Origin of the sequence: Vreelandella glaciei (assembly GCF_013415125.1) — a bacterium.
GTDB classification, from domain to species: domain Bacteria; phylum Pseudomonadota; class Gammaproteobacteria; order Pseudomonadales; family Halomonadaceae; genus Vreelandella; species Vreelandella glaciei.
On the sequence record NZ_JACCDE010000018.1, the window covers coordinates 57,384 to 106,758 of the forward strand.

At 55.8% G+C, this 49,375-nt stretch carries 47 protein-coding genes, 1 pseudogene and 1 riboswitch (1 of these 49 running past the window's edge); of the genes and pseudogenes, 23 read left to right on the forward strand and 25 right to left on the reverse strand.

The genetic code is table 11. The features are described from left to right. Both HZS80_RS13135 and HZS80_RS13140 read right to left on the reverse strand, forming a co-directional pair. Positions 1 to 2,560, reverse strand: the 5' portion of a protein-coding gene (locus HZS80_RS13135; RefSeq protein ID WP_179916326.1) for an efflux RND transporter permease subunit. The gene continues 485 nt to the left of window position 1, outside the view; 2,560 of the gene's 3,045 nt are visible here — the first part of the coding sequence; its start codon is at positions 2,558 to 2,560; the stop codon falls past the left edge of the window. Position 2,561: 1 nt separating this feature from the next. Then, a complete protein-coding gene (locus HZS80_RS13140) occupies positions 2,562 to 3,656 on the reverse strand; it encodes an efflux RND transporter periplasmic adaptor subunit (protein WP_179916327.1) in 1,095 nt (364 codons plus the stop codon). A 180-nt stretch (positions 3,657 to 3,836) separates the two neighbouring features. Here HZS80_RS13140 and HZS80_RS13145 point away from each other — a divergent pair, with 180 nt between their 5' ends. From HZS80_RS13145 to HZS80_RS13160, 4 genes are all read left to right on the forward strand, one after another. Further along, on the forward strand, positions 3,837 to 4,460 hold the full coding sequence (locus tag HZS80_RS13145) for a TetR family transcriptional regulator (RefSeq protein WP_179916328.1): 624 nt from the start codon (positions 3,837 to 3,839) through the stop codon (positions 4,458 to 4,460). 70 nt (positions 4,461 to 4,530) lie between these two features. Continuing rightward, the gene (codB, locus tag HZS80_RS13150; RefSeq protein WP_179916329.1) at positions 4,531 to 5,796 is read left to right on the forward strand and encodes a cytosine permease; all 1,266 of its coding nucleotides are present in this window, start codon (positions 4,531 to 4,533) and stop codon (positions 5,794 to 5,796) included. Between the two features lie 16 nt (positions 5,797 to 5,812). Beyond that, positions 5,813 to 7,069 carry a cytosine deaminase gene (gene codA / locus HZS80_RS13155; RefSeq protein ID WP_179916330.1) on the forward strand — a complete coding sequence of 419 codons (1,257 nt, stop codon included), beginning with the start codon at positions 5,813 to 5,815 and terminating at the stop codon, positions 7,067 to 7,069. 32 nt (positions 7,070 to 7,101) lie between these two features. Next, positions 7,102 to 7,261, forward strand: a riboswitch (FMN riboswitch). A gap of 104 nt (positions 7,262 to 7,365) precedes the next feature. After that, positions 7,366 to 7,863, forward strand: a complete 498-nt coding sequence (locus HZS80_RS13160) for a 6,7-dimethyl-8-ribityllumazine synthase (protein WP_179916331.1) — start codon at positions 7,366 to 7,368, stop codon at positions 7,861 to 7,863. A 48-nt stretch (positions 7,864 to 7,911) separates the two neighbouring features. Here the strand turns inward: HZS80_RS13160 and HZS80_RS13165 are convergent, their stop codons facing one another. Continuing rightward, positions 7,912 to 8,361, reverse strand: coding sequence for a GNAT family N-acetyltransferase (locus HZS80_RS13165; protein ID WP_035561082.1), 450 nt, complete (start codon positions 8,359 to 8,361; stop codon positions 7,912 to 7,914). 104 nt (positions 8,362 to 8,465) lie between these two features. On the opposite strand from HZS80_RS13165, the gene HZS80_RS13170 reads away from it, so the two are divergent. From HZS80_RS13170 to HZS80_RS13180, 3 genes are all read left to right on the forward strand, one after another. Further along, positions 8,466 to 9,071, forward strand: coding sequence for a DNA-3-methyladenine glycosylase I (locus HZS80_RS13170; protein WP_179916332.1), 606 nt, complete (start codon positions 8,466 to 8,468; stop codon positions 9,069 to 9,071). An 84-nt stretch (positions 9,072 to 9,155) separates the two neighbouring features. Then, positions 9,156 to 9,881, forward strand: a complete 726-nt coding sequence (gene pcsA, locus HZS80_RS13175; protein WP_348646965.1) for a phosphatidylcholine synthase — start codon at positions 9,156 to 9,158, stop codon at positions 9,879 to 9,881. 34 nt (positions 9,882 to 9,915) lie between these two features. Then, a complete protein-coding gene (locus tag HZS80_RS13180; protein WP_035561073.1) occupies positions 9,916 to 10,608 on the forward strand; it encodes a uracil-DNA glycosylase family protein in 693 nt (230 codons plus the stop codon). Between the two features lie 16 nt (positions 10,609 to 10,624). On the opposite strand, the gene HZS80_RS13185 is transcribed toward HZS80_RS13180, so the two are convergent. Beyond that, on the reverse strand, positions 10,625 to 12,067 hold the full coding sequence (locus HZS80_RS13185; RefSeq protein ID WP_179916333.1) for an aminotransferase-like domain-containing protein: 1,443 nt from the start codon (positions 12,065 to 12,067) through the stop codon (positions 10,625 to 10,627). Between the two features lie 164 nt (positions 12,068 to 12,231). Here HZS80_RS13185 and HZS80_RS13190 point away from each other — a divergent pair, with 164 nt between their 5' ends. Together HZS80_RS13190 and HZS80_RS13195 are read left to right on the forward strand one after the other, a co-directional pair. Next, positions 12,232 to 12,444: a YjiS-like domain-containing protein gene (locus tag HZS80_RS13190; protein WP_035561067.1), complete on the forward strand. Its 213-nt coding sequence runs from the start codon at positions 12,232 to 12,234 to the stop codon at positions 12,442 to 12,444. Further along, positions 12,431 to 13,303: a PhzF family phenazine biosynthesis protein gene (locus tag HZS80_RS13195; RefSeq protein ID WP_179916334.1), complete on the forward strand. Its 873-nt coding sequence runs from the start codon at positions 12,431 to 12,433 to the stop codon at positions 13,301 to 13,303. The genes HZS80_RS13190 and HZS80_RS13195 overlap by 14 nt, the downstream gene beginning before the upstream one ends. A gap of 71 nt (positions 13,304 to 13,374) precedes the next feature. On the opposite strand, the gene HZS80_RS13200 is transcribed toward HZS80_RS13195, so the two are convergent. The 3 genes from HZS80_RS13200 to HZS80_RS13210 form a co-directional block, all read right to left on the reverse strand. Further along, on the reverse strand, positions 13,375 to 13,773 hold the full coding sequence (locus HZS80_RS13200) for an Hsp20/alpha crystallin family protein (protein WP_035561059.1): 399 nt from the start codon (positions 13,771 to 13,773) through the stop codon (positions 13,375 to 13,377). Between the two features lie 37 nt (positions 13,774 to 13,810). Beyond that, the gene (locus HZS80_RS13205; protein ID WP_035561055.1) at positions 13,811 to 14,272 is read right to left on the reverse strand and encodes an Hsp20/alpha crystallin family protein; all 462 of its coding nucleotides are present in this window, start codon (positions 14,270 to 14,272) and stop codon (positions 13,811 to 13,813) included. A gap of 208 nt (positions 14,273 to 14,480) precedes the next feature. After that, complete coding sequence (locus HZS80_RS13210) at positions 14,481 to 15,533, reverse strand: class I fructose-bisphosphate aldolase (RefSeq protein WP_179916335.1); 1,053 nt, start codon at positions 15,531 to 15,533, stop codon at positions 14,481 to 14,483. Between the two features lie 255 nt (positions 15,534 to 15,788). On the opposite strand from HZS80_RS13210, the gene HZS80_RS13215 reads away from it, so the two are divergent. Genes HZS80_RS13215 through HZS80_RS13230 form a run of 4 tightly spaced genes read left to right on the forward strand, consistent with a single transcriptional unit; the run spans position 15,789 to position 20,962 of the window. Then, positions 15,789 to 16,847: a FecCD family ABC transporter permease gene (locus HZS80_RS13215; protein ID WP_179916336.1), complete on the forward strand. Its 1,059-nt coding sequence runs from the start codon at positions 15,789 to 15,791 to the stop codon at positions 16,845 to 16,847. Further along, the gene (locus HZS80_RS13220; RefSeq protein ID WP_179916337.1) at positions 16,844 to 17,641 is read left to right on the forward strand and encodes an ABC transporter ATP-binding protein; all 798 of its coding nucleotides are present in this window, start codon (positions 16,844 to 16,846) and stop codon (positions 17,639 to 17,641) included. The genes HZS80_RS13215 and HZS80_RS13220 overlap by 4 nt, the downstream gene beginning before the upstream one ends. Before the next feature lie 9 nt (positions 17,642 to 17,650). Further along, entirely contained in the window at positions 17,651 to 18,796 is a 1,146-nt protein-coding gene (locus HZS80_RS13225; RefSeq protein WP_179916338.1) for an ABC transporter substrate-binding protein, read from the forward strand. A 45-nt stretch (positions 18,797 to 18,841) separates the two neighbouring features. Beyond that, positions 18,842 to 20,962, forward strand: a complete 2,121-nt coding sequence (locus HZS80_RS13230) for a TonB-dependent siderophore receptor (protein ID WP_179916339.1) — start codon at positions 18,842 to 18,844, stop codon at positions 20,960 to 20,962. Here the strand turns inward: HZS80_RS13230 and HZS80_RS13235 are convergent. Beyond that, on the reverse strand, positions 20,934 to 21,896 hold the full coding sequence (locus tag HZS80_RS13235) for a LysR family transcriptional regulator (protein WP_179916340.1): 963 nt from the start codon (positions 21,894 to 21,896) through the stop codon (positions 20,934 to 20,936). The genes HZS80_RS13230 and HZS80_RS13235 overlap by 29 nt on opposite strands. A gap of 159 nt (positions 21,897 to 22,055) precedes the next feature. On the opposite strand from HZS80_RS13235, the gene HZS80_RS13240 reads away from it, so the two are divergent. From HZS80_RS13240 to speB, 7 genes are read left to right on the forward strand one after another with little or no spacing between them, the layout of a single operon-like run. After that, positions 22,056 to 22,883 carry a transporter substrate-binding domain-containing protein gene (locus HZS80_RS13240; RefSeq protein ID WP_179916341.1) on the forward strand — a complete coding sequence of 276 codons (828 nt, stop codon included), beginning with the start codon at positions 22,056 to 22,058 and terminating at the stop codon, positions 22,881 to 22,883. A 49-nt stretch (positions 22,884 to 22,932) separates the two neighbouring features. After that, on the forward strand, positions 22,933 to 23,589 hold the full coding sequence (locus HZS80_RS13245) for an amino acid ABC transporter permease (protein ID WP_179916342.1): 657 nt from the start codon (positions 22,933 to 22,935) through the stop codon (positions 23,587 to 23,589). 13 nt (positions 23,590 to 23,602) lie between these two features. After that, positions 23,603 to 24,298 carry an amino acid ABC transporter permease gene (locus tag HZS80_RS13250; protein WP_179916343.1) on the forward strand — a complete coding sequence of 232 codons (696 nt, stop codon included), beginning with the start codon at positions 23,603 to 23,605 and terminating at the stop codon, positions 24,296 to 24,298. Next, positions 24,285 to 25,103, forward strand: coding sequence for an amino acid ABC transporter ATP-binding protein (locus HZS80_RS13255; RefSeq protein WP_218927707.1), 819 nt, complete (start codon positions 24,285 to 24,287; stop codon positions 25,101 to 25,103). Before HZS80_RS13250 ends, HZS80_RS13255 begins: the two co-directional genes overlap by 14 nt. 40 nt (positions 25,104 to 25,143) lie before the next feature. Continuing rightward, a complete protein-coding gene (locus tag HZS80_RS13260; RefSeq protein ID WP_045812063.1) occupies positions 25,144 to 25,863 on the forward strand; it encodes a DUF1989 domain-containing protein in 720 nt (239 codons plus the stop codon). 20 nt (positions 25,864 to 25,883) lie between these two features. Continuing rightward, the gene (locus HZS80_RS13265; RefSeq protein WP_179916344.1) at positions 25,884 to 27,173 is read left to right on the forward strand and encodes a M20 family metallo-hydrolase; all 1,290 of its coding nucleotides are present in this window, start codon (positions 25,884 to 25,886) and stop codon (positions 27,171 to 27,173) included. 10 nt (positions 27,174 to 27,183) lie between these two features. Next, positions 27,184 to 28,170, forward strand: a complete 987-nt coding sequence (gene speB / locus HZS80_RS13270) for an agmatinase (RefSeq protein ID WP_179916345.1) — start codon at positions 27,184 to 27,186, stop codon at positions 28,168 to 28,170. Here the strand turns inward: speB and HZS80_RS13275 are convergent. The 3 genes from HZS80_RS13275 to aptA form a co-directional block, all read right to left on the reverse strand. Beyond that, on the reverse strand, positions 28,167 to 28,787 hold the full coding sequence (locus HZS80_RS13275) for a TetR/AcrR family transcriptional regulator (protein WP_035561025.1): 621 nt from the start codon (positions 28,785 to 28,787) through the stop codon (positions 28,167 to 28,169). The genes speB and HZS80_RS13275 overlap by 4 nt on opposite strands. 94 nt (positions 28,788 to 28,881) lie before the next feature. Further along, entirely contained in the window at positions 28,882 to 30,378 is a 1,497-nt protein-coding gene (locus tag HZS80_RS13280; protein ID WP_179916346.1) for a CoA-acylating methylmalonate-semialdehyde dehydrogenase, read from the reverse strand. 46 nt (positions 30,379 to 30,424) lie between these two features. Then, entirely contained in the window at positions 30,425 to 31,798 is a 1,374-nt protein-coding gene (gene aptA, locus HZS80_RS13285; protein ID WP_218927708.1) for an omega-aminotransferase AptA, read from the reverse strand. 194 nt (positions 31,799 to 31,992) lie between these two features. On the opposite strand from aptA, the gene HZS80_RS13290 reads away from it, so the two are divergent. After that, positions 31,993 to 33,273, forward strand: a complete 1,281-nt coding sequence (locus tag HZS80_RS13290; RefSeq protein ID WP_035561021.1) for a Zn-dependent hydrolase — start codon at positions 31,993 to 31,995, stop codon at positions 33,271 to 33,273. Positions 33,274 to 33,308: 35 nt separating this feature from the next. On the opposite strand, the gene menE is transcribed toward HZS80_RS13290, so the two are convergent. Genes menE through frdA form a run of 7 tightly spaced genes read right to left on the reverse strand, consistent with a single transcriptional unit; the run spans position 33,309 to position 39,927 of the window. Continuing rightward, positions 33,309 to 34,706, reverse strand: a complete 1,398-nt coding sequence (menE, locus tag HZS80_RS13295; protein WP_179916347.1) for an o-succinylbenzoate--CoA ligase — start codon at positions 34,704 to 34,706, stop codon at positions 33,309 to 33,311. Beyond that, the gene (gene menC / locus HZS80_RS13300) at positions 34,703 to 35,647 is read right to left on the reverse strand and encodes an o-succinylbenzoate synthase (RefSeq protein ID WP_035561013.1); all 945 of its coding nucleotides are present in this window, start codon (positions 35,645 to 35,647) and stop codon (positions 34,703 to 34,705) included. Before menC ends, menE begins: the two co-directional genes overlap by 4 nt. Continuing rightward, entirely contained in the window at positions 35,647 to 36,507 is an 861-nt protein-coding gene (gene menB, locus HZS80_RS13305; protein WP_035561010.1) for a 1,4-dihydroxy-2-naphthoyl-CoA synthase, read from the reverse strand. Before menB ends, menC begins: the two co-directional genes overlap by 1 nt. 47 nt (positions 36,508 to 36,554) lie before the next feature. After that, positions 36,555 to 36,968, reverse strand: a complete 414-nt coding sequence (frdD, locus tag HZS80_RS13310; protein WP_246362050.1) for a fumarate reductase subunit FrdD — start codon at positions 36,966 to 36,968, stop codon at positions 36,555 to 36,557. Then, positions 36,968 to 37,363 carry a succinate dehydrogenase/fumarate reductase transmembrane subunit gene (locus HZS80_RS13315; RefSeq protein WP_179916348.1) on the reverse strand — a complete coding sequence of 132 codons (396 nt, stop codon included), beginning with the start codon at positions 37,361 to 37,363 and terminating at the stop codon, positions 36,968 to 36,970. Before HZS80_RS13315 ends, frdD begins: the two co-directional genes overlap by 1 nt. Before the next feature lie 12 nt (positions 37,364 to 37,375). Then, the gene (locus HZS80_RS13320; protein WP_218927709.1) at positions 37,376 to 38,143 is read right to left on the reverse strand and encodes a succinate dehydrogenase/fumarate reductase iron-sulfur subunit; all 768 of its coding nucleotides are present in this window, start codon (positions 38,141 to 38,143) and stop codon (positions 37,376 to 37,378) included. Beyond that, entirely contained in the window at positions 38,140 to 39,927 is a 1,788-nt protein-coding gene (frdA, locus tag HZS80_RS13325) for a fumarate reductase (quinol) flavoprotein subunit (RefSeq protein ID WP_179916349.1), read from the reverse strand. Before frdA ends, HZS80_RS13320 begins: the two co-directional genes overlap by 4 nt. A 268-nt stretch (positions 39,928 to 40,195) precedes the next feature. On the opposite strand from frdA, the gene HZS80_RS13330 reads away from it, so the two are divergent. Then, complete coding sequence (locus HZS80_RS13330; RefSeq protein WP_179916350.1) at positions 40,196 to 41,665, forward strand: anion permease; 1,470 nt, start codon at positions 40,196 to 40,198, stop codon at positions 41,663 to 41,665. 6 nt (positions 41,666 to 41,671) lie between these two features. Here HZS80_RS13330 and menH read toward each other — a convergent pair whose 3' ends face one another. The 3 genes from menH to HZS80_RS13345 are packed head-to-tail and all read right to left on the reverse strand — an operon-like array spanning position 41,672 to position 45,493. Beyond that, positions 41,672 to 42,436 carry a 2-succinyl-6-hydroxy-2,4-cyclohexadiene-1-carboxylate synthase gene (gene menH / locus HZS80_RS13335; RefSeq protein ID WP_179916351.1) on the reverse strand — a complete coding sequence of 255 codons (765 nt, stop codon included), beginning with the start codon at positions 42,434 to 42,436 and terminating at the stop codon, positions 41,672 to 41,674. Further along, a complete protein-coding gene (gene menD, locus HZS80_RS13340) occupies positions 42,426 to 44,162 on the reverse strand; it encodes a 2-succinyl-5-enolpyruvyl-6-hydroxy-3-cyclohexene-1-carboxylic-acid synthase (RefSeq protein WP_179916352.1) in 1,737 nt (578 codons plus the stop codon). Before menD ends, menH begins: the two co-directional genes overlap by 11 nt. A 5-nt stretch (positions 44,163 to 44,167) precedes the next feature. Then, positions 44,168 to 45,493 carry an isochorismate synthase gene (locus HZS80_RS13345; RefSeq protein WP_179916353.1) on the reverse strand — a complete coding sequence of 442 codons (1,326 nt, stop codon included), beginning with the start codon at positions 45,491 to 45,493 and terminating at the stop codon, positions 44,168 to 44,170. 232 nt (positions 45,494 to 45,725) lie between these two features. On the opposite strand from HZS80_RS13345, the gene HZS80_RS13350 reads away from it, so the two are divergent. Further along, the gene (locus HZS80_RS13350) at positions 45,726 to 46,652 is read left to right on the forward strand and encodes a 1,4-dihydroxy-2-naphthoate polyprenyltransferase (RefSeq protein ID WP_179916354.1); all 927 of its coding nucleotides are present in this window, start codon (positions 45,726 to 45,728) and stop codon (positions 46,650 to 46,652) included. On the opposite strand, the gene HZS80_RS13355 is transcribed toward HZS80_RS13350, so the two are convergent. The 4 genes and pseudogenes from HZS80_RS13355 to HZS80_RS23550 form a co-directional block, all read right to left on the reverse strand. Further along, on the reverse strand, positions 46,602 to 47,918 hold the full coding sequence (locus HZS80_RS13355) for a sensor histidine kinase (protein ID WP_035560989.1): 1,317 nt from the start codon (positions 47,916 to 47,918) through the stop codon (positions 46,602 to 46,604). The two genes, HZS80_RS13350 and HZS80_RS13355, sit on opposite strands and share 51 nt — an antisense overlap. Then, positions 47,905 to 48,585 (reverse strand): response regulator transcription factor, encoded by a 681-nt coding sequence (locus HZS80_RS13360; protein ID WP_179916355.1) that lies wholly within the window; start codon positions 48,583 to 48,585, stop codon positions 47,905 to 47,907. Before HZS80_RS13360 ends, HZS80_RS13355 begins: the two co-directional genes overlap by 14 nt. After that, positions 48,585 to 49,247, reverse strand: coding sequence for an efflux RND transporter permease subunit (locus HZS80_RS13365; RefSeq protein ID WP_340162618.1), 663 nt, complete (start codon positions 49,245 to 49,247; stop codon positions 48,585 to 48,587). The genes HZS80_RS13360 and HZS80_RS13365 overlap by 1 nt, the downstream gene beginning before the upstream one ends. 16 nt (positions 49,248 to 49,263) lie before the next feature. Continuing rightward, a pseudogene (locus HZS80_RS23550) lies at positions 49,264 to 49,375 on the reverse strand (IS30 family transposase); the annotation flags it as partial.

Genomic DNA, 49,375 nt, shown 5'->3' on the forward strand with positions numbered 1-49,375 from the left:
TCTGCGCTTCGCCAGCGGTCTCAAACTCACCGCCCCACTCCAACCGATAGCCTGAAGGTAGATCCAAGGCTTCCACCCTTGGGCGAATGTCGGCCAATACGCTGGCCGCGGTCACGCCGCTTAACGGGTCGGGCTCCCCGTACACCGCCAGCATACGTTCGCGATTGCGGCGCATAATCAGCGGATCTGCCACCTGTGTGGTGATATCGCTAATGACTTGATCGGCGGTAATGTAGCGGCTCTGCTCTGCACTCCATACGTTAAGTGAGCCAAGGTTATCCGCATCGTGGCGCTGCTCTGGAATCGATCGCGCCACTATCGGAATCAGGTCGCTGCCGTCACGGTAAACGCCCACCTGGCTGCCACTGGTGCTCAGCGCAAGGGTGCTGGCCAGGTCTTCGCGGGTCACGCCCAACCTACGTGCAGCATCTTCCATGAAGACCGGCTCAATGGTTTGCACGCGGTTACGCCAACTGGTGCGCACGCTGGTCATATGAGGCGTATCGCGGAACATCGCCTCAACCTGATCGCCCAACTGGCGTAGTACCGCTGGGTCGCTACCGTAGAAGCGCGCCTCTAGCTTGGCTTTCGGTGCGGGGCCGACTTCCAAAGGGGCGATTTTAAAGTCGATATCGCTGTGGTCGCGCTCAAGCACTTGCTCAACGTCGGCCATACGCGCTTGCTGGGTTGCTTTATCGTCGGTTTCGACAATTAGCTGCGCATAGCTTGCGTAGCGGTCTTCCGGTGAGTAGGTGAGAGTAAAGCGCTGCGCCCCACCGCCCACGGTGGTGGTCAGGTGGCGAACGCCCTCCATCGCCATTACGCTTTCTTCCAGTTCGCTAACGCGGCGTTGGGTTTCGAGAATATCGGTGCCTTCCGGCGTGCGGTAGTCGACAAAAAAGATCGGCGTATTAGAGGCCGGGAAGAAGGCATTTTTGACCGAACCAAAGCCGACTACCGCGCTGGCCAGTATTGCCACCATCACCGCTAAGGTTACCCAGCGCCAACGAATACCGGTGATAATGACGCGGCCTACAAAACGATATACCACGCCTTTATAGGGATCATCCTGTCCATCGCCAGGGGCAACGCTGCGGAAAAACAGCTTGAAGTAGAACGGTGTTAACGTCAGCGCCGTGACCCAACTCAGCAGCAGCGAGTAGAGCAGCACGAAAAATAGCGAGCCGATAAACTCACCGGTGGTGTCTGGCGATAAACCGATAGGCGCAAAGGCGGCAATCGCAATCAGCGTGGCCGCCAGCAACGGCCAGGCGTTTTGGCGAATCACTTGGTGCGCAGAATCACGAATAGTGCCGCCGCGCTTTAACCCCACCAGCATGCCTTCGGTGACCACAATGGCGTTGTCCACCAGCATGCCCAGAGCAATAATCAGCGCTCCCAGCGAGATTTTCTCCAGCTGCAAACCGTGAAAGCGCATCAGCATAAAGGTGCCGATAATGGTGATCAGCAGGATAAAGCCCATTAACAGACCGCTGCGCCAACCCATAAACAGCATCAGCACCACAATCACGATGGCTACCGCCTGGATCAAGCTGACCAGGAAACCGGATACCGCGTCATCGACCACCTGGGGCTGGTTGTAAACGACGTTCAACTCCATACCCAGTGGCGTGCGGGTTTGCAGTTCATCCAGACGCTGCTGTAGCCGTTCGCCCACTTCGACCACATTCACACCGCTTTCAAAGGAGACGCCCAGCGAGATGGCTGGCCTCCCCATATCGCGGTAAAGCTGCTGGGGCTGCTCCGCCAGCTCTCGGCTCACATCGGCAATATCGCTCAGCCGCACCAGCTCGCCGTCGCCCTCGCTGACAATCAGCGCGCGCAGATCGTCAATATCTGCCGCACTGCCCGTCGGCGTGATGCGGAAACGGCGGCCATCCTGTTTAAGATGCCCAGAATCCGCCACCGCATTTTGGGTATCCAGCAGCTGCTGTAGCCGGGTTAGCGGAATATTGAGTGCGCGCAGGCGTTCGCGATCAACTTCGATATAGATGCGCTCTTCGTGCTCACCGCTTAGTGACACCTTCGCGACGCCCTTCACCAAGGCGAGCTCGCGCTTGAGAAAATCAGCGTGGTCAGCCAGGTCTGGCATGCTATAGCCATCGCCCGTCAGGTTGACCATAAAACCAAATACATCGCCAAAGTCGTCATTAACGCGGGATTGACTCGCCCCTGGCGGAAGCGCGGCCTGGGCATCCTGCACTTTACGTCGCAGCGAATCCCATAATTGCTCCAACTCCTCGTTCTGCACCGTACTTTCGAGTTCAACGGTGATCTGCGACAGGCCATCAGAACTCACCGAGCTTACCCGCTTGATCGATGGCATCGACTGGATTGACTCTTCCAGGGTCGAAGTGACTTCCTGCTCGACCTCTTCAGGCGTCGCACCGGGGTACTGCGTGGTGATCAGCGCATTGCGGATGGTAAATTCGGGGAACTCCAGTTGCCCCATGCCCAAAAAAGACAACGCGCCGCCCGCCAGCAGCACCACGGTCATTAAATAGCTGGCCGCTCGGTGGCGTAGAAAGTAGTCGACCATTTTAAAGCCCCTGCTCTTTTTCCCACGGGGTCACCTTGGTGTCCTCGGTTAAGCGGTGGGCTCCGGCAGCCACGATGCGGTCACCCGCCGCCAGCTCTCCGCTGACTTCCAGGCCGTTTGAGGTTAGCCGACCGACCTCTACCGGTACCGCTTCAACGTTTTCTGGCTCAACGAATCGCCATACCAGGGCCTGGTCGGGGTCATCACCGGCATAGCTCACCGCGTCAGCGGGCAGTAACCACAGCGGAGCGCTATTGTCGGTTTGCAGCGAGCTCAAATCGAGCCGCACGTTGGCACTCATGCCGTCTAAAAGAGTGATATCGTCCGGCTGGGGCAACGTTAGGGTGACTTCATACGCCAAACTCTGCGCGCTGGCCTGGGTGGTGTAAGAGGCCAGCTGGGCGAGGTAAGGTTTATCGCTATTGCCAAAACGCACTTCAAACGCCAACGCATCACCGAAGGGCGTTCCATTGCTGCGCGGTATACGCTGCACGATCTGCTCGGGTAGATGAAACACCACGTCTAACTGCCCTGGCTGTTGGATTACCGCGACCGTTTCCTGAACTTGGACTATCTGACGGTTATCCACCGGCACTTGAGCAATCACCCCATCGTAAGGGGCGCGTAGCTGGGTATGCTCGACCTGCTCTTGGGCCTGCTCGAAGGTGGCCCTGGCAGCCCGCCACTCGCTTTCCGACTCATCAAATTGGGATTGGCTGACCGCCCCACGCTGCAGGGTATAGCGCATGCGTTCTAGCGTTGCCTCGGCTAGCTCCAGGCGCGAGCGGGCGCTGTCCAGCTCGCTTTGCACATTGCGATCATCAATACGCGCGATCACCTCGCCTTCGCTTACCTGCTGGCCGGGGCTGACATTAAGCTCCAATAATTCCCCGGCCATACGAAATGACAAATTGCTGCGCGTAGAGGCTTCCACCCGGGCCGGAAACTGCCGTAAGGCCGTCGCATTTGCCGACTCCAATACCGTCAATTTCACCGGCCGTGTGGCATCAGGTGACTGCGCTTGGGGTTGCTCACAGCCTGTTAACACAAGCAGGGCCAGTAGGATGGGCAGTGAACGAAGAAGAGTAACGGCCACGAGAGGCTCCTTGATAGCGGACAGCGCGGATTTTCAAACCTGAATTCAAAACATGAAGTGAGTAACATGGACACTTCACTGACATTCATGAATGTCAGTGAAGTGTATAATAATCACCATGCGGCGACTTTGCTATTTATCAGTGCCAAAATGCCGCTAATTCTATTAACAGGAGCCGCCATGTCCCGTCGTAAGGCTGACGCTGAACGTACCCGAGAAGCGATTCTCGACGCTGCGGAAACTACCTTTCTTGTTCAAGGCGTTTCGCGCACCACTCTGGCGCATATTGCTCAGGAGGCGGGAGTAACAAGGGGGGCCATTTATTGGCACTTTGAAGATAAAGCAGCGGTATTCGATGCGCTGCTGGAGCGTGTAAGACTCCCATTGGACGGTATTGTCGATGATGCAGTGCAGCGCCTCGGCACCACGCCGGTCGAATGCCTGCGCGATATCGCTCAACGCTCACTGGCGGGGATTTGTCACGACCTTCCGCTGCAGCGGGCAGCCACTATTGTGCTGCACCGCTGCGAAAAACTGGAAGATAAACACCCTCGAATTTGCATGATCACCCAGCTCCCCAAACATGCTGAAGCACACGTGGAAGCACTATTTGAGCAAGCACTAGCAGACGGCAACTTACGCGCTGACCTAACCCCAGCCAGCGCCCGCCGCCAGTTTCATGGCTTTTTGATCGGGGTTTGCTTTGATTGGCTGCAAGACCCGCAACAGTACTCTCTGGCAGATGAGTGCGACGCCATCGTAGAGACATTAATGCGCGGTTTGTTGGTGGAAAATACGCCGTGAAACAATGAGTATGACCTGGCACGCGGGTTGCTTGTATCACCAGGAGAACCTAACTAACCTGGAGCGTGCCATGCACCACTCTGACTACCCCCTTAGCGAAGTCCCTACCAGCGCCCGCAAGGGCTTGCTATCCACCTCGGCAGTGCTGCTCGGCTTTACCTTTTTCACCGCCACCATGTGGGCAGGTGGCACCTTAGGCCAGGCCTTTCCGATTGGCCAACTGCTATGGATCATACTGATTGGCAATCTGCTGCTGGGGGGTTACGCAGCAGCCCTCGCCTATATTGCGTGTAAAAGCGGGCTCAATTCGGTACTGATGGGACGCTTCTGCTTTGGCGAGAAAGGCAGCAAACTCTCCGACTTTATTCTCGGTTTTACCCAGATTGGCTGGTACGCGTGGGGCACCGCGACGATTGCCTTAGTGTTAGTACGCACCACCGGGATGCCTGAATGGCTGGAAATCCCCTTAATGGTGCTATTTGGGTTTGGTTTCTGCGTGACGGCCATGATCGGCTACAAGGGGATGGATTTGCTGTCTCGCTTTGCCGTCCCCGCCATGATGCTGTTTATATTGATCAGCCTGTTTACCGGGCTGGTGGATGTGCGTGGCTTTGCGGGCCTTAGCCAGCAAACGCCTACGGAGAGCATGAGCGTGGCGGCGGCCATCACTGTCATTATTGGTACCTTTATTAGCGGCGGCACTCAAGCGACTAACTGGAGCCGCTTCGCCAAGACCCCGAAAATTGCCGTCATCTCCACCATGGCGGCTTTTTTTGTAGGTAACGGCTTAATGGTGCTGACGGGGGCACTCGGCACCATGATTTACCAGCAGGCGGATATCGTGGATGTATTGATCGCCCAGGGCTTTGTCACCATCGCCGTACTGATGCTGTTTCTGAATATCTGGACGACCCAGGACAACACCATCTACAACTTCGCCGTGGCGGGCTGCAATTTACTGCGTACCGAAAAACGCCGGCTGGTCACGGTAGGCGGCGCAGCGATTGGCACCGTGCTGGCAGTGGGCGGGATGTACAACTTGCTTATTCCGTTCCTGGTACTGCTCGGCACGTTTATTCCGCCCATGGGAGGGGTCATCATGGCGGACTTCTGGCTCAAGCATAAAGGCCGTTATCCCGCTTTGGATGCCGCTCAACTGCCTGACTTTAACCGCAGAGGGCTGGCTGCCTATGCGCTGGGTGCCGGAGCGGCCTACTTTTCCCCGTTACTGCCGCCATTGGTAGGAGTCGCGGCGGCAGCGGGCAGCTACGCCGTGCTGCTGCGTTTAAACCACGCTACGCTAAGCGATACACTTCCTTCACCCGCTAAACAATAAGTGAGCCCTGTTTCATATGCCCATGCAGATCATTAACGCCCGCCTACGCCAGTGCCCAGAGCTTTATCGGCTGGAAATTGAGAACGGCACGTTCACCGCCATCACCGCACAAGATGCACCACAAACAGCGAGCGCGGGGCAGATTGATGCAGGCGCCAAGCTCGTCTGCGCGCCGTTTATCGAGCCACATATTCATTTAGACGCAGCTCTTACCGCGGGCGAGCCCAGCTGGAACCAAAGCGGCACGCTGTTTGAAGGCATCGAGCGCTGGAGTGAGCGCAAACCCATGCTCACCGAAGCCGATATTCGCGAGCGCGCTCTGAAAACGCTTAATTTATTAATCGGCAACGGCGTTCAGTTCGTGCGCACCCACGCTGACACCAGCGACCCAAGCCTGATTGGCCTTAAAACGCTGTGTACCTTGCGGGATGAACTGAAGGATAAAATCGATATTCAAGTAGTCGCCTTTCCGCAAGATGGCCTGCTCTCCTATCCCGGCGGAGAAAAACTAATGGAGGAGGCGCTGGAATTCGGTGCCGACGTCGTGGGCGGCATCCCCCATTTCGAATACACCCGTGAACTGGGCGTGGCGTCCATGAAACGGGTGATCGAGCTCGCGATCAAGTACGACCGCGTGGTGGATGTGCACTGCGATGAGATCGACGACCCCAATTCGCGCTTTCTTGAAGTGCTGGCCTGTGAAGCGCTCTTTAATGATTTGGGCAGCCGCGTGACCGCAAGCCACACCACGGCGATGCACTCTTACGATAACGCCTACTGCTCCAAGCTGTTTCTGCTGCTCAAGCGCTCGGGCATCAACTTTGTCTCCTGCCCCACCGAAAGTATTCATTTGCAAGGGCGTTTCGACACCTACCCCAAACGGCGCGGCGTCACACGGGTAAAGGAACTCAACGAGGCGGGCATCAACGTCTGCTTTGCCGAAGACTCCATTTTTGATCCTTGGTATTCGTTGGGTAACGGCAAGCTTTTGCGAACACTGGATTTCGGCCTGCATATCTGCCAAATGATGGGTTATCAAGACTTTAGTCAGGCGCTTTCGCTGATTACTGACAATAGCGCTCGCACGTTGAACATCGAAGAACTCTACGGCATTGAAGTGGGCAAACCGGCCAGCTTCAACCTGCTGGAAGGCGAGGATGATTACAGCGTGCTGCGCAATCAAGGCGAGGTGCTGCTTTCGGTGCGCCACGGCGAGATCATCATGCAGCGCGACCCCGCCAAAATCACCACGCCGCCTTGGCTCGGCTTTTAGAATAAGCGTAAAATGGCTGGGCTGATATTCAGCAAAGTTCTCAGGGCGGGGTGAAAGTCCCCACCGGCGGTGATACGGCCTTTGAACCAGGCCGCTAAGCCCGCGAGCGCTCAAGCAAGCAATTGCTTGAGGTCAGCAGATTCGGTGAGAAACCGAAGCCGACGGTGATAGTCCGGATGAAAGAGAACGGCACCTTAGACACGCAACGTTAACAGTGGCTATGCCATCTGTTACGGCTGCCTGACGACCGGTTCCGCGTGCCCTGATTCTGGTACAACTTATCCAAGAGAATGACCATGAATCAGACATTTCCGCTGACACTTTCTACCCACACCACGTCTCAACGCATCGCGTTTATTCAAGGCCACTGGCATCAGGATATCGTCGAGAAGGCCTATGAAGCCTTTATTGCTGAAGTAGAACGCTGTGGTCTTAACGCCGAACAAGTAGACCCCTTCACCGTTTCCGGTGCTTACGAAATTCCCTTGCAAGCAAAAGTACTCGCCCAAAGTGGCCGCTATGGCGCCATTGTCGGGGCTGGCTTTGTGGTCGATGGCGGTATTTATCGCCACGACTTTGTGGCTCATGCGGTGATTGATGGCTTGATGCGTGTGCAGTTAGACACGCAAGTGCCGGTGATCTCGGCAGTATTAACACCGCATCACTTCCATGAGCACGCCACGCATCACGACTTCTACACCCAACACTTTGTTACCAAAGGGAAAGAAGCCGCCCATGCGTGTCTGAACACGATGGAAAACCTGCATAGAGCGCGCAAGCTAAGCGAGGCTTGATGCACTGCGGTTCAGGCTCGGCTAGGCGCCGAGCCTGAACTGCTTAATTCACTTCACATCAAGCAAGTAACCATAAAACGCCGTATTGCGCTGCCAGCCCAATGACTCATAAAGGTGCTGGGCACGCTCGTTCTCTACCTGCGTCATTAATATCAAGCGTGCCACGCCATGCTCTTTGGCGAGTTTTGTAGCGGCTTCCATTAACGCCCTTCCCGTGCCCTTATCGCGAGACTCTGGAAGCACAAAAAGATCATTTAGCGTCCAGCGCGCGTTTAAGCCCACCGTGGAAACCCCAGGGTAAAGCTGAACAAAACCAGTGAGCCGACCATTCTCACTCTCACTAACGAGAATGCGTGAATCCGCTTGCCCAAATCGTTGGCGCAGAAAAGCACGAGCGGCTTCCACATTACTAGGCTGAGCGTAGAATTGCCGATAACCATCTAGCAGCTCCGTTAGCGTATCAAGATCATTAATCGTGGCAGGGCGAACAAATGTCATACTCATCTCCAGGCTCGTTTGCTATCACGCCAATAACGTTATAGTGAGTTAACACCTAATTGCTAACTGAAAACAGCTTTTATCACCTGCTCAGGAAACGCTCTATGCCCGACTTCATCGCCCCTGATGGTCATCCCCGCTGCCTATGGTGTGGGGGCGCGGCGGAGTTTTTGCCTTACCATGACAACGAGTGGGGCTTTCCAGTGGCTAACGACCAGCGGCTGTTCGAGAAGCTGTGCCTGGAGAGCTTTCAGTCCGGGTTGAGTTGGCGCACCATTCTCAATAAACGCGAAAACTTCCGCGCCGCTTTTCACCATTTTGATTTTCATCAGGTTGCCCGGTTTGACGAAGACGATGTGCAGCGACTGCTGCAGAACGCAGGTATTATTCGCCATCGCGGAAAAATCGAAGCGGTGATTAATAATGCTTTAAGGGCGCAAGAAATGGTCGAACAGGAAGGCTCGTTAGCCGCCTTCTTTTGGTGTTTCGAGCCAGACACCAGCTCCCTCCCTCCGCCGCAAACCCAGGCCACCTCGCCTGAATCCATCGCGCTATCCAAAGCGTTAAAAAAGCGCGGTTGGAAATTCGTTGGTCCAACAACCGCTTTTGCCTTTATGCAAGCGATGGGGTTGGTCAATGACCACTCGCTAAACTGCATCACCCGCGTGCAGGTTGCACAGGCACGGCAGCAATTTAAGCGGCCGATATAAAAAAACAGTGATAGGGTATGGTTTTTGACACGCTTATCAATAAACCGAACAGCAAGGGGACGACACGTTCCCAATGGGGTCAACGTGGTTCAATCATTCTCTTCACCTACAGAATCCCGCACCTCACGATATAAAGCTTGGAGTGTGCATATATTCACCGCCAGCGGTGTACTACTCGGCACCATGGCGCTGCTTGCACTGGTCGATAATAATCCCGTCGCCTGCCTCCTCTGGCTGGGTGCTGCGATGATGATTGATGGTATTGATGGCACTCTGGCGCGTAAGTATGAAGTGAAGACGATACTGCCCCACTTCGATGGCTCAACGCTCGATATGGTCATTGATTACCTGACCTGGGCCTTTATTCCTGCCCTCTTTATCTACTACTTTATTGAACTGCCGCCCTATTTTGCACTGCTCTCAGTATTCATTATTCTGCTGTCGTCGATGTTCTGTTTCTGCAATGTCGATATGAAAAGCCAGGACAACTACTTCGTTGGCTTTCCAGCCGCCTGGAACATCACCGCCGCCTATTTTTACATTATTGATTTACCTCCTTTTATTACCTTTGCCACTATCGTTGTTCTCGCCATTCTCACCGTGACTAAAATGAAGTTTCTTCATCCCTTTCGCGTGCGTTTGTTCATGCCACTCAATATCGCCGTCACCCTGCTATGGTGCGTGTGTGCGACGTCACTGATACTTTCCAGCCCTGAGCACGCCGCTTGGGCAGTATGGGGGTGGGGCATTGCCTCTGTTTACTTCGCCGGCATGTGCCTATGGCGCACGGCGCAAGAGTGGTTTGATTGAACCAGCCGACTGGCTGTAGCAAGGAGCATGGAAGATGTCACTGACCCCGCGGCAACAGAAGAAATTCAGAGCGCTGGCGGCAGAAATCGAAGGAGTCGATGTCGAAGTCTACCAGCGTTTTGAGCGCGACCCACTGGAGCCGATCATCGGCCTTGGCAAGCCGAACCTACGCATTGGCTTTTTCGGACGCGACCCAGGGCGCGATGAGGTTCGCCATGGGGAGCCCTTTATCGGCGCTGGCGGGCAGTTGGTCAGAAAGGCGCTGCATGAGCACCTTTATGATGAAAAAATGTCTGACTTCGAGGCCTCGCGCGCCGTGGGCGAGCACTTTTTCTGGATCAACACCGTGCCCTACAAACCCATAGGCAACAAGGCGTGGTCCATGAAGGTCAAGCGCCACTTTCACGGCTTGATGAACGAAATCCTGATCTCCCGCTGGGAAGGGCGAACCCTGATCACGCTGGGTCGCGAGGCTTTTCTATGGTTCGGCATCGGCCGCTCAAAAGAGGAGCGTGCACGCCTGGAGGCATTCTGGAAGCGCGAGGATCGCTTTGAAAGTAGTATCGAAGTAACGCTAGAGGATGACCGGGGCGAAGCACAAACCTTTCAACTCTATCCGCTGCCTCACCCCTCTCCGCTCAATCAGACCTGGTATGCACGCTTTCCAGGTCTCCTGAAACAGCGCTTAGAGCAATTGGATGTGCGCCAGGGTAACCTCACCTTATGAGGCTGTGATCGCGCCCTCATCCCAGCACGGCTGCATGCGCCTGCGCGTCCTCCACCATCTCAGTAGCCAGCTCACCCACCGTACGTACGGCCGCTTCAATCGCGGGCGTTAGCGTAAACGCGTAGTTCAGGCGCAAACATTGGCGAAACTTGCCCGAAGCTGAAAACAGTGACCCCGGCGCTACATGGATAGCATGCTGCGCTAAGCGCTGATTGAGCTTCACACAATCCACCGCAGCGGGCAGCTCCACCCAAAGCAAAAAGCTGCCTTGCGGGTAGCTGATACCCGCCCCCTTGGGGAAGTAGCGCTGCACCCAGCTGATCATGATATCGCGCTGGCGCTGATATTGGCGGGTGGCGTAACGGACATGGCGCTCGTAGTGCCCTTTGGCGACGAACTCCGCTACGGCCAGCTGCGGCAACGTCGCCGAGGCGCCGGTGGAGACATACTTCATATGCAACGCTTGGTCACGATAGCGCCCTGGCGCCAGCCAACCCACTCTTAACCCCGGCCCCACCGTTTTGGAAAAGCCACTGCACAGCATCACGCGCCCGTCGTCATCGAAGGATTTGACGGTGCGCGGCCTGGGCAGGGTAAATGACAGGTCACCGTAGATATCGTCTTCGATAATCGCCACATCGAAGCGTTGAGCAAGCTGAAACAGCGCCCGCTTACGCGCCTCGGGCATGGTGTAACCCAGCGGATTGTTGTAAGTGGGCGTGACCTGTATGGCGCGGATTGGCCACTGTTCCAGCGCCAGCTCTAGAGCTTCCAGACTAATACCGGTTTGTGGGTCGGTGGGTATCTCCAGCGCTTTTAAGCCGTTGGCCTTGAGGATTTGCATGGTGCCGTAAAAGCTCGGCGAGTCGACAGCTACCACATCGCCAGATTGGGTGAGGGTGCGCAACGCAATCGACAGCGCCTCCTGGCAGCCAGTCGTAACCACAATGTCGTCCGGGTGTAGCAGGCAGCCCGAGGCAATGGCCAATCGCGCCACCTGTTGGCGAAGCTCGGGGCTACCGCTTAGCTTGTCGTAGTTGAACCCGTGCAGGTCACTGCTGCGATGCAGCCCGGCGAGAATCTTCGACAGTGGCCGCAGCGTCTCATACTCAAAATTCGGTATGCCACGCCCCAGCAGCAGCCGCACGTCATCACGCTGGGTGGCGACGAGCTCCAGCACTTGATCCCATTGGGAAATATCCAGCGGGCGCTGTGCGGGTCGTGAGACCGACGGTAGCACCGATGGCACGCGGCTAGGCAGCACGAAGTAGCCCGATTTTGGTCGAGACTCGATCAATCCCACGTCCATCAGCTGACGGTAGGCCTCCTGGGCCGTCGAAATGCTAACGCCCAACTCCTGACAGACCGCACGAATAGAGGGCAGGCGATCACCTACCCGGTAAAGGCCGTGCTCAATACGCTCCCGCAAAACCGTGGCGACTTTTTCATAACGTGTCATGACACCACCCTGTCCATACTCTGATATCGATACAGATGCCCTATTCTGTGGCCATACAGAGCGCCAACACATCCTTCTGTATCCTAAAAATATTAAAACCTATATCTGTATTGATATAGTAGCACTAAGTAAGCTGGTTGAGCAGATAATAAGGAGGATTAGCCATGCCGCGCTTCAGCCTTACCCAGCTTCGCTATCAGTTGCGTTATCAACTGCGCCAGTACCGTCACTACCGCCGTAGCCGCCGCCAACTGCTATCCCTTGATGACAGGCTACTTGACGATATTGGCATTGACCGCACACAGGCGCTCAAAGAGGGACATAAAGCGTTTTGGAAGCATACACCACTCGATGAGGGGCCTTATGAAAACCGCTGAGTATTACCTACTCGACGTCTTTACCGACCAGCCGTTTACCGGCAACCCATTGGCCGTTTTTCTAGAGGCTGATGGGTTGGCAGCCAGTACCATGCAGGCGCTGGCTAATGAGCTTAACCTGGCCGAAACGGTGTTTTTAAGTGCCGCTACTGGGCCGAATCACTACCCGATGCGTATTTTTACACCAACGCGAGAGCTGCCTTTTGCCGGTCACCCCACGGTTGGCACCGCGCATCTGCTAAGGGGACTGGATTTAGTGAACCGCGGGCAAGGCGTTGTGCTCCAGCCTCCCATCGGCGAGCTCGTGGTTAATTATGAACAAGATAGGGCAACGTTTAAGACCGCCCAACCCGCCATGATCACAGACAGCACTATTGATCGCACCACGGCCGTTGAGCTGCTGGGATTGGACATCCATCAGGTGATGGGTGATCCGGTGATTGCCTCCTTCGGGCTGCCCTTTCATTTGATCGAACTCACTGACGTGGCAGCGTTAGAGAACGTGCGAATTTCTACAACGGCTTGGGCAAGTGCTGTTGCAGCCAGCAGTGCCGTCCAGGTTTATCTGTATGTGATTGAACAACAAGGTGGGGCAGAAACAGTGGTCAAAAGCCGCATGTTCTGTATGCATGCCAGCATTTGCGAAGACCCCGCTACCGGCAGCGCCGCAGCCGCTTTAACCGGCTATTTGGCCTCACTTCAACCCGATACCTTGCAGTGCAAGATTCACCAGGGTGTTGAAATGGGTCGTCCCAGCGTTATCTACACAGCAGCAAATGGCGGTATCAAACCCGGTTTTGTACAGGTGGGCGGTAACGCAGTGATAGTGGGTAAGGGAGAGTTTTACCTAGAACTGTAACCAAAAGCTGAAACAAAAAAGAGTGCCCACGATATCGCGGACACTCAGCATCTGTTCTCAGTTGGCTAACGTTATGCTGCCTGTACCTCAATACGACGGGTACGGTGGCTATCTTTCTTGGGCAGCGTTAGCGTCAGTACGCCGTTGACGAGAGTGGCGCTAATGGCATCACTGTCCACTTCGTGACTGAGGTTGAAACGCCGCGCAAAACGCTGGCCGCGAACTTCGGCGTGCAGCGCGCTCAGCCCTTCGGGCATATTCAGCGCTATCTCACCCTCCAAGCTCAGCACGTTGTTGTCGAGCTCTATTTTCAGCGTCTCATTAGTAACGCCGGGCATATCTGCCAACAGTTTGAGCGCGTTAGACTCCTCAATGATATCCACCGCTGGCAGCAGGGTTTCTTCACGGCGTTGCTCTTCGCCACCTTGTTGCAGCGGGGAGTGGTTGGATGAACGAACAACGTTATTCATGATTTATCCCTCCTTATTCAAGGTTAACAAACATGATTTACGCCGCCTGAACATCAATACGCCGCGGCTTGAGCTCTTCGCGCTTAGGCAGCACGATCTCAAACACCCCATGGGCATGGCGTGCCTCTGCCCGTTCGGCATCGAGACCGTCGGGAAGCGCAACCGCTCTCACAAACTCACCGCTGGCGCGCTCACGACGAAATACCGGGCGCGAGCTGCCATCGTCATTACTACCCGTCACAGCATCGCGTTTGCCACGCAGTGTCAGCACATTGTCCTGAACATCGATGGTCAAATCCGAGGGTGCCAGACCCGCCGCAAACACATAGACCCTCACGGCATCGTCGCTACGCGCCACGTTGATCATCGGAAAACTACCACGTGGCACCGCGCGAATATCCATCGCATTGCTGTCGGGCAAGAAGCCATCCAGCAACTGGCTAAACCAGTCAAACTGGCGAGGCAAGCCGGTTTCAAAACGCTTGAGATCATCGAACATATCGAACACCTCCTACGTTAAGCAGACTATGAAAATCGTCATAAGAGGCAGCCTCTTACTCTTACACAACTTAAAGAAGCAGCCTCTACGCTGTAAAAATAGGAGCGGTCAGTCGATTTTCAAGGGTCTGGATGGCAATTTTTTTGGACTTTTAAACCTGCCAAGGACAGCACATTAAGGCCGCTTTAAAAACCGATGCTCACAGCGGTTAAGCGACCGTTACATCGGTAGAGAGATAGACATCCTGAATAGCATGCAGCAACTCAACGCCTTCCTGCATGGGTTTCTGGAAGGCCTTGCGCCCTGAGATCAAGCCCATACCACCGGCGCGTTTGTTGATCACCGCCGTGCGCACTGCTTCGCCGAGATCAGAGTGCCCCTTGGAGCCCCCGCCGGAATTAATCAAACCCGCGCGACCCATAAAGCAATTGGCAACCTGGTAGCGGGCCAAATCAATGGGGTGGTCAGTGGTTAGCTCGCTGTAGACATTATCGTGGGTATGGCCAAAGCCTACTGCACGGTAACCGCCGTTGTTCTCAGGCAGTTTCTGTTTGACGATATCCGCCTTGAGGGTTGCGGCCATGTGGTTAGCTTGGCTGGTGAGGTCGGCGGAGACGTGATAATCGGTGCCGTCCTGCTTGAAGGCTGGATTGCGTAAATAAGCCCACAAGACCGTTACCATTCCCAATTGGTGAGCGCGCTCAAAGGCCTCGCTAATCTCCATGATTTGTCGACGGCTCTCATGGGAGCCAAAGTAAATCGTCGCCCCCACCGCCACGCATCCCATGTCGTGGGCCTGGTCTACATCGGCAAATAGCGTCTGGTCGTATATCGCCGGATGGCTCAAAGTCTCGTTATGGTTCAGCTTGAGCATCATCGGGATTTTGTGGGCATAACGCCGCGCCACCGACGACAAAACACCCAACGTCGATGCTACGCCGTTACATCCCCCTTCAAGTGCCAGCTCAACGATGTTGGCTGGGTCAAAGTAGCGCGGATTGGGTGCGAAGGAAGCACCCGCTGAGTGCTCAATACCCTGATCCACCGGCAGCAAGCTAAGGTAACCGGTACCTGCCAAGCGGCCGTGATTAAAAAAGCTCTGCATACTGCGCAGCACCGCTGGGCTGCGGTCGCTATCCGCCATAACACGGTCAATAAAGTCTGGGCCCGGCAGGTGCAAGCTATCCCGGGGTACGCCCTGGCACGTGTGATTAAGCAAACTATCGGCGTCACTGTCGAGCAAAGCGGCTATATCAGTCATGATGAGCTCCTTTATGTTCATATGTAACAAAAAGTAAGTGTATGCCAAAAACTGCTGAAATGAAGTGTATCGATTTAATAAAGCCTAGCGCTTCAATAGAGCATAGGGGAAGCACCGCTGCAATCATGTGGCGCTAGGTTTCCTGACAGTTGACAAGGCCACGACTAAAGGATGAAAATACAATCACGAATGAGTTTTAGTCGCAAATAAGACTCCTCTTATTTACTTCGTTTCCCACTTGGAATCACCTTTATAATGCCCGCCTCTTCGCCGCTTATTGCGCCGCTGGCATCCAGCTATCGGCGCTTTATTGTTACTCGTTTGCTGATGGTCGCAGGGTTAGCTATCGCTTTGGTCATCTCCCTGCTGGCTGATATTGCCAGTGGCCCCGCACACATCTCGGTGGCTGATTTAATCGCGCTACTGTTTGATGCCCATGCTCAAGGCCCGATTCAGCAGGCCATTGTCTGGGAGATCCGCATGCCTGCGGCGCTAATGGCGGTACTGGTAGGCGCCACCCTGGGCCTGGCCGGTGCGGAAATGCAAACGGTACTCAATAACCCCCTGGCCAGCCCATTTACCCTGGGCGTTGGCGCAGCGGCCACCCTCGGCGCATCGCTGGTGATTGTCTTCAACTTTTCTCTGCTTGGCTTGAGTGCCCACTACGCCACCGCCCTGATGGCGTTTGTGTTTGCGGCGGCTTCGATTTTGACCATCAATGCGCTGTCGCGCCTCTACGGTGCCAGCCGTGAAATCATCGTGCTGTTTGGTATTGCGCTGGTCTTTGTACTGAACGCACTGGTCGCGCTTTTGCAGCTCATCGCCAGTCCCGATGCGTTACAGCAGTTAGTTTTCTGGACGATGGGCAGCCTATCCCGTGCTTCTTGGGAGACGGTGACCATCGTGGCAGCCGTGCTGGCTGTTTGCCTGCCCTTCTCGCTGCGCAGCGCCTGGGCGATGACAGCATTGCGCTCAGGTGATGAACACGCGCGCAGCTTCGGCATTGCGGTTGAACGCCTGCGGCTTATCTCGCTACTGCGGGTGAGTTTACTTGCCGCTGCGGCGGTCGCGTTTGTGGGCACTATCGGCTTTATCGGGTTGGTGGGGCCGCATATGGCCCGGCTGGCGCTGGGTGAAGATCATCGCTTCTACCTACCGGGCAGCGCGCTGGCGGGAGCGCTGGTGCTTTCGCTTGCCTCTATCGCCAGTAAAACCCTGGTCGATGGGTTGATACTGCCCGTGGGTTTGGTGACCTCGCTGGTGGGAATCCCCTTCTTTATGGCGTTGATTATGATGCAGGGGCGTGCGCGATGAAGTCAGGTTTTACACTCAGTAACTTCACGACCGGCTATCGCAAACGGCGCGTATTCGACCAGCTCAGCTTGCCCACACTGCCACCCGGTTCGCTGGTCGCGGTGCTGGGGCCCAACGCGGTAGGTAAATCAACCCTGTTAAAGGCCACCGCGGGCTTACAACCGGCCAGCGGGCGAATGCAGCTCAACGACATCGACCTCGCCAGCCTCAGCGGCGCAGCGCGAATGCGCCATGTGGGCTATTTACCGCAAACGCTCCCTCAGGCCACCACATTAGTCGCTTATGAAGCGGTACTAAGCGCCTGCCGTGCGGTGCGCCCCGACCTAAGTCGTACAGAAATAGAAGCGTTAATCGAACGTGTTTTCGATGCGCTGGCCATTCGGCCGCTAGCCCTGCGCCCGCTAAGCGAACTCTCCGGTGGTCAGCGCCAGATGGTCGGCCTGGCCCAGGCGATTGCCCGTCAGCCAGCGCTGCTACTGCTGGATGAGCCCACCAGTGCGCTGGATTTGCGTTGGCAGCTGGCACTGATCGATACCGTGCGCACAGTGATTGCGCAACGTCAGGCGGTCTGCCTGATGGCTATCCACGATATCAATCTGGCTCTGCGCTTCTGCGATCAGGTGTTGCTGTTTGGCAACGGCGGTCTGCTGGCTGCCGGCGACCCTCACACGGTAATTACCCCCGACGTACTGCACGCCGCCTATGGGGTCGAGTCGCGGGTCGAGCGATGCTCGCTGGGGCGGCCGATAGTGCTAAGCGATCGCGTCAGCGAACATTCTACGAATTCTATCTAGGATAACCCAATGCGCCGCCTGGCTATCAACCTGCTGTGCTGGATCAGTCTGTTAAGCGCTACCGCTTGCTGGGCAACCGATCCACAGGCGGGCTTTCCCAAACAACTTACCGACCTCGCCGGGCGCCAGGTGACGCTTTCAGCGCCGCCATCACGCCTGTTCCTTACCCAGCCGCGCCAGTTCTACGCACTGGCCAGCCTGCTGGATAACCCCACAGAGCACTTGGCGGGCTGGGCTTATCCATTGGCCATGTTCGATCCCGCCATGGCCCAGCACTTTTCTAGCCAGTGGCCTGCGCTTGCCCAACTGCCCACGCTTTCACACGCGCCAACCCCCCAGCTCGATAGCGAAGCGCTACTGATCCTGGCGCCGGATCTGGTGCTGTTTGATCTCTCACGTGCCAGCAGTGTTGAAGGCTCCCCGCTGGCGCAACTACTCGACGAGTTGGGCATTGCCTACCTGTTTATCGACTTTAACCGTCACCCGTTGGAAAACACGCCCAAAAGCCTAACTCTTTTAGGCGAGGCATTAAACGCGACGCCACGGGCCAACCGTATGACGTCCCTGATTGAACAGCGTTTGGCGCGTATCGACCAGGGTTTGGCAGCGCTGAAGCTGGCAGAGAATCCCACTGAACCGCCCAGGGTACTGATCAATATTGCCCCTGGGGTGAAAGTTGACTGTTGCCGCACCAATTTAAGCAACGGGCTGGCCGACCTGGTCGCACGGGCAGGCGGCGAGAATATCGCCGATGCGTTAACCCCCGGCGCTTCAGCAACGCTAAGCAACGAGTGGGTGCTGAGCCATCCACCCGAGGTCATTATCAATACTGCGGGGCAATGGAGAGCCGGTGATGGCTTACGCGCCGGACTGGGTATTAGCGCCGACGACATTAACCAGGATTTACATCTCCTCAGCCAAACACTCCCCGGCTGGACGCATCTTAATGCCGTTCAGAATGAACAGTTTTATGCCCTTTGGCACGGTTTCCACCAAGGCCCCTTCGCCATCGTGGCACTGGAGCGTATTGCCCAGTGGCTGCACCCCGCGCTGTTTAGCGATCTCGACCCGACCGCCACTTTCGACACCCTGCTACCCACCGCGCCAGCGCTCAGCCGCGAGGGGCATTTCTGGGGCGCACTCAACGCTCAATAACGCTTGCTCACTCAACCCACTGACAACAAAAGGATCGAACCACCCATGTTCCGCTCTCGAAACATTGCGCTGTTTTCGCCGCTGCTGCTTCTGAATCCACTGCCCTATGCCTATGCTCAACAAACCAATGAGACCGCATCAGAAACAGTCTCAGAAACATTAATCGTCACCTCGGATCGCCTTACCAATGTGGCGCCGCAGAGCTATCGCGCCCAACACTCTAGCCTGGCCAGCAAACAGCCGGTGTCGTTTTTAGAAGAAGCCCGTACGGTGGAAGTCGTCACCGCCCAGGTGATGACCGACCATAATATCGACAGCTTGGATGAGGCGATGGCGATGGTCGCAGGGGTCACCGAAGGCAACAATATGGGCGGTACCGAAGACGGCTATATCAAACGCGGTTTCGGCAGTAACAGCGATGGCTCGATTCTGATCGATGGCATCCGCCAGCCCCGGGGCACCTTCTCCATGGCGACGGTGGATCATGTCGAAGTACTCAAGGGCCCGGCATCGCTCTTCCAAGGCCAGCAGGATCCTGGCGGGGTGATTAACCTAGTCACCAAACGTCCTGAGTATGAGTGGCAGCGCGAAATCAGCGCCGAAGCGACCTCCTTGGGTGGCGGCAACGCCAGCGTCGATGTCACAGGCCCGCTTGCCGATACCGGGCTTGCCTTCCGCTTTATCGTCCACCATGAAGATGAAGACTCCTTTCGAGCCTTCGGTAACAATCGACGCACTATCGTTGCCCCCTCGCTACGCTGGGAAGGCAGCGACAGTCGCGCGCAGATCTCCTATGAGTATCGCGACTACGACCTGGATCTGGATCGCGGCACGGTGATTGTCGACGGTGAGCCCGCCAAGGTGCCCGATGAGCGCCGCTTCGATGAACCCTGGTCGCGGGTATTTGGTCACGACGAAGCGGTCACCGCTTGGTGGGAGCAGGATATCAACAACGACTGGTCAACAAGATTGACCTACGGCTGGAACCGCCGCCAGTACAGCGATGGCCAACCGCGGGTGCTGCGTGTGAATGAAGATACCGGCGCACTAACCCGCCGTGCCGACGCCAACTACGGCTTTGACCGCCGTGTACAGTACACCGCCTGGGATACCACCGGTACCGCCACTCTGGCCAGCATGCGTCACGACATCACCGTGGGAATTGATCACGAACGCCGCCGGGACTATCTGGCTGAGGTGTATCGCGGCACGGCGGTGACCGACCAAAATATATATGACATAAGTTACGGTGGCCTGAATCTGAATAGCGACAGCCTTAACAACTCGCTTAGCCAGCGCTTAGATGAAATCAATACCACCGGCGTCTACTTGAATGACCGCTGGCACTTCAACGACCGCTGGACGCTGGGGCTAGGCGGGCGCTATACCCACTATGAGCAGTTTGGTGGCCGTGGCCGACCCTTCGTGACCGCCACCGATATCAGCGACGATATTTTCCTGCCGTCGGTCAGCCTGCTGCATCGCCTGACGCCGGATACGTCGGTTTATGCTAGCTACAGCGAGGCTTTTGTGCCCAATGGCGCCGACAGCGATACCGGCAAGACGCTGGATCCCGAGCACAGTATGGGTAGCGAAATTGGCGTCAAGCACCTGTGGAATGACCAGTTTTCGTTAGCCGCTGCGCTATTTGATATCCGCAAAGAGAATGTCGCTGTTTCCGACAACGGCGTCACCCGCACAGTAGGCGAAGCGGGCTCAAAGGGTGTGGAGCTAACGGTTTCCGGGCAGTTGACCGATCAGCTTTCGCTACTAGGTGCTTACGCCTACACCGACACCGAAGTGCTCAAAGATACCGAAGGCACCCAAGGCAACCGGCTAACCAACGCCGCACGGCATACCGCCAGTCTCTACTTGGCTCATGACCTAAATACCGGCCCGGAACTGGGTAACTGGCGCCTGGGCGGTGGAGTACGCTACGTGGGCGAGCGCGAAGGCGACGCGGACAATAGTTTCCAGCTGGATGCCTATACTGTCGCTGATGCCTTTGTCGGTTGGGATACCCCTTGGCTGGGCGACAACCTGCACCTGCAGCTCAACGCCAAGAACCTGTTTGATACCACTTACTACCCCTCCAGCGGCGGCAGCACGCGGGTAGTGGTCGGCGACCCACTGGAAGTTAGCCTTCAGGCGTTGGTGAGGTTTTAAACAGCTCATCCCCCTTATAAGCCTCGACCAGATGCGACTGCTGCCATAGCCGGGCCACCAACTCTTGAATAAAGCTGCGCACAATAAGCGAGGGCCGCCGACCAGCCCGGGTGACGACACAAAACGGCGAAGCGATCTCAACCTGATCCGGTAGCAACGCTTTAAGTTCGCCCCGCTCAACCCAGTGGCTGGCGTAATAGTGGGGCAAATTGCCAATAAAGTGGCCGCTTAAAATCAGTAGCGCCTGGGCTTCCATATTGGAGGCATGAGCCCCCACCTGGGCATTGGGGAAGCTTTTAAGCTCTTGCAGGTTGGCATAGGGGCGTACCACAAAGGGGTGTTTGATAACTTCCTCAACCGTTAATTGAGCACTGTCGCGAGCAAACAGTGGATGCCGTTTTGCACAATAAATACCGTGCACCTCCGTGTAGACCTGGCGGTGCTGCAAGCCTTCCATTTGCGCCGTTTCCGGCAGTATACCGAGCTGTACGGCGCCGTTTGCGATCTCGCCGATCAAGCGATCAGGGCTGCCCACAGTAATATTGAGGCGCGCCTTGGGGTTCTTTCGCAGGAACTCACCAATCACGCTCTGCAGATCAAGATCGACATCCATAATGGTGTTGTCGACTACGCCCAAGCGCAGCGTGCCGTAAACGGAGCTGCGTAACTCGCTCATCTCGCTGTCGAAATCGTCTACCGAAGAGAGCAGCTGTTTAGCGCGTTCATACACAATGGTGCCCCGCTCGGTTAGCTCAAACCCCTGCCGCCCCCGATGGCAAACGGTGAACCCTACCCGCTCCTCAAGGGCACGAATATGAAAACTGATGGCGGACTGGCTCATATGCAGCGCCGTTTGCGCACCGGCAAAACCACGATGCTCGGTTACCGCAAGGAATACAGAGAGGCTTTTCAGATCAGCAGCGGAGAGTTTCATTAGCGTGCCCTACGTTAGTGCAATTCACATCAATAAAACGGGTATGAACATCGAAAGATAACAGTTTTATTGTTGCATAACGCCTGCTTAACTCAAGGGGTTCTTGTTCAACAGGCCTTCGCCTTTGTTTCGAGTATCACTACCCCGAGGAGCATCCCCATGCAACGCATCCCCACTATCACCGCTGGCCTCCTACTTGGCGTTAGCTTCGCCACTACCGCTCACAGCGATTTGCTTGAAGACATTCGCACTGATGCCACCTTTACTGTTGGCACAGAAGCGCGTTTCGCCCCGTTTGAATATATCGAGGATGGCGAAATTGTTGGCTACTCCGCCGACATCATGGAACACATCATGCCCGAGCTTGAGGGCGTCGAACTGATCCGCATGGATCTACCTTGGCAAGGCATTCTGCCGGGGCTGGAGCGCGAGCGCTTTGACTACGTGATTACCTCTGTCACCGCCACCCCAGAGCGCATGGAGCGTTATCACTTAAGCGCCCCCATTGCCGATGCCACCATGGCCATTCTAAAACGCGCTGGCGAAGAAGATATCAACTCACCTGAAGATATCGCCGGCAAAGTAGCCGCCGCTCAAGCAGGCTCCGCGCAGTTAGAAGCGCTGGAAGCATTGGCCGCAGAGCTAGAGGAAGCGGGTACTCCCGTTGAAGATATTCGCACCTACACAGGCGTTGATGAGGCCTATGCCGAGCTAGGGACGGGCCGTGTCGATGTGGTGGTCAATAGTCTCCCTAACCTGCTCGAAGCCGAGCGTACCCGTCCGGATGTGTTTGAAGTGGTCGGCACTTTCGGCGACCCGGTTTACTTCTCCTGGGCCGGACGCGATGACGAAGAGAGCGCTTCCCTTAACACCTTTATGGACGAGCAGATTCAACGCCTCAATGAAGACGGCACCTTAACTGAGCTACAGGAAAAATGGTTTGGCGGCCCGATGGAGCTACCGTTAGAACTGCCTGCAGCCGAGTAAATCGGTACGACGTTCGTTAAGCCGATTCACTTCTCCCGACGGGTGCACCATGTTTGAGATTTTACTCAACCACTACCCTGTGCTGCTCAAAGGCTTGACCACCACCTTGGTGGTCTCGCTTTCCGCTATCGCATTGGGCCTGGTGTTAGGTGTTTTGCTGGCCTTTGGTTTGACCAGCCGGTATCACCTAGTGCGCTGGCCCTGCGGGCTTTACCGCAGCTTTTGGCGTGGCACCCCCATTTTGCTGCAACTGCTGTTGGTCTATTACCTACTGCCCGAAATCGGCATTGAGATAGCGCCTATCTCAGCTGCCATTTTGACCCTAACGCTGAATACAACGGCCTTCCAAGCGGAAATCTTCCGCAGTGGTATCAGCCATATTCCCGCTGGGCAAATAGAAGCGGCGCGCATGGCGGGCATCTCCGCTTGGCAAACCCGCAGGCGCATCATCATGCCTCAGGTATTTCGTTTGACGTTGCCACCACTGACCAACGAGATCATCACGATTCTCAAGAATTCATCGCTGATCTCAGTGATTGCCGTCACCGAGCTAATGCGCGTTAGCGAACAAATCGCTTCACGTACTTTTCAGCCGCTGGAAACCTACCTGGCCGCTGCCGTGCTGTATCTCGCCGTCAATCTTGTGCTGGCACGCATCAGCGCTTACTTGGAACGCCGCATGGCCGGCGGCTTAGCCACCGAATAGGGGAGTGTCAGCTATGTTAGATATTGCCCTGATATGGGAAATGCGTGACCTGATTCTGCAAGGGTTGTGGAACACGCTGTGGATCTGCTTATTAGGCTGCTTACTGGCACTTTCATTAGGACTCGTACTGGCAGCGCTGCGTCTGGCCAACCCACGCCTGTTCAGCTATCCGGTGGCCTGTTATGTGGAAATTTGCCGCGGCATACCACTGCTGATTCTGCTGTTTTTGCTCTATTACGGCGGCCCCAGCATTGGCTTGACGTTAAGCGCCAGCGTCGCTGGCGTGGTGGGAATCGGTCTCTACGGTGCCGGCTATTTTGCGGAAATTTATCGGGGCGGTTTCAAATCAATCCCTAAAGGCCAATTGGAAGCGGCGCGAATGCTCGGCATTTCCCCCTGGCACGCACTCGTCCGTATACAGATTCCACAAATGGCGCGTTTGATCGTACCGCCAAGCACCAATCAACTGATCATTTTAGTGAAAGAGTCCGCGCTGATCTCGATTATCTCGGTGGATGACCTGACCAAAAACGCCACCACCATCGTTAATCAGACGTTTCAGGTCATTGAGCCCTACCTGGCGGTGGCGTTGCTCTACTGGCTGATGATTGAACTGGTGGCACGGGGTGGCTATGCGCTGGAAAAACGCTTGGCAAATCGTCAACCGCGCCATATCGCTCAAAAGGATAACGCCCATGCCAACGGCTGACACACTCGCGCCGCCTGCGCCTACTCAACAAAGAGCCATTGTTGAGGCACACGGTATCAGTAAGCAGTTTGGCGATCTGGAAGTGCTGACCAACATCGACTTCAGCCTCGCCCCTTCCGAGGTGGTTTGTGTAATTGGCCCCTCCGGTTCAGGTAAATCCACCCTGCTGCGCTGTCTGGCGTTTTTGGAGCCCTACGATCACGGTAGCGTCTATATCGACGGTCAATTATTGGGCTATGAAGACCGCAGTGGTCAACGTGTGCGCACCAGCGAAAAGCGCGTGGATGAAGTGCGCGCGCCAGTGGGCATGGTGTTCCAGCATTTTCACCTATGGCCCCATCGCACGGCACTGGAGAACGTGACCGAAGCCCTGCGTCTGGTCAACGGCCTTTCCCGGCGGCAAGCCGACACGGAAGGCATCGCGATGCTCGAACAAGTTGGCCTTGCCGACCGTGCGGGTCACTTTCCAGAGAGCCTTTCCGGTGGCCAGAAACAGCGAGTGGCGATTGCTAGGGCACTCGCCATGAAGCCCCGGGTGATGTTCTTCGATGAGCCTACCTCGGCGCTTGACCCGGAACTGGTCGGCGAAGTGTTGGATGTCATGAAGAAGCTGGCCGCAGACGGCATGACCATGGTGATCGTCACTCACGAAATGGGATTTGCCGCCAAGGTCGCCGACCGGGTGATTTTTATGGATCAAGGCCGCGTGGTAGAGAGCGGCCCGCCCGCGACCCTGTTCCGCCAGCCAAAAAGCGAACGCCTTCAACAGTTTCTTAACACTTGGCGCGAGCGCCATATCGACTGATTCAGTCACCTCAACACGATTAAAACACCTGGAGCATCCCATGAGTTCTGATACACGCTTTGATCACGCCCGCATTGAGCAACTGCCGCGCAGCAACAGCGAACCTTGCGGCCATAATCACAGCTTGGAAAACCCTATCTCCCCCGACGGCACGCCGGTGCTGGGCGAGCGCTACGAAGTTGCCGCTCGTGGCGGGCGGGCGGTGCGTCTGAAAGCCGGGCAAACCATCCGTATTATTAATACTCATGGCACTCAAGTGTGCGACACCTGGGCGTTTAGCACTGACAACATCAACGAGTTCATGTCTTGGGAACACGGGCGCGCCTGGTTGAGCGCGCTGATTCCCCAGGTAGGCGATCCGCTAATCAGTAACCGCCGCCGCCCGATCATGACCCTCACCGCTGATACCTCGCCGGGTATTCACGACACGTTAATGGCCGCCTGCGACCTGTTCCGTTACATGACGCTGGGTGTCGAGGGCTACCACGACAGCTGCGCCGACAACCTGCGTTTAGCCATGAAGGCGATAGGCGTTGTCACTCCTGAGGTGCCCCAGCCGCTCAATCTATGGATGAACATTCCCGTTAATGACCAGATGAAAGTCGACTGGTGCCCGCCTGTGTCCAAACCCGGTGACTATGTGGAGCTACGCGCTGAGATGGACTGTATTGTCGTGATGTCCGCCTGCCCGCAAGACATTATTCCCATCAACGGTGCAGACTGCGTGCCTGTCGAGGTACATTTTGAAGTCTACGAATAAAATCCCCTAGGGAGAGCCTGATGGAAAGCCACCTTCATTATCCAACCGACAAGCCCGTCATTGATTTAGCGGCGATAGTAGCAGCGGTAAACCCGGAACGACTCGCCAACGACTTAGCCACGGTGGCGAAGATGGGTGGTCGTTCAGATGGCGGCGTGGCACGTCTGGCGCTTGATGACAACGACACCCGCGCCCGGCTTTGGCTGATTGAGCAGGCCAGCGCCCTGGGTGCCAAGGCAAGCGTCGACGCTATCGGCAACGTGTTTCTTGATGTGCCCGGCAGTGACCCCGCGCTTGAGCCTGTCGTCACGGGCAGTCATTTGGATAGCCAGCCAGCAGGTGGCAAGTATGATGGTGCGCTGGGCGTGCTGGCAGGGCTTGAAGCACTACGCGCACTTAAGCAGGCGGGCTTTACACCGCGCCGCCCTCTATCGCTGGTGAGTTGGACCAATGAAGAGGGGGCGCGCTTCTCACCTGGCACTTCTGGCTCAGCGGTCTTTTGCGGTGCGCGCAGCCTGGATGAAACGCGCTTAGTTGAAGACAGCGACGGCGTCAGCCTGGGGAGTGCCTTGGATACTTGCTTGGCCGAACTGGACGCTGCAGGCGTTCCCCGCCGCCCATTGGCAACTCCGATGCACGCCTTTCTTGAGCTGCATATTGAGCAAGGCCCTATCCTGGAGCGTGAAGGCGCTGCAGTAGGTGTGGTGGAAGGGATTCAGGGCGTTAGCTGGTTTGAAGTCACCGTCATTGGGAGCGCCAACCACGCGGGCACCACCCCACGTGCCATGCGCCGCGATGCGTTAGAAGGCGCCTGTGCGCTGGCAACCGCGCTGCGGGAGGCCGCCCGGGATAGCGAAGACCGCGTGCGTTTTACCATTGGCAAGTTTGCCGTCAGCCCTGGCTCGGTGAACACCATTCCCGACCAAGTCACCTTCACTATTGATTTACGCCACCCGGAAGCCGCGACGCTAAAAGCGCTGGAAGCCGAATTCAATGAGCTCGCCCAGCAGACCTGGGCAGGCTGCAAAGCAACACTGACATCGCTATCGCGCGTTGAGCCAGTGGCGTTTCCCGCCACCCTCACCGCCCTACTTGATGACACCGCCCATGTGCTGGGGATTACGGCACCGCGATTAGTATCGGGTGCCTTTCACGATTCGATTCACCTCGCCAACCACTGCCCAACGGCGATGCTGTTTGTGCCCTGCCGCGATGGCCTTAGCCACCACCCCGATGAGCATACTGAACTCGATGATGCCGTCGCAGGCACTCAGCTACTGGCCGCCAGCTTGGCGAGCCTAACCCGATAAGGAGAGCAAAATGGCCAACGGAACCGACGGTACTCGCCGCAACGCCGCCACCGGCGAAAGCTACCTACCACGCCAAGAGCCACGCTATCGCGAAATAGCCAGCTTTTTACGCGCACCGTTAGCCGACACATTGGATGAACTTGATATTGCCCTGGTCGGCATTCCGTTCGATGGCGGCGTGAGCAATCGCCCCGGCACCCGCCACGGCCCGCGGGAGATTCGCAACCAGTCGAGCATGATGCGCAGCCTACACCATGTCACCCGGCTGGATCCCTTTGCCACGGCACGTATTGCCGATATTGGCGACGTTCAATTTTCGTCGATCTACGACCTTGAGCAGGTCTCTAATGATATTGCCGCTTATTACTCAGCTATTCGCCGAGCAGGGGTTATCCCGCTCAGCGCCGGTGGCGACCATTCGATTACCTATCCCATCCTGCGTGGTTTAGCGGCCGATGGCCCGGTGGGATTGATCCATATCGATGCTCATACCGACACCTGGGACGAGTTTCAGGGCTCAAAATTTCACCACGGCGGCCCCTTCCGGCTCGCCTGTGAACATGGCCTGATTGATCCCAAACGCACGGTACAAATTGGCATTCGCGGCACCCAGAACACCACCCAAGGTTGGGATTACTCCGCGGCAAGCGGCATGCGGGTGATGTTTATGGAGGAAGTGGATGCGCTGGGGATTGAAGCGACGGTCGCCGAAGCACGCCGTGTGGTCGGCAGCGGCCCGGTATATCTATCCTTCGATATCGATAGCATCGACCCTGCCTTCGCCCCAGGCACTGGCACCCCGGAGGTCGGCGGCCTCACCAGCCTGCAAGCACTACAGCTAGTGCGCGGCTTTCGCGGCCTACCGCTTATCGGTGCCGATGTCGTGGAAGTCTCTCCACCCTTCGACCCCAGCGGTAACACCGCCCTGTTGGGTGCCACCATTATGTATGAGCTTTTGTGTTTGATTGCTGAGCAGGTAGGCTCAAAGGAGGGCTAAGCCGTCAGCCCAATCCCTCGCAAGATCACCGAGGTCACCGACTGAACGGCTTTTTCGAACTGTAGATCGTCCAGCGGCTGGTTATCGTTGAGCAGGTAGATTTGGTAGTCGAAATCAGCGTAGTGCTGGGTGGAGGCCCAGATCATATAGAGCAGGTAGGAAGGCTCGACGGGGGTGATCTGGCCTGATTCTACCCATTCGCGGATTTTCGACTCTTTCAGCTTGGCCCATTCGTAAAGATTGTCGCGAAGGCGCTCCTTAAGCATCGGGGCGCCCTGCATCACTTCGGCCGCCCATACTTTTGAGCCGTGGGCGCGGTTGCGGGAGTGGGTCATCTTGGCGCGAATATAGGTGGAAAGCACGACGCGAGGATCATCGTAAAGCTCAAAGCACAGCGCATCCTGTTTCCATACTTCGAGAAGCTCTAACAGTACATCTTGATACAGCGCTTTTTTGGTCGAGAAGTAGTAGTGCACATTGGATTTGGGGATCTCTGCCAGTTGGGCGATTTCACCCATTGAGGCACCTGCATAGCCTTTTTCGGCAAACAGCTGCTCTGCCGCTTGGAGAATCTTTTTTACGTTGGTTTGCCGAATTTCGTCCTGGGTTCTCGCCACGCTGTCCTCGTCCCTATACGTCTGAAGTACGCACCAAAAAAAGCACCATCGCAGGGCGACGGTGCTGAGAAGATGTCCTAGTTACCCTAAGACGTCAACTTTGATTGTTGGGGAACGAGAACTCTGCCCGGGTCGCTTCGCTAACCGATGGCCAGCGCTGGGAAACCGCTTTACGGCGGGTATAGAAGCGCACCGAGTCCGGCCCGTAGGCGTGAAGGTCACCAAACAGAGAACGTTTCCAGCCACCAAAGCTGTGATAAGCCACGGGCACGGGCAGCGGTACATTCACCCCCACCATGCCAACCTCAATAGCGTCGGTAAAACGGCGGGCGGCCTCGCCATCGCGAGTGAATAGGCAGGTGCCATTGCCATATTCATGATCGTTAATTAGCTGCATGGCGTCGTCCAAACTGCCGACCCGCACGATGCAAAGCACTGGCCCGAAGATCTCTTCCTGGTAAATACGCATCTCAGCGGTAACGTTATCGAACAAACAGCCACCAACAAAATAGCCCTCTTCATGCCCCGCCACTTTAAGGCCACGGCCATCGGCCACCAGCGTTGCACCGGCGTTAACGCCATCTTCGATGAACCCCAGCACTTTATCGCGGTGCTCTGCCGTTACCAGCGGACCCATATCCAGGCCTTTGTCAGTGCCAGGGCCCACTTTCAACTGAGCGATTTTGGGCAGCATGGTTTCGACTAAGCGATCGGCCGTTTCATCGCCAACACATACCGCTACCGAAATCGCCATGCAGCGTTCACCGCAGCTGCCAAACGCCGCGCCCATTAGCGTGTTGGCGGCGTTTTCCAGGTCAGCATCCGGCAGCACCACGGCGTGGTTCTTCGCCCCGCCCAACGCTTGAACGCGCTTACCGGCGGCGGCCCCGCGAGAGTAGATCGCTTCCGCCACGGGCGTTGAGCCGACAAACGAAATGGCTTTAACGGCTTTGGCATCCAGCAGCGTTTCCACCGCTTCGCGACCGCCATGAATGACGTTCATCACGCCCTTAGGCAGCCCCGCTTCTTGAAGCAGTTCGGCCACTGCCATCGAGGCGGATGGGTCTTTCTCAGATGGCTTGAGGATAAAGGTATTACCACAGGCAATCGCCATGGGATACATCCACAGCGGCACCATGGCGGGGAAGTTAAACGGGGTAATGCCCGCGACCACGCCTAAGGGCTGGAAGTTAGACCACGCATCAATGCCCGGCCCTACGTTGTGGGAATACTCGCCTTTGAGCAGTTCCGGTACACCGCAAGCGTACTCGACGTTTTCGATGCCACGCTTGAGTTCGCCCATTGCATCTTCTGGGGTTTTGCCATGCTCTTCGCTGACCAGTTGTACTAAGCGGTCAGCGTGCTCTTCCAGTAACTGCTTAAAACGGTACATCACCTGGGCGCGCTTGGCGGGTGGCGTATCGCGCCAAGCGGGGAAAGCCGCCTGGGCGGCGGCAATGGCGCGCTCTACGTCGGCGGCATCCGCATCAGCAACTTGGCGAATCACTTTGCCTGTGGAGGGGTTGGTGACATCCAGCGTACGCTTACTTTCAACTAACTCGCCGTTAATCAGATGGGAAACAACACTCATATTTAAACTCTCTGAAATTTAGGTCAGTCGGTTATGCCAACAAATCTTAGGCTAACGAATCCAAGGTGGTCGCAACGGCGTCGAACAGGCGCTCAAGTTCAGCCTCGGTGGAGCCAAAGGGAGGGCCAAACTGCAGGGTGTCGGCGCCGTAGCGCACGTAGAAACCTGCTTCCCAGAGCGCCATGTGCGCATCGCGGGGGCGAATCGTTGGGTCGCCGTCGCGGGGGGTTAGCTGAATAGCACCGGCCAAGCCGTAGTTACGAATATCGACAACGTGATTGCAGCCTTTCAAGGCGTGCAGCTTCTGTTCAAAAGTCGGCGCGATGGCGCTCACCTGAGCGGGGAAGTTTTCACGCTCCATCATTTCAAGCGCCGCTAGCGCCGCAGCACACGCCACTGGGTGGGCGCTATACGTGTACCCATGGGAGAACTCAACGGCGTGTTGGGGGCCACCGGCGTGCATGAAGGTGTCGAATATCTCGCTGGAAGCAATGACCGCGCCCATAGGAATGGCGCCGTTAGTGATCTGCTTGGCCACGTTCATGATATCCGGCGTGACACCAAACGCTTCCGCACCTGTCGTTGCGCCGCTGCGACCAAAGGCAGTGATCACTTCATCGAAAATCAGCAGAATATCGTTAGCGGTGCAGATCTCGCGCAGCCGATCCAAATAACCTTTTGGCGGTACGATCACCCCCGCCGAGCCGGACATTGGCTCAACAATCACCGCGGCAATAGTAGAGGCATCGTGAAGAGCGATTTGATCGAGCAGCGCATCGGCAAGCTCGGCACCGGTTTCCGCTTGGCCACGGGTGAACGCATGGCCCGCCTGAAGGGTGTGCGGCAGATGCGTTACATCCAACAACTGACCGTAGTGTTTCCGGTTGCCACCAATACCGCCCAGGCTGGTGCCACCGATATTCACCCCGTGATAGCCCTTGGCACGGCCAATCATGCGGGTTTTCTCAGGCTTACCTTTTAACCGCCAGTAGGCCTTGGCCATTTTGATAGAGGTATCAGCGGCTTCAGAACCCGAGTTGGTAAAAAACACGTGATCTAGCCCGGCAGGTGTGAGGCTGGCGACCTTTTCCGCCAGTTTAAACGCCAGCGGATGGCCAAGCTGAAAACCTGGCGCAAAGTCGAGGCTGCCTAACTGCGCCGACACGGCCTTTTGGATCTCTTCGCGGTTATGCCCCGCGCCGCAGGTCCATAATCCGGAAAGCGAATCAAATAGCTTACGACCCTGATCATCAATGTAGTAACGCCCTTCCGCTCCGGCGATAACCCGCGGGTTGGCATGGAAATCGCGGTTGGCGCTAAAAGGCATCCAGTAGTGCTGATTAAGCGCCGTTTTTGAGGGTGATTCCCCCAACGAAGAAGGTGAGGTTTGCGTCTTGGTTTTGCTTTTTATTCCAAACATGGTGTCTAGCTCCATCGCTATAAGACATGGTCTCAGCATGCGCCACAACACACGTTTGTAAAATTACGCTTTTCTTTTGTTCACGTTAGAGAATGTATACGTATCATGGGCTTTTTTGTCTCTACTCTAGCAATGAGCCAAATAATAAATCGGAGAGTCGCCAGCTTCCTCCGTGCTCAATAAAAGGAATTGATATGAACTCGCTTATTGAACCGAAAATCGCCATCGCTGACTTACGCACTGACAGCGATCGACTTTGGGAATCGCTTATGGAGTTGGCCAAGCTAGGTGCCACCGCCAAAGGCGGCGTTAACCGTCAGGCACTCACCGATTTAGAACGCCAGGGGCGGGATCTGTTTATTCAATGGTGCCGCGCTGAAGGCTGCACCATTCGCATTGATAATATCGGCAATATTTTTGCCCGCCGAGAAGGCAGCGACCCTGATGCCAAAACCGTGATGGCGGGTAGTCACCTGGATAGCCAGCCTACCGGCGGCAAGTATGATGGGTGCTTCGGCGTGCTCTCCGGCTTGGAGGTGATTCGTACCCTTAACCAGTACAACATCACTACTCAATCCCCTATCGAAGTCGTCGCCTGGACCAACGAAGAGGGCTGCCGTTTTCCGCCCTGCATGATGGGTTCGGGCGTATTCACTGGCGAGCTTGCATTTGACGCCATGATGGCGCGCACTGACGCAGAGGGCGTCACAGTAAGCGATGCTCTGGACGCCATCCACTACCGCGGCAGCGACAGCGTCTCGCCAAGCGAGATAAAAGCCTACTTTGAGCCGCACATTGAACAGGGCCCGATCCTGGAAGATACCGACACTACCATTGGCGTGGTGATCGGCGGGCTTGGTCAGAAGTGGTTCGACTTAACGCTGACCGGACTTGAAGCCCACGCGGGCCCTACGCCGATGAACCTACGTCGGGATGCCATGATGGGGGCAGCCGAAGTCACCCAAGCACTCAACCGTATCGCCTTTGATCATCAGCCCCACGGGCGTGGCACGGTGGGCTGTATGACGCTGCATCCTGGTTCGCGTAACGTGATTCCCGGCCAAGTCAAAATGACATTAGATATGCGCCACTGGGAACCGGAAGCGCTTATCACGATGGGCCAAGCTGTCGCGGCCGCCGTGGAAGAAATCTGCCAACGCCATGGCCTGGCGTATGAATTAACGCCTACGGCGGATTTTGCCCCGGAATACTTCAATAAGGAATGTGTTGATGCTGTACGTGATGGGGCTGAGAAGCTCGGCCTATCGCACATGGATATCATCAGCGGTGCGGGCCATGATGCGATGTTTGTTGGCCGCGTAGCCCCCGCCGCCATGATCTTTATTCCCTGCAAAGATGGCATCAGCCATAACGAGATCGAAAGCGCGACGCCGGAGCATGTCCATGCAGGTTGCAACGTTCTGCTCCACGCCATGCTGAATGCCGCTGGCACTGACGCTGACCTAGCTGGATAAGCCGAATAAAGAGAAAAGTTTAAAAGGTCGCGTCGCTAAACGACAAAATTTACGTGTGTCCGTGCCAGCTCAGCAAACTGCTTACGGGAAGGTTTAAAGCCTACCCTAGGCGGCCAAGCTAACCAGGCATCGGGCACCATAAAGCCGGGCAGCACATCACGCACCCAGGCGGCTAGCGTCTTGCTTGATACGGAGTTCGCATGCCAGTCGATAAATGCCACCGGACGCTCACCCCACTCGGGGTGAGGCACCGGCACCACTAGCGCCTGAGCGACGCTGGGATGATCGACCAAACGCTGCTCGATAGCTTCCGGCTGAATATTCTCGCCCCCGGAGATAAAACCGTTATCGAGCCGCCCCTCCACCACTAGCGCACCTTTCGAAGTTAAGTGTCCCTTATCCCGGGTAGCAAACCAACCCTCATCGTTGAGGGCTGGATCCATCCTGCCGTTATCCAGATAGCCGCAGAATAGGGTCTCGCCGCGCACCTGTATCTCACCCTCAACAACCCTCACCTCACGGCCTGGCAGCGGCCTACCGACAACGCCAGGTGCGGTGGGAATACCGGTGCAGACTTGGCTGGCCATCTCGGACAGCCCATAGCTGACTTTCGGTGTTAGCCCCAGTGATGTCATCTTCGCCACCAGCGGTGCGGGAATCGCCGCGCCGCCCAGTAGCAGCTCGCGCAGTTGCGTGCGCTGGGGCGCAAAGCCCGCTTGCAGCAACCGCCAGAGCTGGGTGGGCACCAGTGAAAGGTGGGTAATCGACTGATGTTCAAGGCGTGCTGGCAGCGTTTGCGGCTCGTCATCAAGAATAATCCGCCCACCTGCCTTAAAAACGCGAAACGGGATAGCGTAGCCACCGATATGAAACAGCGGCAGCGACAACAGCCAGCCACTGTTTTGATCAACCGGAATAAACCCTGCCGATCCCCGCGCCGAGGCCAAATGATTGGCCAAGCGATGTAGCACCGCCTTGGGTGTGCCGCTGGAGCCTGAGGTAAAAATCGTGTTGCACAGCTGGCTGCCATTAAACGACGGAGTCTCACCTGCATCAGCTTCCGCCAGAAAATCGAGGGTGACCGGCGTTAGCTGTGAAGCGTAATCATTGTCACTTTCCGTCTGGCAAACGCGGCCAGCCTGCAAGCGCTTGGCCAGGCCAAGCTGCTGAGTAACAGGAAATGCTGGGTTAAGCGGGCAGAAAATCACCCCGACCCGCAGGCAGGCCCACGCCAGCAGCAAGGATTCAAGCGAGCCTTTGGCAGGGACGACTAGCCGATCACCTGGCACAAAACCTTTCCGAGCCAGTTGCTGTGCTAAACACGCTACGCGGCGGTTGAGCGTTCGGTAACTAAGCTTCACCGAACCCGCCTCTATGGCGATTTTCTCAGGGGTCTCTTTGGCCCAGTAGTGAATGGGGCAGGTGTCTATCACGCTGAATTTTCCAATTTAGAGAGACAATGCATGTTTTCTGTCATCACTTCGCCCATGGCAGTGGTCACGCGCTCGGTGAGCCAATGCCCCGTATCCAGCCCTGGCGGATCATGGGGTGCCCACTCGCCGGCCAACCGAGCAAGCAACCCAAGTCCCAAATCGGATTCAAAGCTGGAGGAGATCACCACGCGTAGATTACCCGCACTTGCCCGTTGAACGAGCACTTCACAGGCACTTAGCGAGCCGATCAGCGTGGGTTTGATTACCAGGGCTTTGAGTTGTGGGTGGCAGTGCCACTCTTCCCGGCGCGATAACGTTTCATCCAGAGCAATGGCCACCCCAGTCGCTTCTGCCACGGCGATGGTGTCATCAAAAGCAGCACAGGGTTCTTCCAGGTAGTCGATTTGCGCAAGGGGTAGGCGCTCACAGAAGCGCTGGGCCTCTTCCCGCGTCCAGCCGCCGTTGGCATCCAGAATCAGCTTGGTGGAGGGCAGCCGAGCGGCAAGCTGTTCGATCAACGCCAGTTCTTCCTCCATAGCATAGCGTGCCACTTTCAGCTTGAGCCGAGACGGCGGCGACGCTAGCCAACCGGCGGTTGAAAGAGACTCTATCAACTCCGCGGGTGCTCCCTGGAGCAGCGGGTAAGGCGACAAAGGCGTAGGAAGATTGTTTGGCCACGAGCGCTGGGCGCAGTCGAACCCAAACTGCACCGACGGAAGCGCTGGGGAGGCTATCTCACCGCGCTTTAAAGCAGCCAGACAAGACAAACTTTCGGCTTCTACTTCCGCCAGGGTTTCAGTCGAGAAACCAGGTAGCGGGGCAATCTCGCCCCACTGCCCGTTAATAGAAACTAACAGCCCTTCTCTGTTCGTCAGCCGCTGTCCTTTAAACATTAGCGGCTGGCGGAACTGGAGGGAGTAGCGGTAAAGGGCCAGCTGCATTAAGGGTTGCGCGGGTAGCGGGAGAAGTCCGGGCGGCGCTTTTCGTTGAAGGCGTTACGGCCCTCCTGCCCCTCTTCGGTCATGTAGTAGAGCATGGTGGCGTTACCCGCCAGCTCTTGAAGCCCGGCCTGGCCGTCGCAGTCGGCATTGAGTGCAGCTTTCAGGCAACGCAGTGCCATAGGGCTATGCTGCAGCATCTCGCGGCACCAACGCACACTCTCTTTTTCCAACTCTGCCAGGGGCACCACATGATTGACCAGCCCCATTTCAAGCGCTTGGGCGGCATCGTACTGGCGGCACAGAAACCAGATTTCCCGGGCCTTTTTTTGGCCCACAATGCGCGCCATATAAGAGGCGCCGTAGCCGCCATCGAAGGAGCCAACTTTGGGTCCGGTCTGGCCAAAGATGGCGTTATCGGCAGCGATGGTCAGGTCGCACATCATATGCAGCACGTGACCGCCACCGATGGCGTAGCCCGCCACCATGGCGACCACCGGCTTGGGGCAGGTGCGAATATCACGCTGGAAGTCCAGCACGTTGAGGTGGTGGGTGCCCTCTTCATCCTGGTAACCGCCGTAGTCACCGCGAATGCGCTGGTCACCGCCGGAACAGAACGCTTTGTCGCCTGCACCAGTGAGCAGAATGGCGCCAATGGTGCTGTCGTGGCGAGCGCGGTTAAGCGCTTGGGCCATCTCGCTAACCGTTAGCGGGCGAAAGGCGTTGCGTACCTCGGGCCGGTTGATGGTGATGCGGGCAATGCCATCAGCAGTGGTGTGGTACAAAATATCCTGATAGCCATCTGAGCGATCCTGCCACTCTACCGGCGCATAGAGTTCCGTTTCAGTGAGTCCGTTGATCATGCCACTCTCTTTTTATCTGTTGGGGCGAAATGCTGACAGCGAGCCGTTTATCCCAGCATACCTGCGACGACTAGACCCAGCGCAACGATGCTTAACAGCGCAGCCCCACCGTACATCAGTTTTTTATTAAGTGCGTCATTGCCCACGCTGATGTCAAACATCCCATGGCGTAGGCGATGAGCGGCATGAAATAGCGGCAAGCAAACTACCGCCCCAACAAACAGAAAACCCGGTACGCTAAACAGCAGCGTTGAGGCCCGCTCATAGCTCAACGCCTCCGCAGGCAGTAGACCAAGGGGCAGCAGAACCGCAATAAAGAGAATCACAGCAGGTAAAAAGACAGCGAAACAGACACCGCCCGCGCTAAACAGACCCCACCAGAGCGGCTCATCAAAGGCTTGTTTATGCTGAGTGCTGTTTTTGCCCATGCTTGGTTTATTCATGGCTAGTTTGTCCATCATTACGCCCTCCCAAATAGCCAGAAAAATAGCAGCGCGACGGCCACTACGCCCGCCCACTGCCCGGCAACAATGGCCTGATCGGGCAGGCTATGCCCGGCGATGCGAATCGGCATTACCCGTGGAAACAGCACAAAGAAGGTGGCGGCGTGAAACAGGCTAGCGGCCAGGGCTAGAAGATTCAGCAGCAGCACAATGGGGGAACCCATAAAGACGATCCAACCCTGCCAGCTATCCGCCCCCTGCAGCAGGGCAACCATGCCAGCGAGTAAACAGAGCGTGAAAAACACCAGCGGCAGTACCGTGGCTTCGCGCAGCATATAGAGCTTAAAAAAGCGGTGTTTCAGCCACCAGTTGCGTTTCAGCGGCGGCAGGCGTTGTGTTGATAATTTATCCATGACGTTCCTCCCCTAGCCTTTGAACAGCGCAATGAGCGTGTGTTTGGCCGCTTCGACCTTGCCCTGATTCACAGCAGCGGCCGGGTCTACGTGTTTGGGGCATACCTTGGAACAGAAGCCCACAAACGTGCAGCTCCACACCCCCTCATGGCGGTTAAGTTCGGCCATACGCTGTTTCTTACCGTGATCGCGGCTATCCAGGTTGTAACGGTGGGCCAGCGTTAGCGCCGCTGGGCCAAGGAACTCAGGATTAAGCCCGAACTGCGGGCAGGCCGAGTAGCAGAGGCCGCAGTTAATACAGTTAGCAAACTGCTTATAGCGGGCGAGCTGTTCGGGTGACTGCTGATAGGTTTCCGGCGCCTGTGGGTCGTAGGGTTTTACCGGATTGTCATCGATCAGGTAGGGCTTAACCGCGGCCAGGTGCTCAAGGAATATCGCCATATCAACCACCAGATCCCGCTGCACCGGGAAGTGGGATAGCGGCTCGATGCGGATCTCACCTTCATAATCGCGCAGGAAGGTTTTGCAGCCCAGCTTGGGAATGCCGTTCACCATGACCCCGCAGGAGCCGCAAATCGCCATCCGGCACGACCAGCGGTAGCTCAAGGTGCTATCGAGCTGCTCTTTGATATGGTTGAGGGCATCCAACAGAGAAGTGCTGTCGTCCACCGGCAGTTCGTACTGCTGCCAATAGGGTTCAGCCGAGCTGTCGGGCATGTAGCGTTTGACGCTAATGTGCTTGGTGCTGACGTTCTTAGCATTGATCTGCTCGGTATTCATGCCTTGCCCCCTTTGCCTGCATCGCCATAGGCCCGCTCAGCTGGTGCAGAAAACCGCACATCGACATCCTGCCAGTGCAGTTCGGCCGGAGCTTCGCCTTGATAAAACACCTGGCTGTGCTTGAGGTAATTAACGTCGTCGCGTTTTTGCATGCCTTCATCCAGGCGCTGATGAGCACCGCGGGATTCACGGCGCTCCAGGGCACTCAAGCATGAGGCTTCGGCGATATCCAAGCCATAGCCAAGTTCAATGCACTCCAGTAGCTCGGTGTTGAATATCTTGCTGGTATCTTTAACGCGTATTTCATTGAAGCGAGCGCGCAGCTGACGCATGGTCTCCAGAGAATGGCGCATGCCCTCTTCGGTGCGGTAAATACCGCAGCCGCTCTCCATGGCCTGCACCATGGCGTGCTTGAGTTCGACCCAGTTCTCCCCGCTCCCGGTGCCGTCACAGAGGCGCAGCAGCTTGGCTTGCTGACGGTCACCCTGGGCTTCCAGCAGCCGCTCATCGGCCCACTCGGTTTGTGCCGCCCGTTGGCTGGCTTGCTCACCGGCTAAACGGCCAAACACCAACAGCTCGGTAAGCGAATTGGAGCCGAGGCGGTTAGCGCCGTGCAACCCCACCGAAGCACACTCCCCGGCGGCGTAGAGCCCCGCGATTGAGGTTTCGCACTGGGGGTTGGTTTCAATTCCGCCCATGGTGTAGTGAACCGCCGGGCGAATGGGGATGGGTTCTTTCACCGGATCGACATTGATATAGGCTTTGGCTAGCTCGCAGATAAACGGCAGGCGCTCCAATATAGTCTTTTCACCCAAGTGACGCAGGTCGAGATACACCACGTCGCTGTCGCCAAACTTGCCGGTGCGGCCCGCCTGCTGCTCCTGCCAGAAGGCTTGGGAGAGTTTGTCCCGTGGCCCCAGTTCCATATATTTGTTTTCCGGCTTGCCAAGCGGAGTTTCTGGGCCCAGGCCGTAATCCTGCAGATAGCGGTAGCCCTCTTTATTGAGCAGAATGCCGCCTTCGCCCCGGCACGCTTCGGTAATCAAAATCCCGGAGCCAGGCAGGCCGGTGGGATGGTACTGAACAAACTCCATATCCCGCAGCGCCACGCCGTGACGATAGGCCATCGCCATACCGTCGCCGGTGACAATGCCCGCGTTGGTATTGAAGCGGAACAAGCGCCCTGCACCGCCAGTAGCGAGAATCACCGCTTTAGCGCGTAGCAGGGTTAGCTCGCCAGTAGCGATCTGCAGGGCAATTACGCCGATTACCGCGCCCTCGTGGACGGCCAGATCGAGCACAAAGAACTCATCAAAGCGCTCGATCTCTGGGTACTTTAGCGAGGTTTGGAACAGGGTGTGGAGCATATGGAAGCCGGTTTTGTCAGCCGCGAACCAGGTGCGGGCCGTTTTCATGCCTCCAAAGCGCCGCACCTGCACTTGGCCATCGTCTTTCCGGCTCCAGGGGCAGCCCCATCGCTCCATCTGCACCAGTTCTTGATAAGCGTGATGGACAAAGTAGTCGACGACGCCCTGCTCAACCAGCCAGTCACCGCCTGACACCGTGTCGTCGAAATGCGCCTGATAGGAATCCTCGGCACTGGTTACGGCGGCAGCGCCGCCTTCAGCCGCCACGGTGTGGGAACGCATGGGATACACCTTGGACAGCAGCGCAATGCGTTGAGGTGTTTTGTGCTCTTTAGCGTGCTCAGCAGCACCAATAGCAGCGCGCAACCCTGCTCCCCCCCCACCTACAATGACGATATCGAAATCTCGCTGCTGCATGACAACCCCTTCCGTTAGCCAGGTCAAAGGTGTTACTGGCGGCAATCTTCGCTGCCGTCTTCTTTATTCGAACTTACCATGCCCGTTATAGACCTTGCTCATTAGTCGAAAAGACTATTGACGCACATCAAGTAAGCAGTGAATTGAGTGGGTATTGCTGTTCCCCTCGTGCCGCAAGTCCTACTCTTCAAGCCACTCACTGCAGGCAGATGGCTGCCTACCAAGCGACAAAGAAGTCCTTACTGCAAAAATTGAAGAGAGGTGCCGCATGACGTCCAATGCCCAACCCTCACCGCGATGGAAACTATTAGCACCGCTAGCAGTTACTATTATCATCGCGCTGATACCCACTCCCCCGGGGCTAGCGCCTCACGCGTGGTACTTCTTGGCTATTTTCCTGGGCTGCGTTATGGGCCTGATTCTTGAACCATTACCAGGCGCAGTGGTGGGGCTTATCGGCGTTACCCTGGTGGCACTTCTTTCCAGATGGGTGCTGTTCTCTCCCGAGCAACTAGCGACCGAAGGATTTAATGCCGCGGGCCAAGCTTTTTCGTGGGCGGTTTCGGGCTTTACCAACTCCACTGTGTGGCTGATTTTCGGCGCTTTTATGTTTGCCCTGGGGTACGAAAAAACCGGACTGGGCAGACGGATATCGCTCTGGTTGGTCAAGGCAATGGGAAAGCGCACCTTGACCCTAGGCTACGCGGTGATGATTGCCGATGGCATTCTGGCGCCTTTTACACCTTCCAATACGGCGCGCAGTGCGGGCACGATCTATCCTGTCATTCGTAACCTGCCGCCGCTTTACGATTCGCACCCCAACGACCCCAGCATGAAGCGCATGGGTAGCTTTCTAATGTGGACGGCGCTTGCCTCTACCTGTGTGACCAGCTCACTATTTTTGACCGCCCTGGCCCCGAACTTACTGGCGATCGCGTTAACCGAAAGCACTACCGGTATCCAGGTCAATTGGGGGCAGTGGTTTATGGCAGTTGCACCTGTCGGCATTCTGCTGCTTCTGCTGGTGCCGCTGCTGAGCTACTGGCTATGCGCTCCTGAAGTGAAAGCGGGCCATGAAATTTCCGACTGGGCGGGTGAGGAGCTGACTAAGCTGGGGGCACTGACTCGCCATGAAATAATGCTGGTTATTATGGTGGTCACTGCCCTGCTGCTGTGGATTTTTGCCGGCGACATTATCTCTGGGTCGCTGGTGGGTCTACTGGTGATCTGCGGCATGTTGTTAACCGGTATTGTGACCTGGAGCGATATTCTCGATAACCGAGCAGCCTGGAATACCTTTGTATGGTTTGCCACCCTGGTGGCACTAGCGGGCGGGCTTAGCCAAGTAGGCTTCGTTAACTGGTTTGGCAGCGTGGTCGGCGGGCAGATAAGCCACTTCGACCCGCTAATGGCCATGGTGGCGCTGGTGGTGATTTTCTATTTACTGCACTACTTCTTTGCCAGCGTGACGGCCCACGTTACCGCCCTGCTACCCGTAATTCTGGCGGCAGCTACCGGGATTGCCGGGCTGGATATGCAGATGTTTATTCTGCTGCTGCTACCCACGCTGGGCTTTATGGGCATTCTCACCCCCTACGGCACAGGGCCAAGCCCGGTTTACTACGGCAGCGGCTACCTGCCCAGCGCACTCTTTTGGCGCCTAGGGGCGATCTTCGGACTGCTATTCCTGGTGGTTTGGCTGGTGATCGGCCTACCCTGGTTAATGCTGATCAGCTGATAAACATTAGCCTAGCGTGCGATACCAGGCATTGAGCTGTTGAGCAATCATCTCTGGTTGCTCAGCATGAAGATTGTGGCCCCCTTCCAGCGTGATATGGCGCAGGCGGGGGGCCATCATTGCTAGATGAGACGCCAGAGTGTGGAATTTGGCGTCCCGCTGCCCCGAGAAGTAGCTCACCGGAAGCGTGGTATTTTCCAACCACGACCATAGTGACGGCTGATGACCCAAGGAAGATGACCGCAGCATGCTGGCGATGGCTGGCCCACGATTCGCTAGCCGACGTTGAATCTGCCGACCGCGCTGGGCGCCGGTTAAGTCGGCAAATACCGGCTGCTGGTACCAGTCGGCAAGTACGTTTCCCAATGGCTCCTGCTCGAAGCGTGTTGCCCAGCGTTCATCGTGAGCAATTCGGGCAGAACGCTCACTGGCGGGCAGCCCTGGGTGAGCACTTTCCAGCCAGAGCGCTTCCAGCCCCGGTGGCTGACGGCTGGCATGATACAGCGCCAAGCGCCCGCCCAGGGAGTAACCCAGCAGGCAGTAACGGCGAACACCGTGAGTCAACAATGTGTCACTGAGCCAGTGATGAAACGCTTCGAAAGAGTCTACCTGTATCTGTTGATTTTCACCGTGCCCAGGCAAGTCCAACGCTAGGCAATCTATACCTTCCAAACCAGCGTTCACTCCCGCCCAGTCGTGGCGGTCGCCCAGCAGACCGTGCAGCAGGATCAGGGTTGGTTTGGGTAACTTTTGCTTAAACTCACTGCTCACCCTGTTCCTCCCGAAGCATTACCCCAAGGGCTATCAGATCATCGGCCACCTGCTGGTGGGGCACCTTAATCTCAATCAACGTAACGCCCGCCTGCAGAGCCTGGGTATAGGCCGCCGAAAAGGCATCCAATGAGTAGGGTGCTGAGTAGCCAAGCCCAAACATCTTTGCCGCATATTCAAAGCTCAAACCGTGGGGCTGGCGGTAATAGCGCTCCAGCAGCTCGCCCTCTTTGGGCACCGGCAGCAAATGGAAAATACTACCGCCATCATTATTGAGAATAATCACCACCAGCGGCTGAACCGCCTGCTTTAACAGCGCCAAGCTGTTGAGATCATGGAGTGCGCTGGTATCTCCCAGCACGATGGTGGTTGGCCCTAAGTGGGTGAAACTAACGCCGTAAGCGGTGGCAATTAATCCATCGATACCAGACGCACCGCGATTGGCAAATACCTGCAGCGGCGTTCGGCGATCCGTTCCCAGCATATTCATTAGCCGCGCGGGCAGGCTGTTGCCTATGAATAGCTGCCCTTCAGCCAACTGCGCTAAATGGTGACAAATACTCACTTCTGAAAATGTCTTACAGCGCTCTTCGACAAGCCGGCTAGTGCGGCGTTGGAGGCTAGTCAGCTGATGCCAGGAGAGTTGTTCAGATATCGTTGGCAAAGCGGCTATAAAGTCGGCAGGCGAGCCTACCAAACGGCGCTTAACGCAGTAGTCGGAATCCAACCGCTGGGACAGCGGATCCACCAACCAGATGTCCTGCCACGGCTGCTGGGCAATAAACTGCGTTAACCGCTTGGAGATTAAACGGCCACCAAACTGCAGTAGCACCTCGGCTTTGGCGAGCTCTATGCTGAAACGCTCATCATGCAGCGCCAGATCGAAGTGAATCAGATTGTGAGGGTCAAAATGAATTTGGCTCTGTATGTCGGCCAGTAGCGGCCAACCCAACTGCTTGGATAGCTCAACAATCTGCTGCGCCTGCTTGTGGTCATCAACCCTGCCTACAACGATCAGGCCACGCTGCTGGGCAAACGTTTCCCACGCGTGGTTGAGCGCTGGAACCGCAGTACTGGATGACCAATCACTCCACGGTGTTAAAGTCGTCAGCCAGTCCCTCAGCGGGGCAAGATAATCACTGGCATCCACCAGGCAGTTGCCGGGGTAAAGCGGTTCGCGATAACGGCAGTTTATGTGAATAGGCCCAGGGGTACGACGCTGCTGGTCGACGGCTTGATCAAGCGTGCTGAGTAGAAACGCTGCTTTTATTTCAGCATCGGGTGGCGGCAGGTCGTGGTGAACAATGGTGTAGCGGGAGAAAATATCCCGTTGGTCAATCGCCTGGTTGCTGCCGTTATCCAGTAGCTCAATGGGGCGGTCGGCAGAGAGCACAATAAGCGGGACGCCGAGTAAATTTGCTTCCACCACCGCCGGGTAAAGGTTGGCCACGGCAGTGCCTGAGGTGGTAATAATAACGACCGGACGCTGGCTGCCCCGGGCAATACCCAACGCCATAAACCCCAGCCCACGTTCGTCAAAATGGCAATGGCAGCGCAGCCCGGCGTGCTCGCTGGCGACCATCGTCAACGGCGATGAGCGTGAGCCCGGCGCCAGTGCGATATCACGCACACCCAAGCGGTAAAGCTCTTCTAACATCAACGCCGCCCAAACGTGATTGAAGGTGGCGTGTTGGATGGCAAAATCGGTAGATACAGGTGCTGTCATATGCATTATCCCATTCCTAGTAGCGACATAATGTCAGCAATTTTCGTATCCAGTTCGCGCCACTCCTCGTCCGGCTGGGAGCCTGCCACTATGCCTGCACCGGCATAAAGGCGGATCGCTTCTGGGCCGATATGGGCGCAGCGAATAGCCACCGCCAGATCGCTGCTGGTGTGACTGATTCGGCCGAAAACGCCCGCATACCAGCCGCGTTGATGACGCTCATGCTGATGAATAAATGCCAGCGCCGACTCGCGGGGAACGCCGCCTACCGCCGGGGTAGGCGGCAGCACTGCCAGCAACTGCTGGTCGGTGACGTCTTGGTGCAACTCGGCGTGAATCAGACGACGGATATGCTGCACCGAGCGCAGCTTAACAATATGCGCCTCGCCCATCTGGACTTGAGAAGAGAGCGGCTCAAGCTGGGTCAAAAGCTGCTGATAGACGCACTGGTTTTCCAGACTGTTTTTCTTATCGGCCAGCAGTGCATCGGCAAGCGCTTGATCTTGCAGGGCATCCTGCCCACGACGCGTGGTGCCCGCTAGTGCTTCGGTCATTAAGTGCCTACCTTCGCGCTTATAAAGCCGCTCTGGCGGGCAGCCAATAAACGCCTCATGCGGAGTGAGCTGAATACCAAAGTGAAAACAGTCGGCGGCACCGGCCTGCCAGTGTGCCAGCAGCGCCCAAGGGTTGGGCATTTCCGGTGCGGTTAGGCACGTCTGCCGGGAAAGCACCACCTTGGGCGTGTGACCCAGATGGTTTGGATGAGTAACCCGCTCTACCCACGCCGCCCACTCTTTTTGTGCAGGACGGTCTTCACGCTGGTAAATATAAGGTAGCAGACGTGGTAGCGCTTTCTCCGCTTTCAGAACAGCTAAACAGGCGTGAGCCTGGGCTATTTCAGTATCAGGGCAACGATCATCGAAACGCAGGTTGAGTGACAGCGTTCCCACGCCTTGCTGGCGCCTAAGTTCTATACGCGGCAGCAAAAAGTGGCAGCCAGGAAAGTGCTGCCAACCAGGCGAATCAGGGTCAAAGGCCATACCCCCGAAGTAATCCGGCTGCTCGCCACCAATACCTGCCAGCGCGGCAAGATCAGCCTGAAGCGCCACCAGCGAATCAAACGCTTTAACAGCCCCCAGCGTCACATGCTCGACGGCGTCAGCATCACGTGATTTCCAGTAAATGTGGGGTAACACGCTTTGTACGCTTAACCACCCTACCAAGTTATCTACCTGACAAGGGGTACTAAGGCGAACAAACCCCTTTTTAGCGGTTTCACCAAGCGTATCAAGCTGGTGCTTAAGTGCTTCAATAGGGTCGGTGAGGTACATAAATAACCTTTTAGGTAAGCGTTGCTAGCGCCTCATATTTGTATTGTCTAAATAACTCGGCCAATTCTCACGTAGACTAAAGGTGTATGGAGTATTTGCAGTGTGGCGTAAAGCGAGGATGTTTTTTTGACTTAGATCTGCTTTTCAGCAATTAATCATACATACTTGCATGTTTCTTACTGCTGCGCTTTACCCGTTTTTACCCGCGAATAGTTAATAGGATATCGACGTAATGGAACCACTCGCTACGCAGCGTCAACGCCAGGCTTGGCTACTCGCAGCTCGCCCTCGCACCTTACCACTGGCGTGCGCATCTATTCTGTTGGGCAGCGGACTGGCGGCGACGGCCCAGGCCTTTAATCCTGCCGTGCTGCTACTTGCCCTGTTAACGGCTATTGCGCTGCAAGTACTCTCAAATCTAGCTAACGATTATGGTGATGCGGCTTCGGGTGCTGACGACGCACAACGTATCGGCCCTGTGCGTGCAGTCTCCTCTGGCCTACTTAGCCCCCAAGCAATGCGCAAGGGAATGGTGATAACCGCGCTTGCTGCCACGCTGTTGGGGCTACTCTTACTGGTGACCGCCTTTGGCAACCAGTGGGGCGAGATTCTCACCTTCGTGCTGCTAGGGGCGGCTTCTTTATTGGCTGCAGTGACCTATACCGTTGGGCTCGGTGGCACGCCCTATGGTTATCGGGGGCTGGGGGACGTTGCGGTCTTTATTTTTTTCGGGCTATTGGGGGTAATAGGCACTTACTACCTTCATGTACAGCAGCTAAGTTGGCTACCGTTTCTACCCGCAGCGGCGTGTGGGTTGCTGGCAACCGCCGTGCTCAATGTCAATAACGTGCGCGATATCGAAAGCGATGCACGCAACGGGAAGAGCACCCTCGCAGTGCGGCTGGGCCGCGCTAACGCTATTAGGTACCACTGGGCGCTGCTGGGGATGGCGCTGCTGCTTACCCTTATCTACCTGCTGGTACTGCCGGTGCCATTAGCGGGATGGAGTTGCCTGCTGGTGGCCAAGCCGGTGACGGATGCCGCCAGGACATTACATCGCACACGTGATGGAGAGACTCTGACAAGCATGTTGAAGAAAACCGCCATCTCAACGCTGCTTTACAGCGTGCTGCTGTCTATTGGCTTGGTCTTTTTCTGAGTTTAAACATACGCAGACGATCGCCTGGCTTTGCTTAATCGTATGATGATAACCCCACCCAAGACGGTGGGTAAGTTTTGCAGTCAACTCTAAGCCCAGCCCAAAACCAAGGCTGTCAGCCTCCTCATTCTCTATGTTGAGATCATTAACTATCTCAACAACACTATCCCTCTGCGTAATACAAATACCGCCTTCCATCGTATGTTGAAAAGCATTGCGAATGAGATTTCCTAGCACAATCTGAACAGCAGCTTCCGGCAACTTACAACTATAGGGCTTGGTCACTAACGAAACCGTAATATCTTTATATTTCAAAAGATAGCCTAAATCATCGACCAAACTCTTTATCAGTAAATCTAACCTGAAATCTTTAATGAAAAGTGGTTCATTATCAGTCTTTCCTAGCCATAACAAGGTTGTCGTTAAGTCTTTCATAGTTTGGCTTGCGCGTTCTATACGTTCTACTACAGCTATTTCCCGCGGGTCGTTCCGCAATATAGCCTGATGCTCTTTTAGCTTGCGAAGTAACTCAATATTATTTTGTATCACACTAATAGGAGTACGCAATTCATGACTAGTATGACGTAAAAAAGATTGTTCCCTATCGAGTCCTTCTTTTACTGAAATCAGACTATTGCGTACCAGCCGGGCAAAATCGTTTAGGTCCCGGAATCCAAAATCTGGAATGTGGTCATCCAGAGTTTTTTCATTCAACTCTCGGGCCCAAACACCAAGGCGGGCTACGGGACGAGCTAACTGATATAAAAACCACCATACCACCAGTGCTACTGAAGCAGCGGATCCCAGCCCAATAACGAGCAGCGTTATTAGTGATTCTCTGGCGTGGCTCTTCACCATTTCGGAGACCGTATCGGGTGAAATGTAAAAACTCACATAAAAGATTTCTCCACGGACATCCACAGCCATATAAAAAAACATTAGATTAAATGGCTCGGCCTCACCTTTCATATTTAATTTTTGTAACTGGTTATCGATAGGTGGTGTAGGTTCTGACTCAACAATGAAGGCTGGCTGATCGTGCCATTCACGAGTTACTTTATAGTTATCGAAACCTTTGAGATTAGAGCCGGACTCATCATCGGCATATACAGTGGCGGCCCAGTTTAGGTTATCGACAATAATGGTATCCATACCACTCATGAAATACCGTGTTGATAAGAAACTATAGCCAGTGATGAGCACAAAAGCGATGACGGTAAATACTAGAATCAAGGCTCCACGAAGGCTGGGATTAGCCTTGCTCATGATTTTCACGTAGAGCAAAACCAAAGCCTGGCACGGTATGTATTAACCGCGAAACGAAATCCGAATCCACCGTCTTGCGCAGATAATGCATATGAACCTTAAGCACATCGCTGTCAGGAATTCTGTCTCCCCAGACTGCCGCTTCTAGCTTTTGCCTGTTTACTGCTTCTGGAGCGGCTCTCAGCAACGTTTCAAGAAGCTGCCAGGCCGTAGGCGTTAACTTCAATCGTTGACCAGAACGGTAAACTTCGCGCCTATTCAGGTTCATTTCCAGCCCTCCATAGCTTAGAATTTGGGCTTGTCCGCTACGACGACGAGTCAGCGCCTGCACTCGGGCCACCAACTCATCAAGTTCAAAAGGTTTTACGAGAAAATCGTCGGTACCCGCTCGAAAACCATCTAGCTTGTCTTGAAGCCTATCGCGAGCGGTGAGCATTAGCACAGGAATATCCTTGCCCTCATTGCGGAGCTTTTGGCATAAGGTTAATCCATCAAGTCTAGGCAGATTAATATCCAGCAGCAAAGCGTCATAATCATGTTCTTGCAGCAGATAAAGTCCTCTTACACCGTTGCTGGCATGATCACAGTGGATGTTTTCCAGCTCTAAATATTGTACAACGGTTTCTGCCAGATCATGATCATCTTCTACCAATAATATATCTAGCATTACTCCCGCACTCCCTCATTCGCTTTACCGCTTACCAATCGCTTCAATCGGATAGCCATATCCTCTTGAATGGCAATCAATGATGGTATCAACACTAGGATAATGATTGTCGAAAAAAGAATACCATAGGCAAGCGAAACGGCTGCGGGGATCAAAAACTGTGCCTGTATCGACGTTTCACTAAGCAAAGGCACCAATCCGGCAAATGTCGTCATTGACGTAAGCAGTACAGGGCGTAAACGACTGGTACAAGCCGACACCATCGCCTGCTGGTGGTCGTCATTTTCTAGGCTTTCCTGATTATATTGGCTCACCAGCAATAGGCTATTATTGATCACCACGCCACTAAGGGCAATGACGCCGTTTAGCGATAATATGCTCAAAGGCAAATCATACAGCCAGTGACCAATAATAGCGCCCATGATGCCAAACGGAATAGCGCTCATAATGACTAATGGTTGAATATAGGATTTCAGTGGAATAGCTAGCAACATATAAATTGCCAGCATCGCTAGCAAGAACATGGTTATCATTGATGAGGATGTTTCTTGCTGCTGTTCAGCTTCACCTCCAAAATGGATATCTAGATTTGGATATTTCTGTTGCAGGTCATTGGCGATAGTTATTTGTAAACTGCTCACCAAATCAGTGACAGATTTCACTTCTTTATCCCTGAATTCAACTAATAAGTGCAGCACCTGCGGTTTCTAGCGCTCCTGAGTATTCACCTAAGAACACCTGGGCTGGGGTTCGGTATCCCAGCCGCTTTCTTGGTCTATCGTTTAGCTTA

Bases quoted from the DNA above. Each gene is read 5' to 3' on its own strand.
- HZS80_RS13145 (WP_179916328.1), top strand. From the start codon at position 3,837: ATGTCCCGTCGTAAGGCTGACGCTGAACGTACCCGAGAAGCGATTCTC.
- codB (WP_179916329.1), top strand. From the start codon at position 4,531: ATGCACCACTCTGACTACCCCCTTAGCGAAGTCCCTACCAGCGCCCGC.
- codA (WP_179916330.1), top strand. From the start codon at position 5,813: ATGCCCATGCAGATCATTAACGCCCGCCTACGCCAGTGCCCAGAGCTT.
- HZS80_RS13160 (WP_179916331.1), top strand. From the start codon at position 7,366: ATGAATCAGACATTTCCGCTGACACTTTCTACCCACACCACGTCTCAA.
- HZS80_RS13165 (WP_035561082.1), bottom strand. From the start codon at position 8,361: ATGACATTTGTTCGCCCTGCCACGATTAATGATCTTGATACGCTAACG.
- HZS80_RS13170 (WP_179916332.1), top strand. From the start codon at position 8,466: ATGCCCGACTTCATCGCCCCTGATGGTCATCCCCGCTGCCTATGGTGT.
- HZS80_RS13180 (WP_035561073.1), top strand. From the start codon at position 9,916: ATGTCACTGACCCCGCGGCAACAGAAGAAATTCAGAGCGCTGGCGGCA.
- HZS80_RS13185 (WP_179916333.1), bottom strand. From the start codon at position 12,067: ATGACACGTTATGAAAAAGTCGCCACGGTTTTGCGGGAGCGTATTGAG.
- HZS80_RS13190 (WP_035561067.1), top strand. From the start codon at position 12,232: ATGCCGCGCTTCAGCCTTACCCAGCTTCGCTATCAGTTGCGTTATCAA.
- HZS80_RS13195 (WP_179916334.1), top strand. From the start codon at position 12,431: ATGAAAACCGCTGAGTATTACCTACTCGACGTCTTTACCGACCAGCCG.
- HZS80_RS13200 (WP_035561059.1), bottom strand. From the start codon at position 13,773: ATGAATAACGTTGTTCGTTCATCCAACCACTCCCCGCTGCAACAAGGT.
- HZS80_RS13205 (WP_035561055.1), bottom strand. From the start codon at position 14,272: ATGTTCGATGATCTCAAGCGTTTTGAAACCGGCTTGCCTCGCCAGTTT.
- HZS80_RS13210 (WP_179916335.1), bottom strand. From the start codon at position 15,533: ATGACTGATATAGCCGCTTTGCTCGACAGTGACGCCGATAGTTTGCTT.
- HZS80_RS13215 (WP_179916336.1), top strand. From the start codon at position 15,789: ATGCCCGCCTCTTCGCCGCTTATTGCGCCGCTGGCATCCAGCTATCGG.
- HZS80_RS13220 (WP_179916337.1), top strand. From the start codon at position 16,844: ATGAAGTCAGGTTTTACACTCAGTAACTTCACGACCGGCTATCGCAAA.
- HZS80_RS13225 (WP_179916338.1), top strand. From the start codon at position 17,651: ATGCGCCGCCTGGCTATCAACCTGCTGTGCTGGATCAGTCTGTTAAGC.
- HZS80_RS13230 (WP_179916339.1), top strand. From the start codon at position 18,842: ATGTTCCGCTCTCGAAACATTGCGCTGTTTTCGCCGCTGCTGCTTCTG.
- HZS80_RS13235 (WP_179916340.1), bottom strand. From the start codon at position 21,896: ATGAAACTCTCCGCTGCTGATCTGAAAAGCCTCTCTGTATTCCTTGCG.
- HZS80_RS13240 (WP_179916341.1), top strand. From the start codon at position 22,056: ATGCAACGCATCCCCACTATCACCGCTGGCCTCCTACTTGGCGTTAGC.
- HZS80_RS13245 (WP_179916342.1), top strand. From the start codon at position 22,933: ATGTTTGAGATTTTACTCAACCACTACCCTGTGCTGCTCAAAGGCTTG.
- HZS80_RS13250 (WP_179916343.1), top strand. From the start codon at position 23,603: ATGTTAGATATTGCCCTGATATGGGAAATGCGTGACCTGATTCTGCAA.
- HZS80_RS13255 (WP_218927707.1), top strand. From the start codon at position 24,285: ATGCCAACGGCTGACACACTCGCGCCGCCTGCGCCTACTCAACAAAGA.
- HZS80_RS13260 (WP_045812063.1), top strand. From the start codon at position 25,144: ATGAGTTCTGATACACGCTTTGATCACGCCCGCATTGAGCAACTGCCG.
- HZS80_RS13265 (WP_179916344.1), top strand. From the start codon at position 25,884: ATGGAAAGCCACCTTCATTATCCAACCGACAAGCCCGTCATTGATTTA.
- speB (WP_179916345.1), top strand. From the start codon at position 27,184: ATGGCCAACGGAACCGACGGTACTCGCCGCAACGCCGCCACCGGCGAA.
- HZS80_RS13280 (WP_179916346.1), bottom strand. From the start codon at position 30,378: ATGAGTGTTGTTTCCCATCTGATTAACGGCGAGTTAGTTGAAAGTAAG.
- aptA (WP_218927708.1), bottom strand. From the start codon at position 31,798: ATGTTTGGAATAAAAAGCAAAACCAAGACGCAAACCTCACCTTCTTCG.
- HZS80_RS13290 (WP_035561021.1), top strand. From the start codon at position 31,993: ATGAACTCGCTTATTGAACCGAAAATCGCCATCGCTGACTTACGCACT.
- menC (WP_035561013.1), bottom strand. From the start codon at position 35,647: ATGCAGCTGGCCCTTTACCGCTACTCCCTCCAGTTCCGCCAGCCGCTA.
- menB (WP_035561010.1), bottom strand. From the start codon at position 36,507: ATGATCAACGGACTCACTGAAACGGAACTCTATGCGCCGGTAGAGTGG.
- frdD (WP_246362050.1), bottom strand. From the start codon at position 36,968: ATGATGGACAAACTAGCCATGAATAAACCAAGCATGGGCAAAAACAGC.
- HZS80_RS13315 (WP_179916348.1), bottom strand. From the start codon at position 37,363: ATGGATAAATTATCAACACAACGCCTGCCGCCGCTGAAACGCAACTGG.
- HZS80_RS13320 (WP_218927709.1), bottom strand. From the start codon at position 38,143: ATGAATACCGAGCAGATCAATGCTAAGAACGTCAGCACCAAGCACATT.
- frdA (WP_179916349.1), bottom strand. From the start codon at position 39,927: ATGCAGCAGCGAGATTTCGATATCGTCATTGTAGGTGGGGGGGGAGCA.
- HZS80_RS13330 (WP_179916350.1), top strand. From the start codon at position 40,196: ATGACGTCCAATGCCCAACCCTCACCGCGATGGAAACTATTAGCACCG.
- menD (WP_179916352.1), bottom strand. From the start codon at position 44,162: ATGACAGCACCTGTATCTACCGATTTTGCCATCCAACACGCCACCTTC.
- HZS80_RS13345 (WP_179916353.1), bottom strand. From the start codon at position 45,493: ATGTACCTCACCGACCCTATTGAAGCACTTAAGCACCAGCTTGATACG.
- HZS80_RS13350 (WP_179916354.1), top strand. From the start codon at position 45,726: ATGGAACCACTCGCTACGCAGCGTCAACGCCAGGCTTGGCTACTCGCA.
- HZS80_RS13355 (WP_035560989.1), bottom strand. From the start codon at position 47,918: ATGAGCAAGGCTAATCCCAGCCTTCGTGGAGCCTTGATTCTAGTATTT.
- HZS80_RS13360 (WP_179916355.1), bottom strand. From the start codon at position 48,585: ATGCTAGATATATTATTGGTAGAAGATGATCATGATCTGGCAGAAACC.